We start from the raw sequence: 55,665 nt of genomic DNA on the forward strand, positions 1-55,665 counted from the left end.
GCCGATCAACCGGCCGCCGGCGCCGAAGCTTTCGATGCGGTTGTCGCCGGTGCCGGTCTTGCCGCCCATCACCAGCGGGGTGCCGTCGTGCAGCTTGAAGCTGCCGGAGATGCGCCGCGCGGTGCCGGCGTCGACCACCTGCGACATGGCGCCCTTGAGCGCCCGGGCGACTTCCACCGGGAGAATCCGCTGGCCACGGTCCGGGTCGCTGATCAGCTGCGTTTCGTAGGGGGTGTTCTGGGCGAAGTGCAGGGTGTCGATGCGCAGCGTGGGCAGGCGCACGCCGTCGTTCTGGATGATCCCGACCAGTTCGGAGAGCGCGGCCGGACGGTCGCCGGAGCTGCCGATGGCGGTGGCCAGCGACGGTACCAGGTGGTCGAACGGGTAGCCGACGCGCTTCCAGCGCTGGTGGATATCGGTGAACGCCTCGATCTCGACCATGGTGCGGATGCGGCTGTCGCGGGCGCCCTGGTGGCGGCTCTTGAACAGCCAGCTGTAGACCTCCTGGCGCTCGAAGCGGCTAGCGTTGAGGGCGTCCTTGAGCGAGGCGCCGGGGTTCTTCAGCAGGTAGCCGAGCAGCCACAGGTCCAGCGGGTGGACTTTGGCGATGTAGCCCTGGTCAGGCAAGTCGTACTTGCCCGGGCCGTAGGCTTCGTACATCTCCACCAGGCGGCCGTCGGTGAGCTTGGCCATGGCCTTCTTGTCTTCCTTGCTGTGGGCGCGAACGAAGGCGTTGAAGGTTTCCTGGCCGGCCTCGGGGAACAGGTAGCGGTGCACCGCGGCCAAGCGCTGCGGGGTTACCCGCATGCTGTCGAGGAAGGTGTCCAGGCGCTGCTGCGAGGTCTTGCGCTGGTACTTCTTCCAGAAACGCATGGTGTAGTTGGAGCCTTCGCGGTCGGCGAAGCGCGCCAGGTATTCCTGGCGGCGCGGATCGCTGTCGTCCCTGAGCAGTGGTTCGCGGTTGAACGGCTGCTGATAGGTGACGTAGCGCACGATGTCGCGCATCAGGCGGATGAACGGCAGGTTGATCGACTCGCGCAGGGCATCCTTGAGCGTGGGGTTGCGATTGTTGTCTTCCTTGCGGAAGTTGTTGAACACATGCATGCCGCCACCGGTAAAGAAGGCCTCGCCGGTGTTGGCCGAGTACTTGCGCTCGAGCGCCGCGTCGAGCATGGCATCCAGGCCTTGGTTCTTGCTGTTCTGCATCAGCCATTCCAGCGACCACTGGGTGATGCGGTCGAGCTCGGCCACCGGGACCTTCTTCAGCTCGGCCGCCGGCTTGCCGGCATACTTGTCGTGCAGCTCGGCGATGATTTCCAGGTAGGTGGTCAGCACCCGCAGCTTGGCGGTGGAGCCCAGTTCGAGCTTGCTGCCTTCATTGATGTCGAAGGGCTGGTTGGTGCTGTCGGTCTGCACCCGTACCCGCGAACCGTCGGCGGTACGTTCGAACAGGGTAAAGCTGTAGCTCACCTGGTCGGTGGTCTTGGCCGTGAGCAGGCGTTCGCCGATCAGGCCCATCTGCGCGGCGAATACCGGGTCGGCGAGGTTTTTCAGGTACTGGCTGACCTGCACCTGCAGGTCGGCCTGCAGGGTGCTGGTGGCCGACAGATCGAGGCGGTCGAGGTCGTAAAGCGGCCGGTTGAGCATGGCTGCCAGGCGGTTGCGGGCCAGGCTGATGCCTTTGTTGGTGATAATCGGCACGATGGTCGGCTGGGCCACCCAGTCGCGGTACACCGCCTTGCTGGCCAGGGCGGCGTCGGCCAGGGCACGCTCGATGATGCCGTTGGCGGCGAGTACACGGATGTGCGAATCGGTGAGCTCGGCCAGTTCGATGCGACCCTTGGACAGGTAATGCGAAGGGCGGCGCTGGGCGATCATCAGCGACAGCACCTGGCGCAGGGCCAAGCCGCGTTCGGCCATGCTTTTTTCGTCGCTGGCGGTGGAGGTGAGGGCCTGGTTGACCTGGTCGAAGTCGGCGCCGTACCACACCCGCAGGCCTTCGGCCATGCCGTGCACCTCGCCGTGGCCGGGTACCGCCGACAGCGGCACGCTGTTGAGGTAGTCGCGCACGATGCGCTCGCGAGCCTCGGTGGTGTCGGGGCCGCCCTGGTAGGCACGCACGCTGGCGGAAATCATCTGGCGGATCTTCTCGGCGCCTGAGACGGTCAGCCCGTCCGGCGAGTGGCGGTATTTCTCCAATTGGGTGGCCAGGGTGCTGCCGCCGGCTGACTGCCCGGGCAGGGCCAGGTACTTGGCCACCTGGCTATAGGCGGCCTTGGCGAAGCGTGGCCAGTCCACCGCTGGGTTGTTCTGCGGGTCTTTCGGGTCGAGCAGGTCGCGGTTCTCGATGAACAGCAGGCTGTTGACCATCACCGGCGGGATCGCCGCAAAGTTCGGGTACAGGTGCTGCGGGTAGTTGTATTGATAGAGCATGTCGCCGCGGCAGTCGGTGATCGACAGGCCAGCCTGGATCTTCTCCACATAGGGGACGAACAGGCCGTGATCGACGTAGTTCATCAGCGCCGGGGAGAAACGCACCTGCTGGTTGATCAGGTAGTCGCGCTTGAGCAGTCGCGGCAGGAATTCGCCCAGGGCGCTGTAGCCCAGGCGCCTGTCGAACGGACCCTCGCCCGGGTAGACGATGGCATCGCTCGGGCCGGGCTCAAGGGCGTAGGTGAGGGTACCGGCCAGGCGGCTGAACTCACGCGATTGCAGGCGCGAGGTCTGGAATTCGTCATAGGCGGCAAGGCCCACCGCGACCAGGCCGATCAACAGGATGAGCAGGATCAGGCGCCACCACAGGCGGCGCTGACGTGGGGTCTTGGGCAAGGGGGCTTCAGCCTGAGGTGCTTTGGGTGCTTCCGTTCTGGTTGGTTCCGATTGCCACAGTGCGCCCATAGTCTTGAGTCCGGCCAGGTGTTTTCGCGTTGCTTGTCTGAAGCTTAGACGCTGGCCAAGTTTGGTGAAAAATTTGTAAGAAGCTTCGAGCGATAGCGTATGAACATGCGCCTTTGGTGCGACTTCCATTCTTCGGCAATGTTGTTAATGTAGCTGCCCAATTCCTGTGCATGGGTGGAGCGAGGCCAGAATGCCCCTCCGGTTAAGGGCTTTTTGCCGAGAATTCTCGCCAAATATCCCGTTTTATATAGTGAAAAGCCCTGCAATTGGCTTCCTATACTGCTCGCCCCCTTCGACCCGCCGGCGCCCCGCGTCCGGTGGACAGGCCGCCCACAACGCGGCCTGGCGAGACGACGCCCCGCCTATCGGCGTGGTCGGTGCTGCACGAAGGTCAAATCCAATAACAAAATGAGGTTGTATTGCTATGCCAGTCGGCAACCATCCTGCCCACGACGCGTCCGTCCAGGGCGGCCCGCTCAAGCGCGAGCTGGGCGAACGGCACATCCGTCTGATGGCCCTTGGCGCCTGTATCGGCGTCGGCCTGTTCCTGGGATCGGCCAAGGCCATCGAAATGGCCGGCCCCGCCATCATGCTCTCCTACATCATTGGTGGCCTGGCCATCCTGGTGATCATGCGCGCCCTCGGCGAGATGGCCGTGCACAACCCGGTGGCAGGCTCCTTCAGCCGCTACGCGCAAGACTACCTCGGCCCCCTGGCGGGCTTCCTCACCGGCTGGAACTATTGGTTCCTGTGGCTGGTGACCTGCGTCGCCGAGATCACCGCGGTGGCCATCTACATGGGCATCTGGTTCCCCGATGTGCCGCGCTGGATCTGGGCGCTGATGGCCCTGGGCAGCATGGGCGCGATCAACCTGATTGCGGTCAAGGCGTTCGGCGAGTTCGAGTTCTGGTTTGCCCTGATCAAGATCGTCACCATCATCGCCATGGTGCTCGGCGGTATTGGCATCATCGCCTTCGGTTTCGGTAACGACGGCGTGGCCATGGGTATCTCCAACCTGTGGCGCAACGGCGGCTTCATGCCCAATGGCGTAACCGGCGTGCTGATGTCGCTGCAGATGGTGATGTTCGCCTACCTGGGCGTGGAAATGATCGGCCTGACCGCCGGCGAAGCGCGCAACCCGCAGAAGACCATCCCCCAGGCCATTGGCTCGGTGTTCTGGCGCATCCTGCTGTTCTATGTGGGCGCGCTGTTCGTGATCCTGTCGATCTATCCGTGGAACGAGATCGGCAGCCAGGGCAGCCCGTTCGTGATGACCTTCGAGCGCCTCGGCATCAAGACCGCCGCCGGCATCATCAACTTCGTGGTGATCACCGCCGCGCTGTCGTCGTGCAACGGCGGTATCTTCAGCACCGGGCGCATGCTCTACAGCCTGGCGCAGAACGGCCAGGCCCCGTCCACTTTCGCCCGTACCTCGAAGAGCGGCGTGCCGCGCAACGCGCTGCTGCTGTCGATCGCCGCGCTGCTGCTGGGCGTGCTGGCCAACTACCTGGTGCCGGAGAAGGTGTTTGTCTGGGTGACCTCGATCGCCACTTTCGGCGCGATCTGGACCTGGGTGATGATCCTGCTGGCGCAACTGAAGTTCCGCGCCGGGCTGAGTACCGCCGAGCGCAACGCGCTGAAATACCGCATGTGGCTGTGGCCGTTGAGTTCGTACCTGGCGCTGGCGTTCCTGGTACTGGTGGTGGGGCTGATGGCGTACTTCCCGGATACCCGCGTGGCCTTGTACATCGGTCCGGCATTCCTGGTGCTGCTGACGGCGCTGTACTACACCTTCCGTCTGGCGCCGAAAGAGGCCCAAGGCGTGGCGAGTACCGCCTCCTGATGAACAAAGCCCCGGCCAGTGCCGGGGCTTTGTTTTTGTATGGCCCTCATCGCGTGGCCGATCAGGCCGCCACCTCGCTATGCGGCTCGAAACTGTCGGCCCGGGCCAACTGCCACATCCGCGAATAAAACTGCCCATTGACCTCGCCGGTGAGCAGTTCGCCCGGCTTGAGGAACACGTGCATCTGCGAGAACAGCTTGATCTCGGTGGCCGAGATGCGCCGCACCAGGTGCTTGGCCTCCAATTGCGCCGGATGTTCCAGGCCCGCCGCGGCGAGCATCTCGGCCAGGGCGCGCAGGGTGTTGTGGTGGAAGTTCAGCACCCGCTGGGCCTTGTCCGGCACCACCAGCGCACGCTGGCGCAGGGCGTCCTGGGTGGCCACGCCGGTCGGGCACTTGTTGGTGTGGCAGCTCTGCGACTGGATGCAGCCGATGGCGAACATGAAACCGCGCGCCGAGTTGGCCCAGTCGGCGCCGATGGCCAGCACGCTGGCGATGTCGAAGGCGCTGACGATCTTGCCGCTGGCGCCGAGCTTGATCTTGTCGCGCAGGTTCAGGCCGACCAGGGTGTTGTGCACGAACAGCAGGCCCTCGCGCAGCGGCACGCCGATATGGTCGGTGAACTCCACCGGGGCGGCGCCGGTGCCGCCTTCCTTGCCGTCGACGACGATGAAGTCGGGCAGGATGCCGGTCTCCAGCATGGCCTTGGCGATGCCCATGAATTCCCATGGATGGCCCAGGCAGAACTTGAAGCCCACCGGCTTGCCGCCGGACAGCTCACGCAGCTGGGCGATGAACTGCATCATCTCGATCGGGGTCGAGAAGGCGCTGTGGCGTGATGGCGAGATGCAGTCCTCGCCCATCATGACGCCACGGGTCTCGGCGATTTCCCGGGTCACCTTGTGCTTGGGCAGGATGCCGCCATGGCCGGGCTTGGCGCCCTGGCTCATCTTGATTTCGATCATCCGCACCTGCGGGTTCTGCGCCTGGACGGCGAAGCGCTCGGGGTCGAAGCGGCCGTCCGCGGTGCGGCAGCCGAAGTAGCCGCTGCCCAGTTCCCAGACCAGGTCGCCGCCATGTTCGCGGTGGTAGGGGCTGATGCTGCCTTCGCCGGTGTCGTGGTGGAAATTGCCCAGCTTGGCGCCCTGGTTGAGGGCCCGGATGGCGTTGGCGCTGAGCGAGCCGAAGCTCATGGCCGAGATGTTGAAGATCGACGCCGAGTACGGCTGGGTGCACTGCGGGCCGCCGACGCTGACGCGAAAGCTCGCCGGGTCGGCCAACGGCGCGGGGCGCATGGAGTGGCCGATGAACTCGAAGCCCGACTCGTAGACGTCGATCAAGGTACCGAAGGGTTTGTCCGAGGCTTCGTTCTTGGCCCGGGCGTAGACCAGTGAGCGCTGGGCGCGGGAGAAGGGCAGCGCGTCGCTGTCGGATTCCAGCAGGTACTGGCGGATCTCCGGGCGGATGCCCTCGACCAGGTAGCGGATGTTGCCCAGGATCGGGTAGTTGCGACGGACCGCGTGGCGTTGCTGGAGCAGGTCGAACACGCCAATCAGGCTGAGTACCCCGGTGGTCAGGGTGAACGGCCACAACCAGTCGTGGGCGAGGAACGGCAGGCTGGCGAGGGTGAACAGCACGCAGGCGGCGAAGAAGGCGTAACGGCTGAGGAGTGACAGGCTCATACGGTGTCCTTGCGAATGGCTCGGTCAGGCTCAGGGGCCTGGGGCAAACCCCGACCATAGCCCGTTTGGGCGCTGGGGGAAAAATGAAAATTGGAGTATCGAAAATCATTCGCGATGAGATATGTTATAAAGTAACCATGACTTACAGGAGATTGCCCCCATGAAAGCTGGTATCCACCCTGCCTATCGCCCCGTGCTGTTCCACGACACTGCCGCCGATGTGTTCTTCCTGATCGGCTCGACCGTCGAGACCGACCGCACCCAGGTGCACAGCGATGGGCAGACCTATCCGTACGTGGCGCTGGATGTCTCCAGTGCCTCGCATCCGGTGTACACCGGGCAGCAGCGCAAGACCACGGTCGAAGGGCGGGTGGCCGGGTTCAACAAGCGCTTCGCCGGTTTCCAGGCCAAGCGTTGATCGCGTAGTCAAACAGACGGTGCGTCGCGCAACAGATACTGGCGCCATTGTGCCTGTTCGGTGGCTGGCGCATCGACAAGAAACTGGTACTTGCCCGCCACCCGGGTGGCCGCCGCGACACCCTCCCGGTACAGGACGCGGTTGCCCGCCACCGCCGGTACCTTGGCCCCAGGCAACAAGGTACCCACCAGGTTCAACGGATCGCAGCCGCTGACCACCACCAGCTCGCCTTGCGGTGAGCGCCTGCGTACCTGGCGCAATAGCCCCACCGCTTCGGGCAAGGCGAACTGCTCCCCCGCCAGCCCGGCGATAAAGCGCCCGCCACGGATCTCGCCGCGGGCCTCGAGGCGGTGGTAGCAGCGCAACAGGTCGCGCCACGGCGGCAGCACATCGCTCTCGCGCTCCAGCAGGCGCCAGCAGACGACGCCATAGCGGCGCAGCAGGCTGCGGGCGACATGCTCCAGGCGCTTGCCTGCATCCACCGCAACGCTCGAACGGCGCAGCAGCGCCCAGCGTCCGGCGTGGACCATGCTGCTCGACAGCGCCGGATGGCCGCGGCGGCTGTTACGCGAAGCGCGCTTGGCCGCCGGAGTGATCAGGCTGCGCAGGCCGCTGAAAGCATCGGCGCTGGCCAAGCCCGATCCGACCAGCTCCTGCAGGGCCGACTCCAGCTCGCTGGGTAGCAGATGAGCTTCGTGGGCCAGCTCATCGAAGAACAAGGCGCCTTGTTCCTGCAGCGTCTGCAACACCCGCCGTGCGCGTGCACCCAGTTGTTCGAGGTCCGGAGTGGGCGCCAGGCTGCGCCACAGTCCCAGGTGCTCGCGGGGCAGCAGCACCAGCGGCGTGCTGGCCAGGGTGCTGGCTGACAGCGTGGACGCCAGCCGGCTCCAGGCCCACTGGCCACTGCGACAGGCGTCGTCCAGCCAGTGCGGGCTGTAGCCCTTGATCCGTGCCGGCAACAGGTCGCTTTCCCAGGCCCCGGCGGCGGCTGGGAAACCTTGCAGTTGGGCGAGCACTTCGCCCAGCGCCTGCGGCCCGCGCAGGCGTGTTTCGCCGCCCAGGTGCTGCCAGTCGAACAAAAACCTCATGAAGTCCTGCAGGCTGACCGGCTCGATTTCCTGGCGCAGGCGCTTGACCGTGTAGCGGTGGATGCGTGCCAGTAGATGCCGCTCGCACCACTGCGGGCCGGTCTGGCCTGGGCTGAAGTGGCCACGCATCACATAGCCTTCGCCTTCCAGGCGGGCCAGGGCCTGTTCGGCATTACCCGCTGCCTGTGCAAGCGGATCGATGAGCTCGGGCAAGGTTAGCGGCCCGAAGCCACTGAGTCGGGCGCGCAGCAACTCGACCAGGGCCGTGTCGAGGTCCCATACATCGGCGAAACCCGGCAGCACCGCAACGTCCGGGGCCGGGCGTGCCTCGGGATACAGGATCCGCATCGCTTGCAGGCGCTCGCGGGCGAACCACAGGCGTCGCTCCCCAACATCCAGATGACAGGCACGCCCTGCCTTGGCCAGCTGCAACAGCAGCTGCGACCAACCGTGATTGACCTCGACTTCAGGTTGGGCAATGGCACCCAGGCTCATCAGCGCCTCATGCATTTCGTCAGCGTTGCTTGCCTGTGGCCAGGCCTCGGCCTGTACCGCGGCGATGGCATCGCCGTCCAGCGCACCCAGGTCGTCGGCGCTGTGCACCTCGTTCCAGCGTCGGTTGAGCACGGCCTGGGTACGCCGTTCCTCCAAGGGCGCGTCATCGAGGAAGGTATAGGGCCGAGCGTTGAGGATGGCGGATGCCAGCGGCGACGGGGCCGACAGGTCGCGACTGAGCAGGCGCACCTCGTCGTTTTCCATGCGCCGCAACAACGCCAGCCAGCCCTCGCTGTCCATGGCCTCGTGCAGGCAGTCGTCGAGGGTCTGTTGCACCAGCGGGTGATCGGGGATCTGGCGTTCGCCGACAATGTTCTCCAGGCAGGCGATCTGGTCGGGGAACACTGCGGCAACCAAGTCCTCGCCCTTCATTCGCTGGATCTGCGGCGCCACCTTGCGTCCGCCCACATAGCGCGGCAACGCCAGGGCCACCGCCGCATTCCTGCGCCAGCGCACGCCGAACAGCGGCGCATCGAGCAGGGCCTGGACCAGGATCGACTCCGCGGTGCGGCTGTGCAGGTAGCGCCACACTTCGTCCAGCGCGAAGCTGTGGCTAGTGGACAGCGACAGCACGATGGCGTCCTCGCTGGCCGCCGCCTGCAGCTCGAAATTGAACGTACGGCAGAAGCGCTTGCGCAGGGCCAGGCCCCAGGCCCGGTTGACCCGGCTGCCGAAGGGCGAGTGGATGATCAGCTGGGTACCGCCGGACTCGTCGAAGAAGCGCTCCATGACCAGTGTCTGCTGCGAAGGCAGGGCGCCCAGCACCTGCCAGGTGCGGCCCAGGTAGTCGAGCAGTTGCGCGGCGCAGGCTTCATCCAGGGCATAGGTCGCTTGCAGCCAGGCGCGCATCTGCGGACCATCGCTGGTCTGCAATTGCTGGTCGATCCGCTGCTGCAGGCGGGCCACCGCGGCGGACAGCTCGTCACTGCGCCCCGGCGCCTCCCCCAGCCAGAACGGGATGGTCGGCGGCAGGCCGTGGGCGTCTTCGACCCGCACTCGGCCAGGTTCGACCCGCAGGATGCGATAGGAGGCGTTGCCCAGCTGGAAGATATCGCCGGCGATGCTCTCCACCGCGAAGTCTTCGTTGACGCTGCCGATGTTCAGCGCCTGGGGTTCGAGCAGCACGGCATAGTCGGCGGTTTCGGGGATGGTGCCGCCGCTGGTCAGGGCGGTCAGCTGGCTGCCGCGCCGCCCACGCAGGGTGTGGTTCAGCGCATCACGGTGCAGGTAGGCGCTGCGGATGCCCTGGCGACCGTTGAAGCCCTCGGCAAGCATGCGCAGCAGGGCCTGGTAGTGGCCTTCGTCGAGCAGGGCGTAGGGACTGGCTCGGCGCAGCAGGTCGAACAGCGCCCGTTCTTCCCACGGTTGGTTGCCGACCTCGGCGATGATCTGCTGGGCCAGTACATCCAGTGGCGCCGCCGGGATGTGCAGTTCGTCCAGCTCGCCCTGGCGCACGCAGTCGAGCAGGGCGACACACTCGATCAAATCGTCCCGTGAGGTGGGAAACAGGCGCCCCTTGGGCACGCCGTCGACCTGGTGGCCGGAACGTCCGACTCGCTGCAGGAAGGCGGCGATCGAACCCGGCGAGGCAATCTGGCAGACCAGGTCGACCTCACCGATATCGATTCCCAGCTCCAGCGAGGCGGTGGCCACCAGCACCTGCAGTTCGCCGCCCTTGAGGCGCTGCTCGGCGGCCAGGCGATGCTCCTTGGCCAGGCTGCCGTGGTGCGCTGCCACCGCGTGGTTGCCCAGGCGCTCGCCAAGGTGCCGGGTCAGGCGCTCGGCCAGGCGCCGGGTGTTGACGAACACCAGGGTGGTGCGGTGCTCGCGGGCGAGGGTGGCGAGGCGGTCGTAGACCAGGTCCCAGACATCCGTGGCCATCACCGCGCCCAGCGGCACGGGTGGCACTTCCAGGGCCAGGTCACGATGGCGGGCATGGCCGATATCGACGATGGCGCAGGGACGTTCCTGCCCGACCAGGAAACGCGCCACGCGCTCCACTGGGCGCTGCGTGGCGGACAGGCCGATGCGCCGCAGCGGCCGGCCAGTCAGGGCCTGCAGACGCTCAAGGGTCAGCGCCAGGTGGCAACCGCGCTTGTTGCCGGCCAGCGCGTGGATCTCGTCGACGATCACCGTGTGCACGTTGGCCAGCCCCTCGCGGCCCGAGGCCGAGCCCATCAGCACATAGAGTGATTCCGGCGTGGTCACCAGGATATGCGGCGCCAGCTTGCGCATGGCCGCGCGCTCCTTCTGCGGGGTATCGCCGGTGCGTACGGCGGTGGTGATGCGCGGGGCTTTGAGACCAGACTGTTCGAGTTGCCCGCCGATGCCTGCGAGCGGCGCGTCGAGGTTCAAGCGGATGTCATTGGACAGCGCCTTGAGCGGTGAGACGTAGACGACCAGGGTCTGCGCCGGCAGTTCGCCGCCTTGCGCCAGGCCCTGGCGAAACAGCTCGTCGAGCACGGCGAGGAAGGCGCTGAGGGTCTTGCCCGAGCCGGTCGGGGCGGCCAGCAGCATCGACTGGCCACCGTGGATCAACGGCCAGGCGCCGGCCTGGGCCTCGGTGACCGTGGCGAATCGCTGGTGGAACCAGGTGGCGACGGCGGGGAGGAACAGGCCGAGCACCGGGTGTTGCGGGGCAGGGAGGTTCATGGGTTGGTTATGGCGGGTTGCCGGCGACTTGGCAAGGGGCCGTTCGTCCGCCTGTTCCGGAGTTGCCGATTACGCGTGGGCTTGCCCCGCGATAGGGCCTGGTCAGGTATTCTGCGGCCCTTCATCTGCTCGTGAGTCCAGTATGTCCAACACCATCCGTATCGCCGCCGCTCTGCTCATCGACCTGCAAGGCCGCACCCTGCTGGTCCGCAAACGCGGCACCCAGGCGTTCATGCAGCCCGGCGGCAAGATCGATGCGGGCGAGTCGCCGGCCCAGGCGCTGGTGCGCGAGCTGCACGAGGAGCTGGGCTTGTGCGTCGATCCGGCCCAGGCCTTTCACTTGGGCCGTTTCAGTGCCCCGGCCGCCAACGAACCGGGCTTCGAAGTGCAGGCCGAGTTGTTTCGCGTCCAATGCGTCGAGACGGTAAGCCCGGCGGCGGAAATCGAAGAGGTGACCTGGCTGTCCGCCGACCAGGCCACGGACCTGGATCTGGCCCCTCTGACTCGCGACCTGATCCTGCCGCTGTGGCGCGAAGGCCTCAACGTACCGCGCTGACCCCGTCCAGGGTGGCGAACGAGGTGTCCTTGGCGGTCAGCAGGAAGTCGCGCATGTATGGCGCATCGAGCATGTCGGTGCGCACTGCGGCGTAGAGCGTGGCGAACAACCCTTTCTCGCCCAGGCGCTTGCCCTTCACGTAGCCCCGCGAGCTGTACTCGTGCAGCGCCCAGTGCGGCATGCCGCACACGCCGCGGCCGCTGGCCACCAGTTGCATCATCATCACCGTCAGCTCCGAGGTGCGCACCGCCGCCGGCTCGATGTCGGCCGGCTCCAGGAAACGGGTGAAGATGTCCAGGCGGTCGCGCTCCACTGGGTAGGTGATCAGGGTCTGATCGAGCAGGTCCTGGGGCACGATGAACGGCTTGCTGGCCAGCGCATGCTGGTTGGCCACGGCGAGCATGGCCTCATAGGTGAATAGCGGCACGTAGGTGATGCCGGCCAGGTCCACGGGGTCGGAGGTCACCACCAGGTCCAGGTCGCCACGGGCCAGGGCCGGCAGCGGGGCGAAGGCGAAGCCCGAGGCCAGGTCCAGTTCCACCTCCGGCCAGGCGTCGCGGAACTGGTCGATGGTCGGCATCAGCCATTGGAAGCAGCTGTGGCACTCGATGGCCATGTGCAGGCGTCCGGCGGTGCCGCCGGCCAGGCGGGCGATATCGCGTTCGGCGCCGCGCAGCAGCGGCAGGGTGGCGTCGGCCAGTTGCAGCAGGCGCAGGCCGGCGCTGGTGAAGCGGATGGGCTTGGTCTTGCGCACGAACAGCGGCAGGCCCAGGCGCTCTTCCAACTCCTTGAACTGGTGTGACAGCGCTGACTGGGTCAGGTGCAGGCGCTCGGCGGCCTCCACAAGGCTGTCGGCTTCGCGTAGGGCATGAAGGGTTTTCAGGTGGCGGATTTCCAGCACGACGGCTCCGTGAGCATTCTTTGAACTAAAACGAGTTGGCGTTGAGTTTCCCTCATGTTGCACTGTGCTGTCGACAACCGGATATACACGACCGCTCGGCCGGGTTCACGAAACTGTCACGGTTTTGTGGCAGCGCGCCCGAACGGATTTCATCAGACTCGCGCTCTACTGGGGATCTGCATTCTGGTGTTTCTTTCATGCGGGTTTTACTGCTTTTCTTCTTGCTGCTGGTCAGCGTGCCGGCGAGTTTCGCCGAGGGTCGCTGCGACGTCCATGTGCCGGTGCAACGGGCCGAAATGGGTGAACTGAGCCTGGTCTACCAGAGCGTCGGCGCGCCCCGTGACCCGGCGCTGTTGCTGGTCATGGGCCTGGGCGGGCAGTTGATCCACTGGCCGGACGATGTGGTCGAGGCCTTGTGTCGCCAGGGTTTCAGGGTGATCCGCTACGACAACCGCGATGTCGGCCTGTCGCGCTGGAACCAACTGCCTGCCTCGGCCAACCTGACCGTCGAACTGCTGCGCTACAAGCTGGGGCTGCCGGTGTCGGCGCCTTATACCCTCACCGACATGGCCGGTGACGGTTTGCGCCTGATGGATGCCCTGGGGATCCGTCAGTTTCATGTGCTGGGGGTGAGCATGGGCGGCATGATCGCGCAGCACCTGGCGGCGATGGCCCCGGAGCGGGTGAGCAGCCTGACCCTGGTGATGTCCAGTTCGGGCGCTGCCGGCCTGCCGGCGCCGGATCCGGCTTTGGTGCAGTTGCTGGCGCGGCGCAGTGCGCCGAGCCGCGAGGTGGCCATCGAGCAGCAGGCCGATCTGCTGGCGGCACTGGGCAGCCCCGAGGTGCGGGATGACCGTGCCGCGCTGCTGGAACAAGCTGCCGTGGCCTATGACCGGGCGTTCAATCCGGAAGGGGCCAAACGCCAGATCATGGCGATCCTTGCCGAACCCAGCCGGGTCGAACTGCTCAATCAATTGCGGGTGCCGACGCTGGTGGTGCACGGCACCGCCGATCCCTTGTTGCCAGTGATGCACGGGGTGCATCTGGCGGCGCATATCCAGGGTAGCCAGTTGCGGCTGATTCCTGGGCTGGCGCATCGCTTTCAGGAGCCGTTCAAGGCGCCGTTGTTGGGGGCGGTTCTACCCTACCTGCAGGCGCATCGACAGGATGTCACGCATATTGCCCGGCTTTAAAGGCTCTCGCGGCAGGCCCGCTTCCAGCATCGTTTCGCGATAGGTTCAATGCATCCTTACCCAAACGCTCACCAGCACCGTCGCCGCCATCAGCCAGGCCACAGTGGCCAGCACCAGCGAAGCTTCCAGGCGCAGGCGATCGACCAGCACGTAGAGCGTCGCCAGATAGACGAAGTAGGGAATGATCGACCACATGCCGAACAGGATGGTGGCCTTCAGGTCTTCCAGCGACCGCCCCTTGCCGACGATATAGTGGGCGATCAGGGCAAAGGTGGGAAACAGCGGCACCAAGCCGGCAATGTAATAGTTGCGGGTCTTCGACAGGATTGCCAGGAGCACCACCACCCCGGCGCCCAGGGCCGCTTTGAATACCAGGTCCACGTTTTCATTCCAGGATTGGGGTTGCCGATCAGCCGAGGCCGTACTTCTTCACTTTGTCGAACAGCGTGGTCTTGGCCATGCCCAGCTCCAAGCTGGCCTGGCTGAGGTTGCCGCCGGTGCGCTGCAGGGCGTCGCTGAGCAGGTTGCGTTCGAACGCTTCCACCGCCTCGGCAAAACCCAGGCCCTGGCTGGCGCCGCCGCTTGGGCCCTTCTTGAATGCGGGCAGCCCCAGGGCATGGCGCTCGGCGACGTTGCGCAGCTCGCGCACGTTGCCCGGCCAGTCGTGAGCCATCAGCCGCGACAGGGTCTGGCTGTCTAGCGCTGGCGCTTCGCGGTCGAAGCGCAGGGCAGATTGCTGCAGGAAGTGCTCGAACAGTTGCAGGATGTCTTCGCGACGCTCACGCAGTGGTGGCAGCTCCAGGGTAACGACGTTGAGCCGGTAGTACAGGTCGCTGCGGAACTGGCCGCTCTGGCCCAGGGTGGCGAGGTCGGACTTGGTAGCGGCGATCACCCGGCAGTCCACCGGGATGCTCTGGTTCGAGCCCAGGCGCTCCAGGGTGCGCTCCTGCAGCACGCGCAGCAGCTTGATCTGCAGGTTGATCGGCATGCTCTCCACCTCGTCGAGGAAAAGCGTGCCGCCATTGGCGTGCTCGATCTTGCCGATGCGACGCTTGCCGGCACCGGTGAAGGCGTTGGCCTCGTGGCCGAAGATCTCGCTTTCGAACAGGTTCTCCGGCAGGCCGCCGCAGTTCAGCGCCACGAACGGCTGGCCCTGGCGCCGGCTGAAGTCGTGCAGGCAGCGGGCGACCAGCTCCTTGCCGGTGCCGGTCTCGCCTTCGATCAGCACGTTGGCCGAGGTGTCGGCGACGTTGGCGATCAGTTCGCGCAGTTGCTCCATGGCCGGCGAGCGGCCGATGATACGCCCTTCCAGGCTGCTCTGTTCGGCCAGTTGGCGGCGCAGGGCGAATACCTCGCGAGACAGGCCGCGCTGTTCCAGTGCCCGGCGCACCACCTCGACCAGACGCTCCGGCGAGAAGGGTTTCTCCATGAAGTCGTAGGCGCCGTTGCGCATGGCGCCGACCGCCATGTCGATGTCGCCGTGGCCGGTGATCAGCACCACCGGCAGGCTGCGGTCGCGGGCCTTGAGGCGGTTGAGTAGCTCCAGGCCATCGATGCCCGGCAGGCGGATATCGCTGACGACGATGCCGGCAAAGTCGTCGCCGATGCGCTCCAGGGCCTGCTCGGCGCTGCCGACGCCTTCGCAGGCGATGTCTTCCAGGGCCAGCGCCTGCTGGCAGCCGAGCAGCACGTGCGGGTCGTCTTCGACGATCAGGACGGTGAGAGGTGCTTGTTTCATAGAGGCTCAGCCAATTCGCTAGGGGGCGTGACCAGAGGCAGGGCAAGCACGAACGCGGTGCCGCCACCGGCGGGATGTTCGACGCTCAGTGTACCCTTGGCGGCGGTGGCCAGGCTCGCCGACAGGGTCAGGCCCAGGCCCAGGCCATGCTCGCCCGGTTTGGTGGTGAAGAAAGGTTCGAACAGGTGCTTGCGCGCCTCGGCATCGATGCCGTGGCCGTTGTCGAGCACCCGCAGGCGATACTTGTCGCCCTGCGTCTCGCCTTCGAGCCACAGTTGCGGCAGGGGTTGGGTGGCCATGGCGTCGAGGGCGTTGCCGATCAGGTTGACCAGGATCTGTTCCAGCCGGGTCTGGTCGATGGCCAGCAGTTGATCGTCGAACTGTCGGTGCAGTTGCAGGTGGCAGGCGCTGATGCGGTTGGCCAGCACCTGCAAGGTAGCCTCCACCGCCTTTTCTAGCGAGGCCTGGCCGCTGTCGTCGCCACGTCGGGCGAACGAGCGCAGGCTGGCGGTGATGCGGCCCATGCGGTCGATCAGGTCGTTCATGGTGCGCAGGTTGGCGCTGGCGGTTTCCAGCGCGCCGCGTTCGAGGAAGCGCACGGTGTTGCCGGACAGGGTGCGCAAGGCCGCCAGCGGCTGGTTCAACTCATGGGCAATGCTGGTGGACATCTGCCCGATGGCCGCCAGCTTGCCGGCCTGAACCAGTTCGTCCTGGGCGTGGCGCAGGGTCTGCTCGGCGTGGCGGCGCTCGCGGATCTGGCCCTTGAGCCGTTCGTTGCTGGCGCGCAGGTCGGCGGTGCGCTCGGTGATCTTGCGTTCCAGCTGGCTGTTGGCCTCTTCCAGGGCCTCGCGGGCGGCCAGGCGGGTGGCGATCACCTTGCGCCGCTCGTTCCAGGCGATGGCCAGGATCGCCAGCAGGGCGAAGGCCACGCCCACCAGGATGCCCTGCATCATCGATTCGCGGCGCAGGTCCTGCAGCGGGGTGAGCAGGGTGAAATGCCAGGGGGTGTCGACCAGGCGGCGGGTCTGGGCCAGGTAGGACACTTCACGTTGCTTGCCCTGGTCGGTCTCGCTGTTGGCCGGGAAGGTGAGCTTTTCCACGCCGTCGGCCAGGGTTTCGCGGGCCAGCGGTTGCAGTTCGTTGAGCGGCCACCAGTAGTATTGCAGGCTGCGCGCGAGGCGCTCCTTGATCTGCGGGGTGAGCGGGCGTACTGATTTCAGGCGCCGGGCCGGGTCGCTGGAGAGAATGATGATGCCGTTCTCGTCGCTGACAAAGGCCTCCAGACGGGCACGCTGCCAGCGCTCCTCAAGGGTGTCCAGGCGAACTTTGATCACCGCCACGCCGATGATCTTGCCGTGTTCCTCCAACCCGTGTGCCAGGTAGTAGCCGGCCTCGCCGGTGGTGCTGCCGATGCCGTAGAAGCGCCCCGGCTCGCCGCGCACGGCGACCTGGAAGTAGGCGCGAAACGCCAGGTCCTCGCCGAGGAAGGAGTCGGCGTCGCGCCAGTTGCTGGTGGCCTGGACCCTGCCGTTGGTGTCGAGGACGAAGATCGCCCGGCTGCGGCTGCGCCGGTTCAGGCCCTCGAGGTATTCGTTGACGGCCTGACGGTCACCGGCCTCGGGGTCGGTGAGCAGGCGCGAGACGCTGTCTTCCAACTCCAGCAGGCTGGGCAGGTAGGTGTACTTGCTGATTTCGCTTTCGACGGTACGGGCGTGCAGCTCCAGCTGGCGCTCGCCGTTCTCGCTGAGGGTGCGGATGCCGTTGCTCTCGCTGATCAAGAAGCCAACGAAGCCCAGCCCAACCATCAGTAGAATGACCAGGGGCGGGAGGAGCAGTTGGCGGATCAGACGGGATTTCACGGCAGGCTGGGCAGGGCGAAGGAGCGAGGGGTCGCATTTCATCACAGTGGCCTTGTCACCACCAGCATCCGCTGCCCGGCAGCGCCGGGCAGCAGTGCCTGCTTAGTGTTGCAGGATCTTGCTGAGGAAGTGTTGAGTGCGTTCGTGGCGGCCTTCGGGGTTGCCGAAGAAGTCTTCCTTCTGGCAATCCTCGATGATGTGGCCCTTGTCCATGAAGATCACTCGGTTGGCGACCTTGCGCGCAAAGCCCATCTCATGGGTCACGCACATCATGGTCATGCCTTCGTGGGCCAGCTCGACCATCACGTCGAGCACTTCGTTGACCATCTCCGGGTCCAGCGCCGAGGTCGGTTCGTCGAACAGCATGACGATCGGGTCCATCGACAGGGCGCGAGCGATCGCCACGCGCTGCTGCTGGCCACCGGACAGCTGGCCGGGATGCTTCTTGGCGTGGGCGCCGAGGCCTACGCGGTCGAGCAGGGCCAGGCCTTTCTTGGTGGCTTCCGCCTCGCTGCGGCCGAGCACCTTGCGCTGGGCGATGGTCAGGTTCTCGGTGATCGACAGGTGAGGGAACAGCTCGAAGTGCTGGAACACCATGCCCACCCGCGAACGCAGCTTGGGCAGGTTGGTCTTCGGGTCGGCGATGGAGGTCCCGTCGACCACGATGTCGCCCTTCTGGAAGGGTTCCAGTGCGTTGACGCACTTGATCAGGGTCGACTTGCCCGAGCCGGACGGGCCGCACACGACCACCACTTCCCCCTTCTTGACCTCGGTGCTGCAGTCGGTCAGCACCTGGAAGTCCCCGTACCACTTGTTGACGTTCTTGATGGAAATCATACGGCGATCCTTTTTTGCAGGCGCTTGACCAACCAGGAAGCGGAGAAGCTGATGAGGAAGTAGACGACACCGGCGAAGATCAGGAACTCATGGGAGCGCCCGATGATGTCGCCGTTGGAGCGGGCCGAGTTGAGGAAATCGATCAGGCCGACGGTGTAGACCAGCGAGGTGTCCTGGAACAGGATGATGCTCTGTTGCAAAAGCAGCGGGGTCATCTTGCGAAACGCCTGGGGCAGGATGATCAGGCGCATGCACTGGCCGTAGCTCATGCCCAGCGCCTGCGCGGCGCCCATCTGGCCCTTGGAGATCGACTGCACGCCGGCGCGGACGATTTCGCAGAAGTAGGCCGCCTCGAACATCATGAAGGCCACGACGCAGGAGGTGAAGGCGCCCACCGGGGTGTCTTCGCCGGTGATCCAGCGCAGCACGAACGGCACCGCCAGGTAGAACCAGGTGATCACCAGCAGCAGCGGGATGGAGCGGAAGTAGTTGACGTAGGCGCCAGCGATATTAGCTAGCAGCTTGTTCGACGACAGGCGCATCAGGGCAAGGATGGTACCCAGGGCAATACCGCCGACCACGCCCATGACCATCAGTTGCAGGGTCAGGACCATGCCGTCCCAGAGGGCGGGCAGGGCCGGGATGATTTCACTGAAATCCATGTCCATTTACTTGCCTCCCACGGAAATCAGGCCCGGTACCGCGACTTTCTTCTCGACCATGCGCATGAGCAGCATCAGGCCCATGTTCAGGGTGAAGTAGATCAGGGTGGCCAGGGTGAATGCTTCGAACAGGTTCGCGGAGAACTCGGCAGTCTGCTTGGTCTGCGCCAGCAGTTCCATCAGGCCGATCAGCGAGGCCACCGAGGAGTTCTTGAACACGTTCAAAAATTCCGAGGTGAGCGGCGGAATAATGATCCGGTAGGCCTGGGGCAGCAGCACGTTCATGTAGATCTGCGGGAGGCTGAAGCCCATCGCGCGCCCGGCCGACTCCTGGCCGCGGGGCAGCGCCTGGATGCCGGTGCGCACCTGCTCGCAGACACGGGCGGCGGTGAACAGGCCGAGGCAGATGACCACGCTGATCAGTGCCGAGGTGGTCGGGTTGAGGTCCTGCTTGAACCATTCCTGCAGGCCTTCTGGCAGCAAGTCCGGCACCAGGAAGTACCAGATGAACAGTTGCACCAGCAGCGGCACGTTGCGGAACAGTTCGACGTAGGCGGTGGCGATCCCTGACACCAGACGGTTGGGTACGGTACGCATCACGCCGAGCAGCGAGCCCAGCAGCAAGGCGATGATCCAGGCGGAGATGGCGATGGCGATGGTCCAGCCCAGACCGCTGATGTACCAGTCCAGATAGGTTTCGCTGCCCACGCCAGTGGACTTGAAGAACACGCCCCAGTCCCAGTTGTAATTCATCGGGATTTCCCCTCAGACGGTTGTTTCACGGGCACCTCGATACATCCGGGGGCGTTCGACGCCCTCGGATGTAAAGGTTAGACACTAACTAAGTGGCCTGTTGGATGGATTCGCGCGGAGGCGCTTCAGGCCACTATTTGCCGGAGGTCAGGACTTCTTCTCGTCCGCCGCCTTGTCGGTCGGCTCGGCGATCAGCTTCTTCAGCTCGTCGCTCATCGGGAACTGCAGGTTCAGGCCCTTTGGCGGGATCGGCTGCTGGAACCACTTGTCGTAGCTCTTGTTGACTTCACCCGACTTGAAGTAGGCGACGATGGCCTCGTCGACCGCTTTCTTGAAGGCCGGGTCGTCCTTGCGCACCATGCAGCCGTAGATTTCGTACGACTGTGGCGTGCCGGTGATGACCCAGTCGGCAGGCTTCTTGGCCTTGGCCATTTCACCGGCCAGCAGGGCGTCGTCCATCATGAAGGCCACGGCGCGGCCGCTTTCGAGCATGTTGAAGGCTTCACCGTGGTCCTTGGCGGAGATCACGTTCATCTTCATCTGCTTGTCGGCGTTCATCGCCTTGAGGATGCGCTCGGAGGTGGTGCCGGCGGTGGTCACCACGTTCTTGCCGGCCAGGTCGGCAAAGTCTTTATAGGATGGCTGGCCATCCTTGACCTTGGTCAGCAGGCGGGTGCCGACTTCGAAGATGCCCACCGAGAAGCCGACCTGCTGCTGGCGCTCGACGTTGTTGGTGGTGGAACCGCACTCAAGGTCCACGGTGCCGTTCTGCACCAGCGGGATGCGGGTCTGCGAGGTGACCAGGTTGTACTTGATCTTGATGTCGGTGCCCAGTTGCTTCTTCAGGGCGTCGACGACGGCCAGCTGGATGTCGTGGGAGTAGCCTACCGGTGCGGTGCTGCCGGCCAGGTAGGAGAACGGGATGGAGGAGTCGCGATGGCCCAGGGTGATGGTGCCGGAGTCCTTGATCTTCTTCAGGGTGCCGGTCAGTTCTTCGGCCATGACCGGCGACGAAATGACTGCTGCCGCGATGGCGGCGCCCAGCAATTGACGAACGATGCGCATCAAATTTTCCTCGACGTGTTTGTTTTTTTTATGGAGCCGTTGGCGGACTCTTTCGTTCAACGAATACAGCATGAAGCGTGGTGCATTCGGCTTCCAAGTGTAGAGCATGAGTCGTGCCAAGCTCTGATGTCGATCATAACGCCGCGAAAATGCTGGGGATTAATGTTTTTTGATGCCTTTACGACAGTATGTGTCGTACGGATTTCCGAAAGGATGGGGCGTGGCGCATTCGGAAATCCGAACGAATGGCTGCGCGCAGATGCATCAGTCAGATGCATTGGGGCCGCAAAGCGGCCCCATGGATGATGATCGAACCCAAGCTTTAGCAGTTTGGCGTCAGGCAGCCTGCACGCGGTTGCCCTGGGTCTGCTGCAAGTAGTCAGCCAGTGCCTGTTGCTCGATCGCACTGGTGAACAGGCCCAGCTTGGTGCGGCGCCAGAGGATGTCGTCGGCGCTGCTGGCCCATTCTTCGGTGCACAGGTAGTCGACCTCGCGGGTGAACAGGCCACCGCCCATCGACTGGCCGAGGTCTTCGGGGCCGTTGACACCGTCGAGCAGACGCCACACACGGCTGCCATAGGTCGTGGCCCAACGCTTGGCAATATCCAGTGGCAGCCAGGCATGACGTGCCACCAGCGCATCGACCAGGGCTGGTGCGGTGGTCATGCTTTCACCGCCGGGGAGTGGTGCGCCTGCGGTCCAACTGCCGCGCATCTGGGTGAAGAATGGCTGCAGCTCGGCCATGGCTGATTCGGCCAGCTTGCGGTATGTGGTCAGCTTGCCGCCAAACACAGACAGCAACGGCGCCTCGCCCTGGGCGGCAGACAGCGCCAGGGTGTAGTCGCGGGTCACGGCCGAAGGGTTGTCCGATTCGTCGTTGCACAGCGGGCGCACGCCGGAATAGGTGTGCAGGATATCGGCGCGGCTGAGCTGGTGGTTGAAGTGCTCGTTGACCACCTTGAGCAGATAGTCGGTTTCCTGTTCGGTGATCGCCACCTTGGCCGGGTCACCGCTGTATTCGCGGTCTGTGGTGCCGATCAGGGTGAAGCGATCCAGGTAAGGAATGCAGAAGACGATGCGCTGGTCTTCGTTCTGCAGGATGTAGGCGTGTTCGCCCTCGTACAGGCGCGGCACGATCAGGTGGCTGCCTTGTATCAGGCGAATGCCGTACGGCGCATCGAGCTTGAGGTCGTCCTTGATGAAGCTGGCGACCCAAGGGCCGGCAGCGTTCACCAGTGCCCGGGCGCGGATGCTCTGCAGGCTGCCATCGGCATGCTGCAGTTCCACCTGCCACAGGCCGTCGACGCGTTCGGCGCGCAGGCAACGGGTGCGGGTATGGATGTGCGCGCCCTTCTCCCGGGCGGCCATGGCATTGAGCACCACCAGGCGAGCATCGTCCACCGCGCAGTCGGCGTATTCGAAGCCGCGGGTGATGACTGGCTTGAGCGGGTAGCCTGGGCCGAATCGCAGGCCGCGCGAGGCGCCCAGACGCTTGCGCTTGCCCAGGTGGTCATAGAGGAACAGGCCGGCACGGATCATCCAGGCCGGGCGCAGGTGCGGGCGATGGGGCAGCACGAAGCGCATGGGCTTGACGATGTGTGGCGCCTTGGCCAGCAGCACTTCGCGTTCGGCCAGTGCTTCGCGCACCAGGCGGAATTCGTAGTGCTCCAGGTAGCGCAGGCCGCCGTGGATCAGCTTGCTGCTGGCCGAGGAGGTGTGCTGTGCCAGGTCATCCTTTTCGCAAAGGAACACCTTCAGACCGCGCCCGGCGGCATCGGCAGCGATACCGACGCCATTGATGCCACCGCCGATCACGGCGAGGTCGTAGCAGTCCTGGAGTGGTGGCTGGGACGAAACGGGCTGGGACACGGGCAAGGCCTCCTGGGGCTGTTCACATCGAATATGAACATTAATGTTCGTTTTCGAAAATACTAGCGCAATGAACAGGCGGCTGCCAGTCAGTCTTTATAGAAAAAACTGATCGGATGACAGGGAAATGAACATTTGTGAAAAAGGTGGGGTGAACGGTTGAAGATTTTCAGGGGTATTGAGATCGAGCGCCGCCCGCGCGGCGCTTGATCTCACAGGCGATACAAGGGCTGAGGCCTGCGCCCTTCGCCCTCCCACGGCCTCTGCTTCAAACCACCTCGAGACGAATCTTGTACTGATTGAGCAACTGCGTCAGGGCAGAAGAAGGGGCCTGGTCGGTCACCAGGCAGTCGATCAGGCTGATCGAACCGAGGCGAACCATGGCATTGCGGCCGAACTTGCTCGAGTCCGCCGCCAGTAGCACCTGGCGGGCGTTGCTGATGATCGCCTGGGATACACGTACTTCCTGGTAGTCGAAGTCCAGCAGGCTGCCGTCTTCGTCGATACCGCTGATGCCGACCACGGCGAAATCGACCTTGAATTGGCTGATGAAGTCGACGCTTGCCTGGCCGACCACGCCGCCGTCGCGACGGACCGTGCCGCCGGCCACCAGTACCTCGAAGTCGTCCTTGGCCGCCAGGATCGCCGCTACGTGCAGGTTGTTGGTGATGACCTTCAGGTGGTTGTGGTTGAGCAGGGCGCGGGCGATGGATTCGGTGGTGGTGCCGATGTTGATGAACAGTGAGGCATGGTCGGGAATCTGCCGTGCCACGGCTTCGGCGATGCGTTGCTTCTCGTCGCGCATCTGGTCGGCGCGCATGGCGTAGGCGGTGTTCTCAATGCTCGAGTCGTAGGCCGCGCCACCGTGATAACGGCGCAGCAGGTTGCCCTCGGCAAGCTGGTTGATATCGCGGCGGATGGTCTGCGGGGTGACGACGAACAGCTGCGCCATCTCTTCGATGCTGACATAGCCGCGTTCGCGGACGAGCTCGAGGATTTGTTGTTGGCGTGGGGGCAGATTCATGGGCGGTCCTTTGGGGCTGCCGGACAAATTCTGCAATGATGCCGTAGGACGGAGATGACGACCAGTAGGCCGTTGGTCAACTGGGGCTGCACGGCAGCCCCTGCATTACTAGATCAGGCGTCGTGATCTTCCCAGTCGCGGGTACGGTCAACAGCCTTGCGCCAGCCCTTGTACAGCTTCTCTTTCGCCACTTCATCCAGTTGCGGGCTGAACTCGCGTTCAATGATCGCCTTGTCGCGCAACTCGTCCAGGCCGCTCCAGAAACCGCAGGCAAGGCCCGCCAGGTAGGCCGCGCCCAGCGCCGTGGTCTCGCGCATTTTCGGGCGCTCCACGCAGGTGCCGAGAATGTCGGCCTGGAACTGCATGAGGAAGTTGTTGGCCACTGCGCCACCGTCCACGCGCAGTTCGGAGAGGCGCTGGCCGCAGTCCTGCTGCATGGCGTCGAGCACATCGCGGGTCTGGTAGGCGATCGACTCCAGGGCGGCGCGAATGATGTGATCGACCTTGACGCCACGGGTCAGGCCGAACAATGCGCCACGAGCGTACGGATCCCAGTACGGCGCGCCCAGGCCGGTGAAGGCCGGTACCAGGTAGACGCCATTGCTGTCCTTGACCTTGCTGGCGAAGTACTCGGTGTCGTAGGCGTCGTTGACGATCTTCAGCTCGTCGCGCAGCCACTGCACGGTCGAGCCGCCATTGAACACCGCGCCCTCGAGGGCGTAGGCCACCTCGCCGCGTGGGCCGCAAGCGATGGTGGTGAGCAGGCCGTGAGACGACTGGACCGCCTTGGCGCCGGTGTTCATCAGCAGGAAGCAGCCGGTGCCGTAGGTGTTCTTGGCCTGGCCCGGTTCGACGCACATCTGGCCGAACAGCGCCGATTGCTGGTCGCCGGCGATACCGGCGATGTCGATGCCGCTCTTGGTCTTGCCATAGACCTCGGACGATGGGCGCACTTCAGGCAGCATCTGGCGCGGAATGCCGAGGATATCGAGCAGCTTCTCGTCCCACTGCAGCGAATGGATGTTGAACATCAGCGTACGCGAGGCGTTGGTGTAGTCGGTGACATGCACCTTGCCGCCGGAGAATTTCCAGATCAGCCAGGTATCGATGGTGCCGAACAGCAGCTCGCCACGTTCGGCGCGTTCGCGGGCGCCTTCGACATTGTCGAGTATCCACTTGAGCTTGGTGCCGGAGAAGTACGGGTCGGTGACCAGGCCGGTGGCTTCGCGGATGTACTGCTCGTGGCCGTCGCGCTTTAGCTGGGCGCAGATGTCGGTGCTGCGGCGGCATTGCCAGACGATGGCGTTGTACACCGGGCGGCCGGTTTCCTTGTCCCAGACGACGGTGGTCTCACGCTGGTTGGTGATGCCGATGGCGGCGACCTGGGCGTGGCTGATGCCGGCCTGGGCCAGGGCCTCGACCATGGTCGCGCTCTGGGTAGCGAAGATTTCCATCGGGTCGTGTTCGACCCAGCCCGCCTGCGGGTAATGCTGGGCGAATTCACGCTGCGAGGTGCCCACCACGTTGGCGTCGCGATCGAAGATGATGGCGCGCGAACTGGTGGTGCCCTGGTCCAGGGCGATGATGTAGTTCTTGTCCAGGGTATCGGTCATGTCGGTGGCCTTGCACGAATAAGGGAGTAGGTCAGGGCGTGGCGGGCGCCGGCCTTGCGGTCCGGGCCCGGCGCTGGCATCAGGAAACCTGGGTATCACCCTGAGGATTATCGTCTGTCTGTTGGGCCGCAGCCTGGGTTGTCGGCAAGTTGCGGGCGATCACCCCACGGTACAGGGCCGCGCCCAGGCTGGCACCGAGGATTGGCGCGAACACCGGCACCAGGAAATACGGAATATCGCGCCCGCCGGTGAAGGCGACTTCGCCCCAGCCGGCCAGGAAGGTCATCAGTTTAGGCCCGAAATCTCGCGCCGGGTTCATTGCGAAGCCGGTCAGCGGTCCCATGGCGCTGCCGATCACGGCGATCAGCAGGCCGATCAGCAGCGGGGCGGTGGCGCCGCGTGGCAGACCGTTGTTGTCGTCGGTCAGGGCCATGATCACGGCCATCAGGATCGCGGTGATGATCACTTCGACCAGGAAGGCCTGGCCGGTGGACAGCGCCGGGTGCGGGTAGGTGGAGAACACCGAGGCCAGCTCCAGGCTGGCCTGGCTGCCGCGTACCATGGCGTGGCTTTGTTCGAAATCGAAGAATAGGTTGCTGTACAGGAAGTACACCAGGGCCGCGCCGCAGAATGCGCCGCACACCTGGGCCAGCATGTAGAACGGCAACTTGCGCTTGTCGAAACCAGCGAATACGGCCAGGGCGATGCTGACCGCCGGGTTCAGGTGCGCGCCGGAGACACCGGCGGTCAGGTAGATCGCCATGCTCACGCCGACCCCCCAGATGATGCTGATCTCCCACAGGCCGAAGCTGGCGCCGGCGACCTTGAGCGCGGCGACACAACCGGTGCCGAAGAAGATGAGCAGGGCGGTGCCGAGAAACTCGGCCAGGCATTGGGCGGATAACGTGGGTTCGCGTAGAGCAGTTGTCATGTGTGACCTCGGTTCTTGTTGTTGTGAGGCGCTGGGCGCTCGACAGCAAAAAAGCCCGGAGTCGATCCCCATTGACGCCGGGCAGGTACAGGTAGTGCACCTTATAGGTGCACCATTTATTCATAAACGAAAAAATATAGACAAGAAACGCTGATGTCAAAGGTCGAAAATGAACGCTTGGCCACAATCTGACTGACGCACCGGGTCGTGAATCCATGGCCGCTGCTCTAGCCTGGGACCTGCGCTGGCTGCACCGGTGGAATTGCCCTAAAGTACCGGGCGACTTGTGATCGACTGGAGCCGTTGATGACCCCCGCCCTGGACCTTTTGAAGAAGGCGCGCGCCGAGCACCGCGTGCACAGTTACGAACATGATCCGAAAACCGCCTCGTATGGCCTGGAGGCGGCGGAAAAGCTCGGCCTTGACCCGTTGCGGGTATTCAAAACCCTGCTCGCCAGCAGTGAAAAGGGCGAACTGCTGGTGGCCGTGGTGCCGGTGGTCGGGACCCTCGACCTGAAGGCCCTGGCCCACGCGGCGGGAGTGAAAAAGTGCGAAATGGCCGACCCGCAGGCTGCCCAGCGCGCCACGGGCTATCTGGTTGGGGGGATCAGTCCGCTGGGGCAGAAGAAGCGCCTGCGCACCTTTATCGATCAGTCCGCGCAACAACATGAAACGATTCATGTGAGCGCTGGGCGTCGTGGTCTTGAAGTGGAGCTGGCCGCCGCGGTGCTGGCCACCTATACCCAGGCACAGTTCGCCGAGATCGGTCGCGGCTGATCATCTGTACTGATAGAAATTCTACGACTCTGTCACTGTCGGGCCCTGGCGGCATGCCGCATGCTCGGGACCTTTCCCGCCAGATACAGGAGTCGTGGCATGCAGTTGCATTTTCATCAGGTGGACGCCTTCAGTGACCGCCCCTTCGCTGGCAACCCGGCCATGGTCTACCGCCTGGACCAGTGGCTCGAAGATGGCCTGATGCAACAGGTGGCCGCCGAGCACAACCTTGCCGAAACCGCGTTCGTGGTGGCCGAGGATGATGGCTATCGGATCCGCTGGTTCACCCCGAGCACCGAAGTCCCCCTGTGTGGTCACGCCACCCTGGCCAGCGCTCATGTCCTGTTCGACGTCTATGGTGAGCAGGCGCCGCGCCTGGACTTCAAGAGCCGTTCGGGCCTGCTGAGCGTCAGCCGTGAGAATGGCCGCCTGTGGTTGGACTTCCCGCGTCTCGAGCCGCAGCCGTTGGCCGGGCCCGTGGCGGTTGCCGAAGCGCTGGGCTGCGAGGTGCGCGAGGTCTACCAGACCCGCGAGCTGTTCGTGGTGCTCGACTCGGAGCAAGCGGTACGCGATTGCGCGCCGGACATGGCAGCGCTGGCTCGCCTGCCGGGCTTGGGAGTGATCGTGACGGCTCCAGGCGAGCGGCATGATTTCGTATCGCGCTATTTCGCTCCGGGCATTGGCATCCCGGAAGACCCGGTCACCGGCTCCACCCATTGCTCACTGATCCCGTACTGGGCGGCGCGACTTGGCAAGTCCGAGCTGCAGGCCTTCCAGTGTTCGACCAGGGGCGGTGAGCTGTTCTGTCGTCTGGAAGGCGAGCGGGTGAAGATCGGCGGGATGGCAAGGCGCGTCGCCAGCGGCACATTGATGCTGTGAGGATCTAGCGCATCAATGTGCGCAGCTGACGCGTCGCACGCCTTGCTCATGGCTGGAGAGCTGCGCAGCGACGCTACCGGGCACCGCGAACAGCACCAGGTGGTCCGCAGCAACCGCAATGCCGACATCCTGGCCGACCTGATGGTCATTGTGGCTGGGGAAAATCGACTCGAGCTGGCTGCCGGTGGGCAGTTGCAGGCGATACAGCGTCGAGGCGCCGAGGAAGCTCTTGCCGATGATCCGCGCCCGCAACGGGCTGTCGGGAGCATGGACGATATCATCCGGGCGCAGCAGCACGTCCACCGAGCTGCCGGGAGCCATGGTGTAGGCGCGGTTGCCGCGCAGCTCGCCGAGTTCGGTGGTGACCGACTCGTGGCTGCTCATCTGGCCGCGAATGAAGTAACCCTGGCCGATGAAGCTGGCGACGAACGGGGTCTGCGGCTCGTGGTAGAGGTTGTAGGGGGTGTCCCACTGTTCCAGGCGACCTTCTTTGAACACGCCTACATGGTCGCTGACGGCAAAGGCTTCCTCCTGGTCGTGGGTGACCAGGATGGCGCTGGTGCCACGGCTCTTGAGAATGTCGCGCACCTCATGGCTCAGGCGCCGACGCAGCTCCACGTCGAGGTTGGAGAACGGCTCGTCGAGCAGCAGCAGCTGTGGCTCCGGCGCCAGCGCCCGGGCCAGGGCCACGCGCTGCTGCTGGCCACCGGACAGTTCGTGCGGGTAGCGCCCGCCCAGGCCGCCGAGCTTGACCAGTTCGAGCATCTCGTCGACCACCGCCGCCTGGCGCGGATGCTTGCCGATGCCGAAGGCGATGTTCTGCGCCACGGTAAGGTGGGGGAACAGGGCGTAGTCCTGGAACACCATGCCAATCCGGCGCTTTTCCGGGGCCAGGGTGAACCCGGCGCGGGAAATGACTTCGCCGGCTAGCTGGATTTCGCCATCGTGCACCGGCTCGAAGCCGGCGATGGCGCGCAGCGTGGTGGTCTTGCCGCAGCCGGAGGACCCCAGCAGGCAACCGATGTCGCCTGCGTTCAGGTGCAGGTTGAGGTTCTGGACGATGCGTTGCTCGCCATAGCCGCAGGCGAGGTTGCGCAAATTGAGCAGTAGCTGTTGACTCATGCGTGGTGGTAAGCCGGTTCTACAAGGAATTCCAGAAGGGCCTTCTGCGCATGCAGGCGGTTTTCAGCTTCGTCCCAGGCGACCGAACGAGGGTCGTCGAGCAGGTCCTGGCTGATTTCCTCGCCACGGTGGGCGGGCAGGCAATGCATGAACAGGGCATCGGGTGCCGCCAGGTCGAGCAGTTCGCGTGTGACCTGGTAAGGCGCGAAATGCGCCAGGCGCCGTGCAGTTTCCTCTTCCTGGCCCATGGAAGTCCAGACATCCGTGGTCACCAGGTGAGCGCCGCGCACGGCTTCTTTCGGATCACGGATGATCTGCACGCGGTCACCGCCCAGCGCCAGGAAGCGTTGATCAGGCTCGTAGCCTTCAGGGCAGGTGATGCGCAGTTGGAAATCGAACTGCACGGCAGCTTCGATATAGGAGTTGCACATGTTGAAGCCGTCGCCGACCCAGGCCACGGTCTTGCCCTGGATCGCGCCACGGTGCTCGAAGAAAGTCTGCATGTCGGCCAGCAGTTGGCAGGGGTGCGACTCGTCGGACAGGCCGTTGATGACCGGCACCTTCGCGTTGGCGGCGAACTCGGTGAGGGTGCTGTGGGCGTGGGTGCGGATCATCACCGCGTCGACCATGCTCGACAGCACGATGGCGCTGTCGGCGATCGGCTCGCCGCGGCCCAGCTGGGTGTCGCGCGGCGACAGGAAGATGGCCTGGCCGCCGAGCTGGATCATGCCGGCCTCGAAAGACACCCGGGTGCGGGTCGAGGACTTCTCGAAGATCATGCCCAGCACGCGGTTTTTCAGCGGCTCGAACAGCACGCCTCGTTTGCGCAGGTCCTTCAGCTCGATGCCGCGACGGATCACGCCGAGCAATTCGTCAGCGGTGAAATCCAGCAGGGAGAGAAAGTGCCTAGCGCTCATGATTGACTACCTTATCTGCAACGTTTTGCAGGTCGACCGTATGGGTTTTGTTGACAACGGGGGTGACCTGCGGCGTAAGCCGCACAGGGCGGACGGAATAGGGAAAGGCGCAATACTATAATTAAATGTCGCCTGAAACCAAGAGGGGAAACAGCGCCTCTGTGTCAATGGGTGTCGTAAGCCCTTGCCGGCTAGCTGTTTTTTATTTGCTACAGCGGTTGTACACGGCTCGGAGCGCTTTTGGCAAACCCGTTGTCGCGAATCGTCCGCCTGATGTCGTCCGATTCACGTCGCGAACCTTTCTAGCGAGCCTCGATCGGCGGGCGCATAGTCGAGTCTTTAAAATAACAAGGCAGAGGCGGCCATGACCAAGACCCTGCATCACCGAGCCTGTCACCTGTGCGAGGCCATCTGTGGCCTGAATATCGAAGTCACCCATGAAACAGATGGCCCGGCGCGGATCAGCTCGATCAAGGGCGATCAGCAGGATCCGTTCAGCCGCGGCCATGTCTGCCCCAAGGCGGTCGCCCTGCAGGACATCCAGGAGGACCCCGACCGTCTACGCCAGCCTCACCGGCGCATCGGCGACCAGTGGTTGCCGATCGACTGGAACGAAGCCTTCGCCCTGGCCGCCGAGCGGTTGTGGGCGATCCAGCAGGCCCACGGGCGCAACGCGGTGGCCGTTTACCAGGGCAACCCCAGCGTGCACAACTATGGGCTGATGACCCACAGCAACTACTTCCTCGGCCTGCTCAAGACCCGCAATCGCTTCTCTGCTACCTCAGTGGACCAGTTGCCGCAGCACCTGACCAGCCACCTGATGTATGGCCATGGCCTGCTGTTGCCCATTCCGGACATCGATCAGACCCAGTTCATGCTGATCCTGGGCGGCAATCCCCTGGCTTCCAATGGCAGCATCATGACCGTGCCGGACGTGGAAAAGCGTCTCAAGGCGCTCAAGGCCCGAGGCGGACAATTGGTGGTGGTGGATCCGCGGCGCAGCGAGACTGCGGCGCTGGCTGACCAGCACCTGTTCATTCGCCCCGGTGGCGACGCGGCGCTGTTGTGTGGCCTGCTGCATACGCTGTTCAGCGAGAACCTGGCCCGGGGCTCGCATCTGCCGGTCACTGGGCTGGAACAGGTGCGCGAAGCCATCCTGCCGTTCGATGCGACCGCCATGAGCGCGCTGTGTGGTATTCCGGCGGAGGCGATCCGCCAGTTGGCGCGAGATTTCGCCGCTGCCGACAAAGCGGTGTGTTATGGCCGAATGGGTGTATCGACCCAGGTCTTCGGTTCGCTGTGCCACTGGTTGGTGCAGTTGATCAACCTGGTCACCGGCAATCTTGATCGCGAGGGCGGTGCCCTGTGCACGACACCTGCGGTCGACCTGGTCGCCAGCACTTGCGGCGGGCATTTCGACCAATGGCGCAGCCGGGTCTCGGGCTTGCCCGAGTACGGCGGCGAGTTGCCGGTGTCGGCCCTGGCCGAAGAGATCCTCGAACCCGGGGAGGGGCAGGTGCGGGCACTGGTGACCGTGGCGGGTAACCCAGTGTTGTCCACGCCCAACGGGCGACGCCTGGACGACGCCCTGGCCGGCCTCGACTTCATGCTCAGTATTGACTTGTACATCAACGAGACCACGCGCCATGCCGACCTGATCCTGCCGTCGACCTCGGCGTTGGAGAACGATCATTACGATTCCACCTTCAACCTGCTGGCGGTGCGCAACGTTACCCGCTTCAACCGGGCAATCCTGCCCAAGCCCGAGGGCGCATTGCACGACTGGGAGATCTTCGTGGGGCTGGCCGAGGCATTTGCCGAGCGCGCGCAGGTCGAGCTCAAGGCCACCCTGCCGCCGGCACAGATGATCGACTTCGCCCTGCGCAAGGGGCCTTATGGCGAGCAGACGCCCTGGAAACTCTCGCTAGGCGTGTTAGACGCGCATCCCCATGGCCTTGACCTCGGGCCGCTGCGCGCCAACCTTACGACGCGCCTGCGCACGGCCAGCGGCAAGGTCGAGGCGGCCCCGGGCGTACTGCTCGAGGACCTGCGGCGCCTCGCTCATATGGCCGCGCCTGCGGATGACCAGTTGCTGCTGATCGGCCGTCGGCACGTGCGCAGCAACAATTCGTGGATGCACAACTACCATCGGTTGGTCAAAGGCAAGCCGCGCCATCAGTTGCTGATGCATCCGGACGACCTGCGCCGGCGGCACTTGCAGGACGGCCAGATGGTGCGGGTGCGCTCGCGTACCGGGGTAATCGAGGTGACGGTGCAGGCCAGTGAGCAAATGATGCCAGGCGTGGTCAGCCTGCCCCATGGCTACGGCCATGGGCGCCAGGGCGCGCGCTTGCAGGTGGCTGCTGCACAGCCGGGGGCGAGTGCCAATGACCTGACCGACGAACACTTGCGCGATGGCGTTTCCGGCAATGCCGCCCTCAATGGCGTGCCGGTACAGGTCGAGGCCGCATGAAGTACGGTAAGGCCGAGCACGCTGCTCGGCTTTCCGATACAATGCGTCACCGTGCCGACGACCCTGTCGGAAAGTTCAGCCGAGGTGCTTCATGGATATCATCGATACAATCAAAGAGCAGATTGCCAACAACACCATTCTGCTTTACATGAAAGGTTCGCCGAATGCGCCGCAGTGTGGCTTCTCGGCCAAGGCTTCGCAGGCAGTGATGGGTTGTGGTGAGAAGTTCGCCTATGTCGACATCCTGCAGAACCCGGAAATCCGCGCCAACCTGCCCAAGTACGCCAACTGGCCGACTTTCCCGCAACTGTGGGTGGCCGGTGAGCTGGTCGGTGGCAGCGACATCATGCTGGAAATGTTCGAGAAGGGTGAGCTGCAGACCCTGATCAAGGAAGCGGCCGCCAAGGCCAAGGCTTCCGAAGCCTGATCCGGCGTTTGCCGCAAGTAGCAAAAAGCCCCGCCTAGGCGGGGCTTTTTTGTAGCTGGCGAAACTTACTCTTCGCCCATCTGCGACTGCAGGTAGTTCTCGATAGTGATCTTGTCGATCAGGCCCAGCTGGGTCTCCAGCCAGTCGATGTGCTCTTCCTGGTCTTCGAGGATGTCTTCGAGCACATCGCGCGAGCCGAAGTCGCCAGCCGTTTCGCAGTGGGCAATGGCGGCCTTGAGGTCGGCATGGGCCTTTTTCTCAAGTTTCAGGTCGCAGTCGAGCATCTCCTTGGTGTGCTCGCCGATCATCAGCTTGCCCAGGTCCTGCACGTTGGGGATGCCTTCGAGGAAAAGGATGCGCTTGATCAGCTTGTCAGCGTCCTTCATCGCCTGGATGGATTCTTTGTACTCGAGCTTGCCGATTCTGTTCAGGCCCCAATCTTCGTACATGCGCGCGTGCAGGAAGTACTGGTTGATTGCGACCAGCTCGTTTCCGAGGATCTTGTTGAGATGCTGGATGACGCTTACGTCGCCTTTCATGATGGGGTCCTGCCCTGTAGAAGTTGAGCCAATACAGAGAAGTTTGAGCCTGAGCTATTCCTATGTCAAACCTAAGTTATTGAATAATAAGTGAAAATTAATCGGAATAAGAATGTTTGTGAACCGCGTTCGAGCGCTAACTTATTGAATTGCAGGCATAAAAAAACCGGACGCTGGGTCCGGTTCTTCGAATTCGGGAATTATGCCGCATTGAACTCAACGGGGTAGGGCAGGCTAGCCTGCTGGCTTAGTTGCAGCTCGGTGAGGGTTTCGCGTACCACCTGCTTGGCGAGGCAGGCGCATTTGCCGCACTGGCTGGCCACATTGGTGGCGGCTCGCACTTCTTTGTAGCTGCAGCATCCTTCGTAGATCGCATCGCGGATCTGTCCATCGGTGACACCGACACAGAGACACACATACATAAAGGCTGACCGTCGCGGGTTGAGTCGATGCGTTGGAGAGTAATGGTAATGAGAATGCTTGTCAAAGCACTTTGTGTGAGGTGCGTTCCAGAGCGACCGGCGGTCGAGATTCGGCCTGTCACGTAAAGCTGTGTATGATGGTCGGCCTTTGCTGGATCCGGGGGACGTGTTCCGCCCGGGCAAGGTTTTTCACCCCTCATCAGGAGAGATCGAATGAGCGTACTCGTTGGCAAAAAAGCCCCGGACTTCACCGTTCCAGCCGTGCTGGGCAACGGCGAGATCGTAGACAGCTTCAACCTGGCCTCGGCCATCAAGGGCAAGTACGGCCTGGTATTCTTCTACCCGCTGGACTTCACGTTCGTCTGCCCATCCGAGCTGATCGCCCTGGACAACCGTATCCCTGACTTCCAGGCGCGCAACGTGGAAGTGATCGGTGTGTCGATCGACTCGCACTTCACCCACAACGCCTGGCGCAACACGCCGGTCAACAACGGCGGTATCGGTCAAGTCAAGTACACCCTGGCAGCCGACATGACCCACGAAATCTGCAAGGCCTACGACGTCGAGTCCGAAGGCGGCGTGGCCTTCCGTGGCGCCTTCCTGATCGACACCAACGGTGTTGTCCGCTCGCAGATCGTCAATGACCTGCCGCTGGGCCGCAACATGGACGAGCTGCTGCGCCTGGTAGACGCCCTGCAATTCCACGAAGAGCACGGCGAAGTCTGCCCGGCCAACTGGAAGAAAGGCGACAAGGGCATGAACGCTTCGCCGGAAGGCGTTGCTGCCTATCTGAGCGAGAACGCTGGCAAGCTGTAATTGCCACGCGTATAAAAAACCGGCCCTGGTGGCCGGTTTTTTTATGCCCCGCGAGCATGTCGCGCTAGGCGGGCTTCAATCGTTGAAGTCGCGCCAGCCGCCCATTTCTTTCCAACGATTGACGATGCCGCAGAACAGCTCGGCGGTCTTCTCGGTGTCGTAGCGCGCCGAATGCGCTTCGCGTCCGTCAAAGTCGATGTCCGCGCTCTGGCAGGCACGGGCCAGCACGGTCTGGCCATAGGCGAGGCCGGCGAGGGTGGCGGTATCGAAGCTGGAGAACGGGTGGAACGGGTTGCGCTTGATGTCGTTGCGCGCCACCGCGGCATTGAGGAAGCCCAGGTCGAAGCTGCTGTTGTGCCCGACCAGGATTGCCCGCTTGCAGCCATTGGCCTTCAGCGCCTTGCGCACGCCGCGGAAGATATCGGTCAGTGCGCTTTCCTCGCTCACCGCCATGCGCAGCGGGTGGTCCAGCTTGATGCCGGTGAATTCCAGCGCGGCCGCCTCGATGTTGGCCCCTTCGAACGGTTCGACCCGGTGGAAGTAGGTGTGTTCGGGGAACAGGAAGCCCTTCTCGTCCATGCCAATGGTGACGGCGGCGATCTCCAGCAGCGCGTCGGTGGCGCTGTTGAAACCGCCGGTCTCGACATCCACCACCACTGGCAAGTAGCCACGAAAACGCTCGGCCATGGGGTGGCGCGAGCCGCTGCTGACTTGGCTGTCCTGGTCGTCTTCGTACAGGTCTTCGCTCACGCGTTGTCCTCCAGCAGGCGCCAGCGCAATTTCTCACCGGCGCGCAGGGGGATCACGGTGTTGTCGCCGAACGGCAGGCTGTCCGGCGCGGTCCATTCCTCACGGACCAAGGTGATGGTGTCGGTGTTGCGAGCAAGGCCGTAGAAGTCCGGGCCGTGCTTGCTGGCGAAGCCCTCGAGCTTGTCCAGCGCGTTGCGCTGTTCGAACGCCTCGGCATACATCTCGATGGCGGCGTAAGCGGTGTAGCAGCCAGCACAGCCGCAGGCGGCTTCCTTGGCATGCTTGGCGTGGGGCGCCGAGTCGGTGCCGAGGAAGAACTTCGGATTGCCGCTGGTGGCGGCATCCAGCAGCGCCACCTGGTGGGTGTTGCGCTTGAGGATCGGCAAGCAGTAGTAGTGTGGGCGGATACCGCCGACCAGCATGTGATTGCGGTTGTACAGCAGGTGCTGGGCAGTGATGGTCGCACCAACGTTGGCTGGCGCCTCGGTGACGAACTGCGCGGCGTCGCTGGTGGTGATGTGCTCGAACACTACCTTCAGGGTCGGGAAGCGTTCGACCAGGCGGCGCATGTGCTCGTCGATGAAGCGCTTCTCGCGGTCGAACACGTCGATCTCGCTGCGTGTGACTTCTCCGTGCACCAGCAGGGGCATGCCGGTTTCGGCCAGGGCCTCGATCGCCGGGAAGATATTGTCGATGCTGGTCACGCCCGAATCGGAGTTGGTGGTGGCGCCGGCCGGGTAAAGCTTGGCAGCGTACACGATCCCGCTGGCCTTGGCGGCACGCACATCGTCAGCGCTGGTACGGTCGGTGAGATAAAGCACCATCAGCGGCTCGAAGCGGCTGCCGGCGGGACGTGCGGCAAGGATGCGCTCGCGGTAGGCAGCGGCCTCGACGGCGTTGCGCACTGGCGGAACCAGGTTGGGCATGATGATGGCGCGGGCGAAGGTGCGCGCCACGTCACCGACGGTGTGTGGCAGAACGGCACCATCGCGCAGATGGATGTGCCAGTCGTCGGGGCGCAGGAGGGTCAGGCGATCGGACATTGGAGATTCCAGGCGGGTCGAACTCAGAAGCCAATGCTACCGGAAAACCCCTGTTCGAGCACGGCTATCAAGTTTTCCGACGGGCGACCGATAGCGTTCAGGTAAGCCGCCAGAATCTGTGGAGCCGACCGTGCGCCAGCGTTACCTAGCCCTGTTCACCCTCGTTGCCAGCTTGCCGGCCGGGGCAATGACCTTCCAGACCCGCGTGGAGAACGTCGCCTGGAAAGTTGAGGGTGACCAGTTCGAATGTCGCCTGATCCAGCCGATCGACGGTTTCGGCAGCGGCGAGTTCGTGCGCCGCGCCGGCGAGCAGCCAACCTTCCAGCTGCGTTCGGACAGCAATATCCTGGGCGCCGGCTCCGCCACCTTGCTGGCCGCCGCCGCGCCCTGGCAGCCCGGGCGCGGCGACATCAACCTTGGTGCGGTGCATATGGCCCGTACCGGGGTGTTGTTCACCTCCAGTCAGGGCCAGGCCAGCCGTTTGATCAACGGCCTGCTCGATGGACGCAGCACCGTGGTGCGCAACTACCGCGGCGAAGGTGGCCGACCGATGGAAGTGCATGTGATGCCGGTCAGTTTCGCCAAGGCCTACAGCGACTACCAGTTGTGCGCCGCCAAGCTGCTGCCGATGAACTACGACCAGATCCGCCAGACCCAGGTCGGCTTCCCGGGGGGCGGGATCGAGCTGGACAGCTCGGCGCGCGCGCGCTTGGATGTGCTGCTGGACTACCTGAAGGCCGATCCGACGGTCAATCACATCGAACTCAATGGTCACTCCGACAACAGCGGCAATCGTCTGACCAACCGCGACACCTCGCGTCGACGGGCGCTGGCGGTGGCCGAGTACCTCAAGGCCCATGGTGTGCCGGAAGAACAGATCACCGTGCGTTTCCATGGTGAGCGCTACCCGCTGGCCAAGAACAACAGTGCCGCCAACCGCGCGCGCAACCGCCGGGTGAACATCCAGCTCGAGCGCGTGACGCCGGTCGAGAAGCCGGTGGAGAAACCGGCAGCGCCGGTGCCGCCGTCGACCCCGACACCCACGGCTACCACACCTGCGCCAACGCCTGCGGCGGCTGCCACGCCGTCCGCTTCGGCGAAGTCCTGAGAGCGACCACGGGTCGCGCTCTCGACAATTCCTGTCGCTTTGTCGTCACAAGCTGTCGCCCCATTGTAAATATTTCGGCAAGGCCGGTAGAATCAACGGCTTTCCGTACAACCCCGTGGAGTGATGGCATGGCGGACGTAAAAAAGGTCGTATTGGCGTATTCCGGCGGCCTTGATACTTCGGTGATTCTCAAGTGGCTGCAGGACACCTACAACTGTGAAGTGGTGACCTTCACCGCTGACCTCGGCCAGGGCGAGGAGGTCGAGCCGGCCCGCGCCAAGGCCCAGGCGATGGGCGTGAAAGAAATCTACATCGACGACCTGCGCGAAGAGTTCGTGCGTGACTTCGTCTTCCCGATGTTCCGCGCCAACACCGTCTACGAAGGCGAGTACCTGCTGGGTACCTCCATCGCCCGTCCGCTGATCGCCAAGCGCCTGATCGAGATCGCCAACGAAACCGGCGCCGACGCCATTTCCCACGGTGCCACCGGCAAGGGTAACGACCAGGTGCGCTTCGAGCTGGGTGCCTATGCGCTCAAGCCAGGCGTCAAGGTCATTGCCCCGTGGCGCGAGTGGGACCTGCTGTCCCGCGAGAAGCTGATGGACTATGCCGAGAAGCACGGCATCCCGATCGAGCGCCACGGCAAGAAGAAATCGCCGTACTCGATGGACGCCAACCTGTTGCACATCTCCTACGAAGGCGGTGTCCTGGAAGATACCTGGACCGAGCATGAGGAAGACATGTGGCGCTGGAGCGTCTCGCCGGAGAATGCCCCTGACCAGGCCACCTACCTCGAGCTGACCTACCGCAACGGTGACATCGTTGCCATCGACGGCGTCGAGAAGACCCCGGCCACCGTGCTGGCCGACCTCAACCGCATCGGCGGCGCCAACGGCATCGGGCGCCTGGACATCGTCGAGAACCGCTACGTCGGCATGAAGTCGCGCGGCTGCTACGAGACCCCGGGCGGCACCATCATGCTCAAGGCCCACCGCGCCATCGAGTCGATCACGCTGGACCGCGAAGTCGCTCACCTGAAGGATGAGCTGATGCCCAAGTACGCCAGCCTGATCTACACCGGCTACTGGTGGAGCCCGGAGCGTCTGATGCTGCAGCAGATGATCGACGCCTCCCAGGTCAACGTGAACGGCGTCGTACGCCTGAAGCTGTACAAGGGCAACGTCACGGTCGTCGGCCGCAAGTCGGACGATTCGCTGTTCGATGCCAATATCGCGACCTTCGAGGAAGACGGCGGCGCCTACAATCAGGCCGACGCCGCGGGCTTCATCAAGCTCAATGCACTGCGCATGCGCATCGCGGCCAACAAGGGTCGTTCGCTGCTGTAAGCCTATGGTGTATCAGAAAAAACCCGGCCTTGGCCGGGTTTTTTCATGCCCGGGATTCAGCGGGCGGCGCGACCTCGCCTTGCTGCATCGGCGATACCGACAGGTGGATGCAGGTTCGCGTATCGAGGTTGTACAGGATCCAGCGCCGCTGTTGTCCGTGTGGACGCTCGACCATCCGCAGCACATGGTTTTCGATAATCTTCCGGCTGTCGGTACCGGAGATGGCGATGATCATTGCCCCTTTGTCCCTTGCCGCAGAGGGGGGCATTGTTTTATCCGAAGTACAGGCACGCCTGTCCGGGGCAAAGAGTGAACCGCTATTGAAGTTGAGTGTGAGAAAGAACAGCACGGTGAGGAAGAACGGAAAACCTACCAGGAACCAAGTGTAGACAGTCTGGCTGTCGTCACTGAGGAATGGTAGTGAGGCCAAGGCGGATCCCTCAATCACACCGGCAAAGACAGCGATAAGAGTCAACGGGCTGATGGGGTCGCGGTTCATGATGAGTGCCTGGCCATGCTTTGCTCATCTGTAGCCCGTTTTCCCCAGCCTGTTAAGCGTGGCTTGTTTCCCTACCCAGTAATGGCGTGGTTCGTAGGGCAGGCCTTTATCCAACCTGTATAGTCGAATTTTCCCGCGAAATGTGTCACCCGGCGACACTTGGATCCAATTTTGGCGACTGTTACTTTCTGACTCGTTGCGATGGACATGCATGTATTACATTTTGTTAATTAGCTGTTTGTAGGAAGAATCTCTAATAACAGTAGTCCACTTCTTTCGGTGAATCTGCCAGGGAAACCGCTGCATAAATAATCGTTATGCTCGGGTGTGGTGGTCTATCGAACTAAAAACAACGTATCAATGGGAATCGCATGAATAAAGTGCTGATCGTGGATGATCACCCGGTCATTCGCCTGGCCGTACGCATGCTGATGGAGCGGCATGGCTACGAGGTGGTGGCGGAGAGCGACAATGGTGTGGATGCCTTGCAACTGACGCGGGAATATCTGCCGGACATTGTCATTCTGGATATCGGGATCCCCAAACTGGATGGGCTTGAAGTGATTGCCCGAATGACCCTGGCAAGTCCGGGGACCAAGGTGTTGGTGTTGACGTCTCAGGCGCCAGGGCATTTCTCGATGCGCTGCATGCAGGCAGGGGCGGCGGGTTATGTGTGCAAGCAACAGGAACTGACCGAACTGCTCAGCGCGATCAAGGCCGTGCTGTCCGGTTACAGTTACTTCCCCAACCAGGCGCTGCACAAGGGGAGATCGGGTGTGAGTGGCGCCACGGAGATGGAGATGGTCGAGCGGCTTTCCGGGCGGGAGATGATGGTGCTGCAGCAGCTTGCCCGGGGCAAGAGCAACAAGGAGATCGCCGACAGCATGTTTCTCAGCAACAAAACAGTCAGCACCTACAAGACGCGACTGTTGCTCAAGCTCAATGCCCGCTCGCTGGTGGACCTGATCGAACTCGCCCAGCGCCACGGGCTGGCCTGAGCCTCATTGAAAAAGCCTCCGCTCGGGAGGCTTTTGCGTTTACTACAGGTCGTAGTCGAAGTCGGCCAGTTGCTTTTGCAGGCGTCGTTCCTCAAGCATGTTGTCAATGGTGCGGCGTTTGCTCAGGTTGGTCTTGGCCGGTTCGGCCTGCGGCTCCACATCGTCGTCCGCACTCTGAAAATCGTCGTCGATTGCCAAGTCTTCTTTATCGGTGCTCATGCGTCACTCCAAGCCAAGGGGCCATTGGCCGTCCTTATAACGGGAATCGCAGAATGGGTAAAAAAGATTTTTTCAATCGCCTCGAGCAAGTATGAGCTATCGCCTCAATCGTCAGAAGTCTTCTGCTTGTATTCGCACAGGTCTTCGATCCGGCAACTGCCGCAGCGCGGTTTTCGGGCCTGACAGACATAGCGGCCATGCAGGATCAACCAGTGATGGGCATCGAGCAGATAGTCCCTGGGGACGAACTTGAGCAACTTCTTCTCCACCTCCAGCACGGTTTTACCCGGCGCGATGCCCGTGCGGTTGCTGACCCGGAAGATATGCGTGTCGACGGCCATGGTGAATTGGCGAAAGGCAGTGTTGAGCACCACATTGGCGGTCTTGCGGCCAACGCCTGGCAGGGCTTCGAGGGCTTCGCGGGTCTGCGGGACTTCGCCGGCGTGCAGTTCGATCAGCAGGCGGCAGGTTTCGATGACGTTCTTGGCCTTGCTGTTGTACAGGCCGATGGTCTTGATGTACTCGCTCAGGCCTTCGATGCCCAAGGCGTGGATCGCTTGTGGGGTGTTTGCGACCGGGAACAGGCGAGCGGTGGCCTTGTTGACGCCGACATCCGTCGACTGGGCCGAGAGGATTACCGCTATCAGCAGTTCGAAGGGGGTGGAATAGGCCAGTTCGGTCTTGGGCTCGGGATTGTCTTCATGCAGCCTGCGAAAGATCTCCAGGCGTTTGGCGGCATTCATGGGGTCAGCGGGTTCCTTGACGGCGTGAGGCGGTGTTCGATGGACGCAAGTGATTGTACAGGCCCAGCAGCAGGCCGAGCAGTATCAAGGCGCCAGGAGCCAGTGCGGCGAGGTGTAGGCCGAGAGCATCGCTCAGCAGTTGGCGGCAGATGCCCAGGGTCAGGCCGGTTGCGAGGACACCGAGCAGTCCTAGCCCCAACTGGCGATATCGGCCAGGTTGTGCTGGCAGTTGCTCACTGGCCAGGCAGGGCAGGGCCAACAGCAGCGGGTAGAGGGTAAGTTGCTGGGCCAGGGGCATCGCCCAGGCTTGCAGGCCGAGGTGCAGGCAGGTCGCCAAGGCGGCGGCAAGTACAGTACTTGCCCACAGGCGGGGGCCATGGTCCAGGTGCCTGCGCAGCGGGATCATCAATACCTGGTGCAGGCCTACCAGCAACACTGTGCAAAGGCTTATCGCCAACGCCTGGACGACAGTGCCGGTCGCGCCGAGCAATGGCACCAGGCTGATTGGCACGGGCCAGCAACGCTTCATGGGGATGTCTCACCGAGCAACGCGGGGCGATGTTGGTCGAAGTAGCGCAGCGTATCCTGGATCGCCTCGATGACTGCCCGCGAAGTCACCGTCGCCCCGGCTAGTTGGTCGAACGCACCCTGGTCACGCTTGAGCGCCCAGGCCTGTTCGGGTGTATCGCGCAGTGTCTGACCGAGAAACTGGTCCAGCCAATGGCGCGCCGGATCGACCAGTTGATCGCCCAGACCAGGGCTTTCCTGCTGTTTGAGTACACGCACGCCCACCAGACGGCCCGCAGGGCTGATGGCGATCACCAACTCGATGGCACCGCCATAGCCTTGGACGCTGCTGTGAAGCAGAACAGCGCTGGTGGCTCCCGCCAATTTGGCGCGGTAGCCGGCCAGCAGATGGCTATGGCTCAGTTTAGTGGCCGTGAGTGCCACGGGCGTTTGCAATGGCCGGTTGTCGTAGCTGCCCGGTGGCAGCACCTTGAGCCACTGCTGTTCCTGCCACTGGCGGGAAGCCACGGCAATCGGTCCGGCGGTGAAGCGCTGCCAGGCCAGTGTCGCGGCAATCGCCAGTCCTGCCACCAGTACCAGCACTGCGGTACTGCGTTGGCGGGCGATCATGGGCAGGCCTGCTGGCGGCGTTCCACCCAGCGGTCAAGGATGGGCGCGGCGAGGTTCATCAGCAGGACGGCGAACGCCGTGCCATCGGCGAAGCTGCCCCAAGTGCGGATCAGGTAGATCAGCAGGCCGGTGCCTATACCGAACAGCAGGCGGGCCTGCGGTTGCTTGCAGCCGGACACCGGTTCGGTGGCGATGAAGAAGGCGGCGAGCATGGTCGAACCGGACAGCAGGTGCAGCAGTGGCGAGCCGTGGGAGTCGGAGCCGGAGCCATTCCAGCCCAGCAGGCTGGACAGGAACAAGGCGCTGAGCAGGCCGACGGGGGCCTGCCAGCCGAAGACCTTGCGCTGCAGCAGGAACACCCCGCCGAGCAGGAAGGCGAGGTTGACCCACTCGGTGCCACGCCCACCCAGATGGCCGAACGCCGGGTGACTGGCGAACAGTTCGTCGATGGTCAGGCTACGGTTGTGGCGCAAGACATCAAGCACCGTGGGGCTGGCCCAGGCGTCGATCCTTTCACTGGCCCCGAAGCTCAGGCTCAGGCTTTCCACGAGGCCAGGTGCCTGACCTGGCCAGTGGTTCATCTGCAGTGGGAAACTCAGCAGGACGAACCCATAGCCGACCATGGCGGGGTTGAACAGGTTGCGCCCGACGCCACCGAAAGCCTGTTTCCCCAGGCCGATGGCGACGCAAGCCGCCGTCACCGGCACCCACCAGGGCGCCTGGCTGGGTAAGGCTGCCGCCAGCAGCGTGGCGGTGACCAGCGCGCTGCCGTCGCCAGCGGCGCAGGCGACCGGCATTCTCCGCCAGCGCAGCAGCAGCGCTTCGGTGATCAGCGCCGTGCAACCGCTCAACAGCAGATTGATCAGCACGCCCCAGCCATGCAACCAGAACAGCACCAGCAGACCAGGGGCGCAGGCTAGCAGTACCAGTTGCATGGTGCTGCGCAGGCGCGGATCAGTGGTCGTCATGGTTTTGCGCTTCCTTGAGGTGTTGCGCAGCAGTGGCTTCAATTGCCGGGGGCAAGACATTGATGCGTAGGGTCAGGATCATTGGGTGAAGAGTCCGTTGAATCCCGAAAGCGCCATGGCCATCACGCCGCTGCCGATCAGCTTCACAGGCAAGCCGCGCAGGGCTGCGGGTATTTCCCCATGGTGGCAGCGGGCCTCAAGGTCGGCATACAGCATAAGGGCCAGCCAGAATCCCAGTGCACTGATGACAGCCCACACCAGCACTCTCCATCCGTCCGCATCGTCGTTGGCAAGCTGTAACAGCAAGCCTAGCACCACGGCGTTTGCGCTCAGCAAGGGTTGCAGGCCGTGCATGGGCCAGCTTGGCCGAAAGCGTCGGAGCAGGTTTGGCAGTGTCCAGGCCAGTGCCGTCAGCAAGGGCAGGAAAATGAACAATTGCAGGTTCTGCAACTCCATGGGTGCGAGAAATTGCCGGTGCAGCCAGGCGCCGACAGGCAGCGCAACGAGGATCATCAGGGCCGAACACAGGCCCAATGCATGCAGGCGCGCACGCTCGATCGGCTCGGCCTGCAGGACCAGGTGATTGACCAGCGCGGCGCTGACCAGGATCAGGACGTAGTCACTCATGGCGATGCCGAAAGCGGGAGGGTGCCGTCATTATCGGACAGCGGGCGGCAGATGCAACTGCCCCGGCCATTTGGCCGGGGCAGGAGGGCTTACTTGATGCGCTGGCCTGGCTTGGCGCCGCTGTCAGGGCTGAGCAGGTAGATTTCTTCACCACCGGGGCCGGCGGCCATGACCATGCCCTCGGAAACGCCGAAACGCATTTTGCGCGGCTTGAGGTTGGCCACCATCATGGTCAGGCGGCCTTCCAGCAGGGAAGGTTCCGGGTAGGCCGATTTGATGCCCGAGAACACGTTGCGACGCTCGTCGCCGATGTCCAGGGTCAGCTGCAGCAGCTTGTCGGCACCGGGCACGGCTTCGGCCTTGACGATCAGCGCCACGCGCAGGTCGACCGCGGCGAAGGTGTCGAATTCGATCTCGGCCGACAGCGGGTCCTTGACCAGCTCGCCATTGCCCGTCGGGGCGGCCTTGGCTTCGGCAGCCAGCAGGTCTTCCTTGCTGGCGGCGACCATGGCCTCGACCTTGGCCGGCTCGATGCGGCTCATCAGGGCCTTGAACGGGTTGAGCTGATGGTTTTCCAGGCGCGACAGGTGGTCGTCCCAGGTCAGCGGGGCGACGTTGAGGAACGCCTCGGCATCCGCTGCCAGCAGCGGCAGCACCGGCTTGAGGAAGATTACCAGCTGGCGGAACAGGTTGACGCCCTGGGCGCAGATGGCCTGCACCTCGTCCTGCTTGCCCTCCTGCTTGGCCAGCGACCAGGGCGCCTTGTCGGCGATCCAGGCGTTGGCGCGGTCGGCCAGGGCCATGATTTCGCGCATGGCGCGGCCGAAGTCGCGGGCCTCGTAGGCCTCGGCGATCGACGGCGCGGCGGCGAGGAAGGCCTCGGTCAGTTCGGGCGCGGCATCGCCGGCAACCATCACGCCATCGTTGCCCTTGTGGATGAAGCCGGCGCAGCGGCTGGCGATGTTGACCACCTTGCCGACCAGGTCGGAGTTGACCTTCTGCACGAAATCCTCGAGGTTCAGGTCGAGGTCATCGACGCCGCGACCCAGCTTGGCGGCGTAGTAGTAGCGCAGGTATTCCGGCTGCAGGTGGTCGAGGTAGGTGCGCGCCTTGATGAAGGTGCCGCGCGACTTCGACATTTTTGCGCCGTTGACGGTCAGGTAGCCGTGCACGTTGACCGCGGTCGGCTTGCGCAGGCCCGCGCCTTCGAGCATCGCCGGCCAGAACAGCGCGTGGAAGTTGACGATGTCCTTGCCGATGAAGTGGTACAGCTCGGCCTTGGAGCCTTCGTTCCAGAACGCGTCGAAGTCCAGCTCCGGGCGGCGGGCGCAGAGGTTCTTGAAGCTGGCCATGTAGCCGATCGGCGCGTCCAGCCAAACGTAGAAGTACTTGCCCGGTTCGCCCGGGATCTCGAATCCGAAGTACGGCGCGTCACGGGAGATGTCCCATTCCTGCAGGCCCGAGTCCAGCCATTCGGCGAGCTTGTTGGCCACCGCGTCCTGCAGGGTGCCGCTGCGGGTCCACTGCTGCAGCATGGCCTGGAAGTCCGGCAGCTTGAAGAAGAAGTGCTGCGAGTCGCGCAGCACCGGGGTGGCGCCGGAGATCGCCGACTTGGGGTTCTTCAGTTCGGTGGGGGCGTAGGTGGCGCCGCATTTCTCGCAGTTGTCGCCGTACTGGTCCTCGGCCGCGCACTTGGGGCAGGTGCCCTTGATGAAACGGTCGGCGAGGAACATGCCCTTCTCGGGGTCGAAATACTGGGTGACCGAACGGTTGGCGATATGCCCGGCGTCGCGCAGACGGGTGTAGATCAGGCTCGACAGCTCACGGTTCTCCTCGCTGTGCGTGGAGTGGTAGTTGTCGAAGTCGACCAGGAAGTCGGCGAAGTCGGCGCTGTGCTCGGCCTGGACGTTGGCGATCAGCTGCTCCGGGGTGATGCCTTCCTTTTCCGCGCGCAGCATGATGGCCGAACCGTGGGCGTCGTCGGCGCAGACATAGATGCACTGGTTGCCGCGCAGCTTCTGGAAGCGCACCCACATGTCCGTCTGGATGTACTCCAGCATATGGCCAAGGTGGATCGATCCATTGGCATAGGGCAGGGCGCTGGTGACGAGAATCTGACGTGGCTCGGACATGGTGGCTCGGCTACTTATCTGGCTACGGGGTAAAAATGAGGGTGATCGGCCACTATAAAGGGCTGGCGAATTTATTTCACCCCAAGGACGCATCTGCTGACGATTGACGGGTTAGCATAGGCGCCTGTTCCGTATCCAGTTTGCCAATGGGAGCCTCCATGAGTGCCGTCACCCGTGCCGCCGTCGAAGGCGTGCTTCGCCAGTACACCGACCCCTACCTGAACCAGGACCCGGTCAGCGCCGGTTGCGTGCGCGCCATCGACATCCAGGGCGGGCAGGTCAGCGTGCAGTTGCAGTTGGGGTATGCCGCCGGCCTGTTCAAGGGCGGCTGGGCGCAGGTGCTGCAGACCGCGATCGGCAACCTCGATGGCGTTGCCTCGGCGAGCGTGAGCATCGACTGCGTGATTGCCACCCACAAGGCTCAGGCCCAGGTGCCGGCCATGGCCAACGTGAAGAACATCATCGCCGTGGCCTCGGGCAAGGGCGGGGTCGGCAAGTCGACCACCGCCGCCAACCTGGCCCTGGCCCTGGCCCGCGAGGGCGCCCGAGTGGGTATTCTTGATGCCGACATCTATGGCCCGAGCCAGGGGGTGATGTTCGGCATCGCCGAGGGCACCCGTCCGCAGGTGCGCGATCAGAAGTGGTTCGTGCCGATCAAGGCCCATGGCGTCGAGGTCATGTCCATGGCGTTTCTCACCGACGACAACACGCCGATGGTCTGGCGTGGCCCGATGGTCTCCGGGGCATTGCTGCAACTGGTGACCCAGACCGCCTGGGACGACCTCGACTACTTGGTGATCGACATGCCGCCGGGCACCGGCGACATCCAGCTGACCCTGGCGCAGAAGGTGCCGGTGGCAGGCTCGGTGATCGTCACCACGCCCCAGGACCTGGCGTTGCTGGATGCGAAGAAAGGCGTGGAGATGTTCCGCAAAGTCAACATCCCGGTGTTGGGCGTGGTCGAGAACATGGCCGTGCATATCTGCTCCAACTGCGGCCATGCCGAGCACCTGTTCGGTGAAGGTGGTGGCGAGAAGCTGGCCGTGCAGTACGGCGTCGACCTGCTGGCGTCGCTGCCGCTGTCGATGCTGATCCGCGAACAGGCCGACAGCGGCAAGCCGACCGCCATCGCCGAGCCGGAAAGCCAGATCGCCATGGTCTACCAGGAGCTGGCGCGGCAGGTGGGGGCGCGGATCGTGCTGCAGGAAGCGGCGGCGCCGGCGATGCCGAGCATTACCATCAGCGAAGACTGACGCGTCACCTGTAGGAGCGGCCCTTTCGCGACACAAGGCCGCTCCTACAAGGGCCGGCGGATAGCTTTTGAACAGGCACAAAAAAACCCGCCAATGGCGGGTTTTTTTTGAAAGCGAGGAAGCGAGATCGACTTAGGCGATCTGAACTTCTTCAGCCTGCATGCCTTTCTGGCCGCGGGTAGCGACGAAAGTAACAGCCTGGCCTTCTTTCAGGGTTTTGAAGCCGTCAGCTTGGATGGCTTTGAAGTGCACGAACAGGTCGTCGCCCGACTGAGGGGTGATGAAGCCGTAGCCCTTCTCATCGTTGAACCACTTGACAACACCGGATTGACGGTTGGACATTTTTCTGTCTCCTTGGACAAAGTTGATAACGGTCAGGAAACACCCTGACCGGGACTGAGCGCAAAGAGAGCAGAAAATTCAGCGATGGGCCGATCAGGATCGTGCATCAAACTAGAGATTCTCGGTGTCACGTGCAGCACAGTGGCGCCACCTTAACCCACTTTCCACAACCTGCCAATGGCCAAGAAGCGCTTTGATGAAATTCGGATCGGCGGCCTGTACAGGCCCCGTCCGGCGCGGGATAGGGCGAGGAAACTTTAACCTGGGCGTTGGGACCGGTAAGATGCACCTCTCGTTTTTTACCCCGCACTCTTCAGGACACCCCCGCCATGAGCATCAAATCGGACAAGTGGATTCGCCGCATGGCGCAGGAACACGGCATGATCGAACCGTTCGTCGAGCGCCAGGTGCGCGGCGAGCAGGACAGCCGGGTCATTTCCTTCGGTGTCTCCAGCTATGGCTACGACGTACGCTGCGCCGACGAATTCAAAGTCTTCACCAACATCAACTCGGCCACCGTCGATCCGAAGAACTTCGATGCCGGCAGTTTCGTCGACATCAAGAGTGACGTGTGCATCATTCCGCCGAACTCCTTCGCCCTGGCCCGCACCGTCGAGTATTTCCGCATTCCGCGCGACGTGCTGACCATCTGCCTGGGCAAAAGCACCTACGCCCGTTGCGGCATCATCGTCAACGTCACGCCGCTCGAGCCCGAGTGGGAAGGCCATGTGACCCTGGAGTTCTCCAACACCACCACGCTGCCGGCGAAGATCTACGCCAACGAAGGCGTGGCGCAGATGCTGTTCCTGCAGTCCGACGAGGAATGTGAAGTGTCGTACAAGGACCGTGGTGGCAAGTACCAGGGCCAGCGCGGCGTCACCCTGCCACGCACCTGAGCCGACAAAGCGCGGGAATTGTTTCCGCGCCCGGCACTCCAACGAGAAGTCCTGGCGCGCATGCCGTGCGCCGGGCCTCGTCAGGAGCCGCCTATGAAAATCGACCCCGCAATCAGTGCCAAGCTGGCCGTCCTGCAGCCGAACCAGATCGGATTGCTGGCCTGGTCGCTGATGGCCCATCCGCCGATCCACACACCACTGCCGATGCAGGCCGGTGGCGTGCCGCACCAGCCCGATCCCGACACACCGCAGCCGCCAGAACCAGGTGAACACCCACCGATGGAGCCGGGCGAGCCGACCCTGCCCGATGAGCCGCCTCCCGCCCCAGTGGCCTGATTTGTCTCAGTTGCCCAGCAGATAGCCGCTGCGGCAAACCTGTGCGCCGGCCACATGGGCAACCACCATGCCCGCCGTGGCCATGCGCCTGATGCTGCGCGCGTAGAGCAGGCCGGCCTGGGTATTGCGCAGAGGGGTGACCCGGTCGTTGAGCGGGTCGATGACCTCGGCTATCAGCTCTCCGGCTTGCAGGTACTGGCCGGGCGCGGCGTGGAACACCAGCAGCCCGCCAAGCGGCGTCATGACTGGTTCCACCGCCGCCAGCGGCGTCGCCGGGTGAACCAATGCGGGCAGCGGGGCCGGCTGGCCCTCGATGATCCCGGCATGGGTAAGGAAGTCGAGGATCGCCTGGCAGTCCCGGGTCGCCAGGGGGTGGCTGACATCGGCCTGGCCGCGCAGCTCGATGGTCACCGAGAAACTGCCCTGGGGGATCGGGAAGCGTTTGGCGAAGCGCTGCTGCAGCTGCCACCACACCAGGCTGAAACACTCATCGAACGACTGTCCACCCGAGTCGGTGGCCAGCAGGCTGGCCTGCACGCCTAGGTAGCGGGCCAGCGGCTCGACCTGGGGCCAGGCTTCCGGCGTGGTATACAGATGCTCGACCGCCTCGAAGTCGCAGTGCAGGTCGAGGACCATGTCGGCGTCGCAGGCCAGGCGTTGCAGGGTCAGGCGCTGCGACTGCAGCGGCGTGTTCGCGGGGTGGGCATCCAGGCCCCGGCGCAGGTATTCGCGAATCAGCGCCAGGTTGTGCGCCGGATCCTGGGTGAGATGGCCTTCGATCTGGTCACCGATGCTGTCGGACAAGTCGACGAACTTGCGGTTGAAGTTTTCACCGCTTTGCAGTTCGAAACGGCCCAGCGGCGCGTCCAGCAGCACCTGTTCCAGGCCCACCGGGTTGGCCACCGGTACGAGGATGATCTCCTTGCGCAAGCGGCCCTGCTGCTCCACTTCCCCGAGTCGCTGCTTCAGGTGCCAGGCCACCAGCATGCCCGGTAGCTCGTCGGCGTGCAGCGAGGCCTGGATGTACACCTTGCCGGCGCCACGCGGGCCGAAGTGGAAGCTGTGCAGCTGGCGGGCGATACCCGGGACAGGGGAGAGCAGGTCGTGGGTCGATTGGTGCATGGTGGTCCTGATATCAGCGTTTTAGGGCGAAGGCTGGGATCAAGGATAGAAGCATAACTTCGGGAGTGGCGCACTATTCGGATCGCGGGGCGCAAGGGAGCCAGGCGATGACTCGGTATCGGCCATGAGATCGAGCGCCGCCAGCGCGACGCTTGATCTCGGACTGCCAAATGAGCTACTTGCCAGGCACCAGGGTCAACCGCTGGCTGCCATAGGCCCGGGCAAAGTTCTGTGGTTGCAGCGGCAGGCTGCTGAAACGGCCTTTGAACCAGGCATCGAGCCCGTCGCTGTAGTGGCGGCTGGCCGGGTTGCCGGACTGGCCGTTGCTGGTCAGTACCTGCAGCGGTTCGGCCTGGCCGAAGTCGATGATCATGCGCGCCGAGGCCGGCAACTGAGTGTCGAAGCCGCTCCCCAAGGCATAAGGCGTCAGGGCCAGGGTGCTGAAGTCGCCTCCCGCCGCCAGGGGCGCGCGGTCGAGCTTGTCGCCCAGGCCATGATAGGTCGGTGCCGGCCAACGGTAATGGTGCAGCTTGCCCCATTGCCAGGCACGGCGATCCGCGCCGAGCTGGGCGGTGCCGGCATCCACCGCGGCGGCCAGGCTGCGGGCGAGGATGGTCGGCTTGTCTTCCTTCTGCGGCGTGCCGCGATCATCCCAGAACGGGCTGTCCTCGCGCCCCAGCAGGTGATCGACCTGGGCGGAGTAGGAGAGCTGGGCATTGCCGACGAAGGCCTGCCAGGCCGGGCTGGATTCCGGGCCCAGTTCGTCGAGGAAGGTCCGCCGGGTGACCGCCTGCAGGAACAGTTCATACAGCGCGGCATCGGCCGACACCGGGCTCAGCCGGCCATCGAAGGCCTTGAGCCGGGCCAGGGCATCGCGGGCCTTGTCGCGCTGCCCGGCGGGCAGGGCATCGATGGCCTGCTTGAGCGGCTGGGCCATGCCGGGCGCGTCGAACATCTGCTTGAGCTTGTCGGCCAGCAGCGTCACCTGGTCGTTCTGCAGGGCCATCAGGCTGCGGCTGTCGTGACGACCGTTGCCGGCCAGCTGGGCCATGCGCTCGGCACGCTCGGGGTAGTACCAACTGCTCGACAGCTGCATGCCATAGCCCTTGGGCAGGCTGCGCTGGTTGGCGTGACCGATGAAGCCGGCGGGCGGATCCTGGTCGTAGGGGTGCAGCATCGGGTCGGCGTAGCCGTCCCAATCATAACGCCCGTCCCAGCCCGGCGAGGGCAGCAGGCCCTGGCCTTCGCGGCGGTTGGGGTAGCGGCCACTGACCTGCCAGCCGATGTGCTGGGGCTCGGCGAACACGAAGTTCAACGCCGCCGCAGCGACCTCGCGGGTGCTGTCGAAGGCGCGCTCGATGTTCTGCGCGCGGGTCAGGTCGAACAGCGCGTCGAGGCTGCGATCTTCCTTGAGCTGCGGTAGGTGCAGGGCCAGGGCCAGGCTGCCATGGCCTGGCAGCAGGGTGCCATGGCGGGTGTCGTACATGACCTCGCGCTGCGGGCGCTGGCCGCGGACGAAGAAGGTTTCATTGCGTGCGCGGGCCTGCTGCCACTTGCCGTCAGCGAGGTAGCTCAGCTGGCTGCCCTGGCGGCGTACCTGCTCGAGGAACAGGTCCTGGTTGTCGGCCATCACCGCGCTGCTGCTCCAGGCCAGCTTGCCGTTGTAGCCGGCCAGCACGATCGGCAGGCCTGGCAGCGACAGGCCGGCGACCCGGTACTTGGTGGTATGGATCTGCACCGGGCTCAGTGCCCAGGCGGCGCGGCTGTCGCTGGCCAGCAGGCTATTGCCGCTGCGGCTGCGCTGGGGCGTCAGGGCCAAATTGGCCGAGCCGGGGGCGCCCAGCAGGCCGAGGTCGGCCAGTTGCTGGCCGGCGGCGGTGAGTGCGCCGAGCCCTGGCAGTTGGCTGGTCAGGTTCACGCCCTTGAGTTTGTCGAGCTCGCCCTCGGCCAGTGGCTCGTCGGGGGCGCCGGGCAGCAGCCAAGCGAGTTTGTCGGCACCGACCTTCTGCGCCAGGGTCAGGGCCGACAGTTCCTCCTGCAGGTTCACCGACTGGCTGAAGGCGTAGAGGCTGAAGATCAGTGCCGAGTCCTCGGGCTTCCAGTATTCCGGGCGGTAGCCGCTGCGGGCGAGCTCGCCCGGCAGCTTGTCGCGGTAGCGGAACAGGTAGGCGTTGACCCCGCGGGCGTACACCTCGAAGAAGCGCTTCAGGCGCGGCGAGGCATCGGCATACAGCTGGCCGGCGCTCTGCTTGAGGTTGGCGGCGCGCATCAGGCGATCGATCTCCAGGGCATCGGCCCCGGCCAGCTCGGCCAAGCGCCCCTGGGCCAGCAGGCGCATGGCGACCATCTGCTCGATGCGATCCCCGGCGTGCAGGTAGCCCAGGCTGAACAGCGCGTCATGGAAGCTGCTGCTTTCGATCAGCGGCGCGCCCATCGCGTTGCGCCGAACCGAGACGTTCTGCGCCAGGCCCTTGAGCGGTTGGACGCCCGTCGTCGGCAGCACACTGTCCTGGTGACCACCCATCTGGCAGCCGCCGAGTGCGAGCAGGCCTAGCAACGCGGCAGCACTGCCGAGGCGGAGAGGGAAGGGCGGAAGGACGGGGGCGGCCATGACTAGGCTCCTGCAGGGCGTGGCGGGGTTCTGAAAGGCGCTAAGGTAGTGAGCGCGCAGTCGCCGTGCAAGGTGCCGGGGAGCTTTATTTACCAGTGGTCGTGCTGGTATGTGCGGATCGCGGGCCAAGCCCGCTCCCACGACGATTTGCCGGGGAGCGGGCTTGGCCCGCGATGGCCTGATTTGACGTCGATCAGGCGCCGTGGCACTTCTTGAATTTCTTCTCGCTGCCGCACGGGCAAGGGTCGTTGCGGCCGACGTCCTTCAGGGCGTTGCGCACCGGCTCCTGGTGGCCGTGGTTGCAGTGCGGGCCGTGTACATGGCCATGGTCGTGGGCGTGGTGATGGTCGTGACCGTGGTTGCAGTCGGGGCCATGGACATGGGGTTGCTGGGTCATTGCGGGGTTACTCCGGTTGTAGATCGCCGGGGATTATCTCACCCCTTTGCGACAAGTGCAGGTCCCGATGGAGGATCAGCCCGGTGGCCAGCTCGCCGCGCAGTTGGTATTGCAGGGGTTGCCCACGCTTGAGCAGCTTCGCCAGGGGCTTGAGGTGCTGCCAGAGGTTGGTGCGCACGGTGATCTTGAAGGTGCGCCGGGCCTGGCCGCCGACGCTGCGCCACAGGCTGGCCTCGTCCTCGGCCAGGAGCAGGTCGCCCAGGCGCACCGAATAGGTCAGATGGCGGATGAACAGGCGGCTTTCGTTGGGGTTGTCGACCCGCAGGTGCAGGACGAACTCCTGCTGATGCAGACGCATCTTCACCGGCTCCACCTCGAGCAGGTGCAGCTGTGGCTCACGCCAGGTGTCGCCGCCCCAGCCGGCGCAGCCCGTCAGCCAGCCCAGCAACAGGCAGAGTGTGAGCAGGCGGGCCAGGGGGCGCATGTTCAACTACCGAGGTAACTGGCGCAGCATTTCTTGAATTTCTGCCCGCTGGCGCAGGGGCAGGGATCGTTGCGACCGGCCTTGAGTGCCACGGTCGGGTCGATGAAGTACCAGCGTCCTGCATGCTGGACGAATGCCGAGCGCTCGCGGTGCTGGTGGTCGCCTTCCAGGTCGTGCCAGCGTGCGGTGAAGGTGACGAAGGCGTGTTCGGGTTGCCCACCCAGTACCTCGGCGCTTTCCACCTCCAGCCCCAGCCAGGTGCTCTGCGCGCTCCAGGCCGCCATGGCGGCGCGATCCAGCTCGGCCTGCTGGGCCGGCAGGGTGGTGTTCACCAGGTAGTCGATCAGGCCCAGCACGTAGGCGCTGTAGCGCGAACGCATCAGGGTCTGGGCGTCCGGTGCCGGGGTGCCGCTGTGATAGTGCCCACAGCAGGCGTCGAGCAGGTTGCCGCTGCCGCAGGGGCAGATCGAGACACTCATCCAGTCACCACCAGTACTTGCCGAAGTTTTCAGGGTTGGCCCAGAACTTTGCATTGAGCCAGTCCGGGACCTGCTTGTAGTCATGCAGATCATAGGTGAACAGGCTCAACACCTGTTCGTCGCGCTGGAACTTCTCGCTGGCCGAGAGTGCCAGCGAATAGAAGTCGGTGTCCTGCCAGCCGCAGGCGTTCAGATCCGCCAGCACCGCGACGCGGCTGGCGTTGAGGTTGCGGATGCCGCCCAGCAGCTCCAGGCCGGTGCGCTTGGGCAGGTGCTCCAGACAGTCGACCAGTACCGCCAGGTCGAAGCGTCGGGCTGCCTGTTCGGCGGGGAGCGGACCGGGTGCGGCGACCTCGATCCGGGTCTCGGGATGGGCGGCAGCGAAGGCTTCCAGAGCCGGGAAGCGACTGCCCACCAGCAGCAACTGGCGCGGGGTGAAGCGATCGAGCAGGGCGGCCAAGGCCTGCTGCGGCGTGCGTTGTGAAAAAACCTCGGTCATTGCCATTCCTCGTTCAGGTCGCTCAAGACTAGCGGTCCTAAGCGATCGGGCAAAGAGGCGCGTCGCTACGTCGGGGCTTATTGCTGGCAGAGCGGTAATCGCCGGTCTTTACTCCCAGAGCATCGGTAATGCACCGATTCCCCCTAGGAGAAGCAACAAGATGAGCATAGTACGCACAGCGATACCCCTGGTTCTGCTCACCAGTGTGTTGACTGGTTGTGCAGGTTTGCAGAAAACCGACTGGCCGAAGTGCGCTGCCGTCGGGGGCGTGGGCGGCGCGGCCCTGGGCGCGATCGAGAGCTCCAGCTGGGCTGGCTGGGGCGCATTGCTCGGTGGTGGCCTGGCGGCCGGCTATTGCTGGGCCCACGGCGATGGCGACGAAGACGGCGATGGTGTGCCGGACAGCCGCGACAAGTGCCCTGGTACTCCGCGTGGCGTGCAGGTCGATGCCAACGGTTGCCCGCCTGAGCCGGCGCCGGTGGTCGAGGAAGTGGTGGTGCAGAAGGAAGAGGTCATCGTCATTCGTGACGTTCACTTCGAGTTCAACTCGGCAAGCCTGACTCTCAAAGACAAAGAACGCCTGGATAAAGTGGCCAGTCGCCTGAAGCAGGAAGCGCCGAGCGCTCGTCTGAGCGTGACAGGTCACACCGACAGCGTCGGCTCCGATAGCTACAACCAGAAGCTTTCCGAGCGTCGTGCCCAGTCGGTGACCAACTACTTGGTCGAAAGCGGCGTGCCGCGAGCCAGTTTCATTTCGGTGGGGGGCGCGGGTGAGACCCAGCCGGTCGCTGACAATGCCACGGCCGATGGCCGGGCGATGAACCGGCGCACCGAAATCAAAATCCAGCGTTGAGTGCCGTACGCCCGCGCCTTGAGAAGTGACGCGGGCGCGTCTTTACTCCTGTGTGACCGGTAGCGGCCGGTGACACAGGAGCAATCACCATGCGTGTTTTGTCGAAAGCGGCGCTGCCGTTGGTGGTGGCGACGAGCCTGATTACAGGCTGCGCCACCCACAGCGATGGCAGCGCTCCCCTCAATCAAAGGACCTGGCCCATCTGCAGCCTGCTGGGCGGACTGGTCGGCGGCGGCCTTGGCGCCATCGAAAGTTCCAGCTGGGCGGCCGGTGCCGGCGTTGCCGGTGCGATTGCCGGTGGCCTGATCTGCTATG

The 55,665-nt window shown here is 64.0% G+C and carries 53 protein-coding genes (2 of these 53 running past the window's edge); 17 read left to right on the forward strand and 36 right to left on the reverse strand.

Annotated elements, in window-relative coordinates:
* Positions 1-2,898 carry the 5' portion of a transglycosylase domain-containing protein gene (locus tag AC25MA_RS13770; RefSeq protein WP_028690105.1) on the reverse strand. 222 nt of this gene lie to the left of the window's left edge, so the window shows 2,898 of its 3,120 coding nt (coding positions 1-2,898); the start codon lies at positions 2,896-2,898; its stop codon lies off the left edge, out of view.
* 424 nt (positions 2,899-3,322) lie between these two features.
* Between AC25MA_RS13770 and AC25MA_RS13775 the strand changes: the two genes are divergently transcribed.
* On the forward strand, positions 3,323-4,741 hold the full coding sequence (locus AC25MA_RS13775; protein ID WP_486972108.1) for an amino acid permease: 1,419 nt from the start codon (positions 3,323-3,325) through the stop codon (positions 4,739-4,741).
* Positions 4,742-4,802: 61 nt separating this feature from the next.
* On the opposite strand, the gene AC25MA_RS13780 is transcribed toward AC25MA_RS13775, so the two are convergent.
* Entirely contained in the window at positions 4,803-6,422 is a 1,620-nt protein-coding gene (locus tag AC25MA_RS13780) for an FMN-binding glutamate synthase family protein (protein WP_028690103.1), read from the reverse strand.
* Positions 6,423-6,582: 160 nt separating this feature from the next.
* Here AC25MA_RS13780 and AC25MA_RS13785 point away from each other — a divergent pair, with 160 nt between their 5' ends.
* Positions 6,583-6,840 (forward strand): type B 50S ribosomal protein L31, encoded by a 258-nt coding sequence (locus AC25MA_RS13785; protein WP_028690102.1) that lies wholly within the window; start codon positions 6,583-6,585, stop codon positions 6,838-6,840.
* An 8-nt stretch (positions 6,841-6,848) separates the two neighbouring features.
* On the opposite strand, the gene AC25MA_RS13790 is transcribed toward AC25MA_RS13785, so the two are convergent.
* Positions 6,849-11,135, reverse strand: coding sequence for an Lhr family helicase (locus AC25MA_RS13790; protein WP_486972109.1), 4,287 nt, complete (start codon positions 11,133-11,135; stop codon positions 6,849-6,851).
* 142 nt (positions 11,136-11,277) lie between these two features.
* Between AC25MA_RS13790 and AC25MA_RS13795 the strand changes: the two genes are divergently transcribed.
* On the forward strand, positions 11,278-11,691 hold the full coding sequence (locus AC25MA_RS13795; protein ID WP_062363527.1) for an NUDIX hydrolase: 414 nt from the start codon (positions 11,278-11,280) through the stop codon (positions 11,689-11,691).
* Here AC25MA_RS13795 and metR read toward each other — a convergent pair.
* Positions 11,675-12,592, reverse strand: coding sequence for a transcriptional regulator MetR (gene metR / locus AC25MA_RS13800; RefSeq protein ID WP_028690099.1), 918 nt, complete (start codon positions 12,590-12,592; stop codon positions 11,675-11,677). The two genes, AC25MA_RS13795 and metR, sit on opposite strands and share 17 nt — an antisense overlap.
* A gap of 197 nt (positions 12,593-12,789) precedes the next feature.
* On the opposite strand from metR, the gene AC25MA_RS13805 reads away from it, so the two are divergent.
* The gene (locus tag AC25MA_RS13805; protein WP_486972110.1) at positions 12,790-13,785 is read left to right on the forward strand and encodes an alpha/beta fold hydrolase; all 996 of its coding nucleotides are present in this window, start codon (positions 12,790-12,792) and stop codon (positions 13,783-13,785) included.
* A 45-nt stretch (positions 13,786-13,830) separates the two neighbouring features.
* Here AC25MA_RS13805 and AC25MA_RS13810 read toward each other — a convergent pair whose 3' ends face one another.
* From AC25MA_RS13810 to AC25MA_RS13860, 11 genes are all read right to left on the reverse strand, one after another.
* Positions 13,831-14,166 carry a GlpM family protein gene (locus AC25MA_RS13810; RefSeq protein ID WP_028690097.1) on the reverse strand — a complete coding sequence of 112 codons (336 nt, stop codon included), beginning with the start codon at positions 14,164-14,166 and terminating at the stop codon, positions 13,831-13,833.
* 28 nt (positions 14,167-14,194) lie between these two features.
* Positions 14,195-15,523 carry a two-component response regulator AauR gene (gene aauR / locus AC25MA_RS13815; protein WP_028690096.1) on the reverse strand — a complete coding sequence of 443 codons (1,329 nt, stop codon included), beginning with the start codon at positions 15,521-15,523 and terminating at the stop codon, positions 14,195-14,197.
* Entirely contained in the window at positions 15,520-17,424 is a 1,905-nt protein-coding gene (gene aauS, locus AC25MA_RS13820; protein WP_028690095.1) for a two-component sensor histidine kinase AauS, read from the reverse strand. Before aauS ends, aauR begins: the two co-directional genes overlap by 4 nt.
* Before the next feature lie 60 nt (positions 17,425-17,484).
* On the reverse strand, positions 17,485-18,219 hold the full coding sequence (locus tag AC25MA_RS13825; protein WP_028690094.1) for an amino acid ABC transporter ATP-binding protein: 735 nt from the start codon (positions 18,217-18,219) through the stop codon (positions 17,485-17,487).
* Positions 18,216-18,887: an amino acid ABC transporter permease gene (locus AC25MA_RS13830; protein ID WP_028690093.1), complete on the reverse strand. Its 672-nt coding sequence runs from the start codon at positions 18,885-18,887 to the stop codon at positions 18,216-18,218. Before AC25MA_RS13830 ends, AC25MA_RS13825 begins: the two co-directional genes overlap by 4 nt.
* Positions 18,888-19,634: an amino acid ABC transporter permease gene (locus tag AC25MA_RS13835; RefSeq protein WP_028690092.1), complete on the reverse strand. Its 747-nt coding sequence runs from the start codon at positions 19,632-19,634 to the stop codon at positions 18,888-18,890.
* A gap of 147 nt (positions 19,635-19,781) precedes the next feature.
* A complete protein-coding gene (locus AC25MA_RS13840; RefSeq protein ID WP_028690091.1) occupies positions 19,782-20,699 on the reverse strand; it encodes a glutamate/aspartate ABC transporter substrate-binding protein in 918 nt (305 codons plus the stop codon).
* Between the two features lie 336 nt (positions 20,700-21,035).
* Positions 21,036-22,568, reverse strand: a complete 1,533-nt coding sequence (gene glpD / locus AC25MA_RS13845) for a glycerol-3-phosphate dehydrogenase (RefSeq protein ID WP_062363533.1) — start codon at positions 22,566-22,568, stop codon at positions 21,036-21,038.
* Between the two features lie 268 nt (positions 22,569-22,836).
* Entirely contained in the window at positions 22,837-23,592 is a 756-nt protein-coding gene (gene glpR, locus AC25MA_RS13850; RefSeq protein ID WP_062363536.1) for a DNA-binding transcriptional repressor GlpR, read from the reverse strand.
* Positions 23,593-23,705: 113 nt separating this feature from the next.
* Positions 23,706-25,205 carry a glycerol kinase GlpK gene (gene glpK, locus AC25MA_RS13855; protein WP_182322165.1) on the reverse strand — a complete coding sequence of 500 codons (1,500 nt, stop codon included), beginning with the start codon at positions 25,203-25,205 and terminating at the stop codon, positions 23,706-23,708.
* A 79-nt stretch (positions 25,206-25,284) separates the two neighbouring features.
* A complete protein-coding gene (locus tag AC25MA_RS13860; protein WP_028690087.1) occupies positions 25,285-26,136 on the reverse strand; it encodes an MIP/aquaporin family protein in 852 nt (283 codons plus the stop codon).
* A 306-nt stretch (positions 26,137-26,442) separates the two neighbouring features.
* On the opposite strand from AC25MA_RS13860, the gene ybaK reads away from it, so the two are divergent.
* Together ybaK and AC25MA_RS13870 are read left to right on the forward strand one after the other, a co-directional pair.
* Entirely contained in the window at positions 26,443-26,913 is a 471-nt protein-coding gene (gene ybaK, locus AC25MA_RS13865; RefSeq protein ID WP_182322169.1) for a Cys-tRNA(Pro) deacylase, read from the forward strand.
* Between the two features lie 99 nt (positions 26,914-27,012).
* The gene (locus AC25MA_RS13870) at positions 27,013-27,792 is read left to right on the forward strand and encodes a PhzF family phenazine biosynthesis protein (protein WP_182322171.1); all 780 of its coding nucleotides are present in this window, start codon (positions 27,013-27,015) and stop codon (positions 27,790-27,792) included.
* 12 nt (positions 27,793-27,804) lie between these two features.
* On the opposite strand, the gene AC25MA_RS13875 is transcribed toward AC25MA_RS13870, so the two are convergent.
* Complete coding sequence (locus tag AC25MA_RS13875) at positions 27,805-28,914, reverse strand: ABC transporter ATP-binding protein (protein WP_028690084.1); 1,110 nt, start codon at positions 28,912-28,914, stop codon at positions 27,805-27,807.
* Positions 28,911-29,831, reverse strand: coding sequence for an ornithine carbamoyltransferase (gene argF, locus AC25MA_RS13880; protein ID WP_028690083.1), 921 nt, complete (start codon positions 29,829-29,831; stop codon positions 28,911-28,913). The genes AC25MA_RS13875 and argF overlap by 4 nt, the downstream gene beginning before the upstream one ends.
* A 364-nt stretch (positions 29,832-30,195) precedes the next feature.
* On the opposite strand from argF, the gene AC25MA_RS13885 reads away from it, so the two are divergent.
* Complete coding sequence (locus AC25MA_RS13885) at positions 30,196-32,304, forward strand: molybdopterin oxidoreductase family protein (protein WP_213883554.1); 2,109 nt, start codon at positions 30,196-30,198, stop codon at positions 32,302-32,304.
* Between the two features lie 91 nt (positions 32,305-32,395).
* On the forward strand, positions 32,396-32,731 hold the full coding sequence (grxD, locus tag AC25MA_RS13890) for a Grx4 family monothiol glutaredoxin (protein ID WP_016713741.1): 336 nt from the start codon (positions 32,396-32,398) through the stop codon (positions 32,729-32,731).
* A 65-nt stretch (positions 32,732-32,796) separates the two neighbouring features.
* Here grxD and bfr read toward each other — a convergent pair whose 3' ends face one another.
* Both bfr and AC25MA_RS13900 read right to left on the reverse strand, forming a co-directional pair.
* Complete coding sequence (gene bfr / locus AC25MA_RS13895; protein WP_028690081.1) at positions 32,797-33,270, reverse strand: bacterioferritin; 474 nt, start codon at positions 33,268-33,270, stop codon at positions 32,797-32,799.
* 200 nt (positions 33,271-33,470) lie between these two features.
* Positions 33,471-33,692 carry a bacterioferritin-associated ferredoxin gene (locus tag AC25MA_RS13900; RefSeq protein WP_028690080.1) on the reverse strand — a complete coding sequence of 74 codons (222 nt, stop codon included), beginning with the start codon at positions 33,690-33,692 and terminating at the stop codon, positions 33,471-33,473.
* Positions 33,693-33,905: 213 nt separating this feature from the next.
* Here AC25MA_RS13900 and AC25MA_RS13905 point away from each other — a divergent pair, with 213 nt between their 5' ends.
* On the forward strand, positions 33,906-34,508 hold the full coding sequence (locus AC25MA_RS13905) for a peroxiredoxin (protein ID WP_003254945.1): 603 nt from the start codon (positions 33,906-33,908) through the stop codon (positions 34,506-34,508).
* 75 nt (positions 34,509-34,583) lie between these two features.
* Here AC25MA_RS13905 and rnt read toward each other — a convergent pair whose 3' ends face one another.
* Complete coding sequence (gene rnt, locus AC25MA_RS13910) at positions 34,584-35,195, reverse strand: ribonuclease T (protein ID WP_225933324.1); 612 nt, start codon at positions 35,193-35,195, stop codon at positions 34,584-34,586.
* 59 nt (positions 35,196-35,254) lie between these two features.
* Positions 35,255-36,301: a dihydroorotase gene (pyrC, locus tag AC25MA_RS13915; protein ID WP_088852677.1), complete on the reverse strand. Its 1,047-nt coding sequence runs from the start codon at positions 36,299-36,301 to the stop codon at positions 35,255-35,257.
* A gap of 130 nt (positions 36,302-36,431) precedes the next feature.
* Here pyrC and AC25MA_RS13920 point away from each other — a divergent pair, with 130 nt between their 5' ends.
* Together AC25MA_RS13920 and AC25MA_RS13925 are read left to right on the forward strand one after the other, a co-directional pair.
* Positions 36,432-37,409, forward strand: a complete 978-nt coding sequence (locus tag AC25MA_RS13920; protein ID WP_213883551.1) for a flagellar protein MotY — start codon at positions 36,432-36,434, stop codon at positions 37,407-37,409.
* Between the two features lie 128 nt (positions 37,410-37,537).
* Positions 37,538-38,755, forward strand: coding sequence for an argininosuccinate synthase (locus tag AC25MA_RS13925; protein ID WP_028690076.1), 1,218 nt, complete (start codon positions 37,538-37,540; stop codon positions 38,753-38,755).
* 43 nt (positions 38,756-38,798) lie between these two features.
* On the opposite strand, the gene AC25MA_RS13930 is transcribed toward AC25MA_RS13925, so the two are convergent.
* Positions 38,799-39,254 (reverse strand): hypothetical protein, encoded by a 456-nt coding sequence (locus AC25MA_RS13930; RefSeq protein WP_213883549.1) that lies wholly within the window; start codon positions 39,252-39,254, stop codon positions 38,799-38,801.
* Positions 39,255-39,625: 371 nt separating this feature from the next.
* Here AC25MA_RS13930 and AC25MA_RS13935 point away from each other — a divergent pair, with 371 nt between their 5' ends.
* Entirely contained in the window at positions 39,626-40,252 is a 627-nt protein-coding gene (locus tag AC25MA_RS13935; protein ID WP_028690074.1) for a response regulator transcription factor, read from the forward strand.
* A gap of 42 nt (positions 40,253-40,294) precedes the next feature.
* Here the strand turns inward: AC25MA_RS13935 and AC25MA_RS13940 are convergent, their stop codons facing one another.
* From AC25MA_RS13940 to metG, 7 genes are all read right to left on the reverse strand, one after another.
* Positions 40,295-40,471 (reverse strand): PA3496 family putative envelope integrity protein, encoded by a 177-nt coding sequence (locus AC25MA_RS13940; RefSeq protein ID WP_028690073.1) that lies wholly within the window; start codon positions 40,469-40,471, stop codon positions 40,295-40,297.
* Positions 40,472-40,575: 104 nt separating this feature from the next.
* Positions 40,576-41,214 (reverse strand): endonuclease III, encoded by a 639-nt coding sequence (gene nth, locus AC25MA_RS13945; RefSeq protein ID WP_486972111.1) that lies wholly within the window; start codon positions 41,212-41,214, stop codon positions 40,576-40,578.
* 4 nt (positions 41,215-41,218) lie between these two features.
* Positions 41,219-41,743, reverse strand: a complete 525-nt coding sequence (locus AC25MA_RS13950; protein ID WP_213883547.1) for an Rnf-Nqr domain containing protein — start codon at positions 41,741-41,743, stop codon at positions 41,219-41,221.
* Positions 41,740-42,351: an RnfABCDGE type electron transport complex subunit G gene (locus AC25MA_RS13955; RefSeq protein ID WP_213883546.1), complete on the reverse strand. Its 612-nt coding sequence runs from the start codon at positions 42,349-42,351 to the stop codon at positions 41,740-41,742. The genes AC25MA_RS13950 and AC25MA_RS13955 overlap by 4 nt, the downstream gene beginning before the upstream one ends.
* Entirely contained in the window at positions 42,348-43,319 is a 972-nt protein-coding gene (locus AC25MA_RS13960) for an RnfABCDGE type electron transport complex subunit D (RefSeq protein WP_213883545.1), read from the reverse strand. Before AC25MA_RS13960 ends, AC25MA_RS13955 begins: the two co-directional genes overlap by 4 nt.
* Positions 43,320-43,397: 78 nt before the next feature.
* On the reverse strand, positions 43,398-43,946 hold the full coding sequence (locus AC25MA_RS13965) for an Rnf-Nqr domain containing protein (RefSeq protein ID WP_213883544.1): 549 nt from the start codon (positions 43,944-43,946) through the stop codon (positions 43,398-43,400).
* An 89-nt stretch (positions 43,947-44,035) separates the two neighbouring features.
* Positions 44,036-46,078: a methionine--tRNA ligase gene (gene metG / locus AC25MA_RS13970; protein ID WP_028690067.1), complete on the reverse strand. Its 2,043-nt coding sequence runs from the start codon at positions 46,076-46,078 to the stop codon at positions 44,036-44,038.
* Between the two features lie 158 nt (positions 46,079-46,236).
* Here metG and apbC point away from each other — a divergent pair, with 158 nt between their 5' ends.
* A complete protein-coding gene (apbC, locus tag AC25MA_RS13975) occupies positions 46,237-47,331 on the forward strand; it encodes an iron-sulfur cluster carrier protein ApbC (protein WP_028690066.1) in 1,095 nt (364 codons plus the stop codon).
* Positions 47,332-47,463: 132 nt separating this feature from the next.
* On the opposite strand, the gene AC25MA_RS13980 is transcribed toward apbC, so the two are convergent.
* Positions 47,464-47,673 (reverse strand): cold-shock protein, encoded by a 210-nt coding sequence (locus AC25MA_RS13980; protein WP_003254922.1) that lies wholly within the window; start codon positions 47,671-47,673, stop codon positions 47,464-47,466.
* Between the two features lie 329 nt (positions 47,674-48,002).
* On the opposite strand from AC25MA_RS13980, the gene dcd reads away from it, so the two are divergent.
* Both dcd and AC25MA_RS13990 read left to right on the forward strand, forming a co-directional pair.
* Entirely contained in the window at positions 48,003-48,569 is a 567-nt protein-coding gene (gene dcd, locus AC25MA_RS13985) for a dCTP deaminase (RefSeq protein ID WP_003258001.1), read from the forward strand.
* A 93-nt stretch (positions 48,570-48,662) separates the two neighbouring features.
* Positions 48,663-48,905: a hypothetical protein gene (locus AC25MA_RS13990; RefSeq protein ID WP_062363571.1), complete on the forward strand. Its 243-nt coding sequence runs from the start codon at positions 48,663-48,665 to the stop codon at positions 48,903-48,905.
* Positions 48,906-48,911: 6 nt separating this feature from the next.
* Here the strand turns inward: AC25MA_RS13990 and AC25MA_RS13995 are convergent, their stop codons facing one another.
* The 6 genes from AC25MA_RS13995 to AC25MA_RS14020 all read right to left on the reverse strand — a co-directional run bounded on the left by AC25MA_RS13995 (position 48,912) and on the right by AC25MA_RS14020 (position 54,497).
* The gene (locus AC25MA_RS13995; RefSeq protein ID WP_028690064.1) at positions 48,912-50,027 is read right to left on the reverse strand and encodes a succinylglutamate desuccinylase/aspartoacylase family protein; all 1,116 of its coding nucleotides are present in this window, start codon (positions 50,025-50,027) and stop codon (positions 48,912-48,914) included.
* Positions 50,028-50,202: 175 nt separating this feature from the next.
* Positions 50,203-52,638, reverse strand: a complete 2,436-nt coding sequence (locus AC25MA_RS14000) for a penicillin acylase family protein (RefSeq protein WP_236247964.1) — start codon at positions 52,636-52,638, stop codon at positions 50,203-50,205.
* A gap of 193 nt (positions 52,639-52,831) precedes the next feature.
* The gene (locus AC25MA_RS14005) at positions 52,832-53,035 is read right to left on the reverse strand and encodes an SEC-C metal-binding domain-containing protein (protein WP_028690062.1); all 204 of its coding nucleotides are present in this window, start codon (positions 53,033-53,035) and stop codon (positions 52,832-52,834) included.
* Positions 53,036-53,042: 7 nt separating this feature from the next.
* Complete coding sequence (locus tag AC25MA_RS14010) at positions 53,043-53,519, reverse strand: LEA/WHy family protein (RefSeq protein ID WP_028690061.1); 477 nt, start codon at positions 53,517-53,519, stop codon at positions 53,043-53,045.
* 2 nt (positions 53,520-53,521) lie between these two features.
* On the reverse strand, positions 53,522-53,998 hold the full coding sequence (locus tag AC25MA_RS14015) for a YchJ family protein (protein WP_028690060.1): 477 nt from the start codon (positions 53,996-53,998) through the stop codon (positions 53,522-53,524).
* Between the two features lie 4 nt (positions 53,999-54,002).
* Positions 54,003-54,497, reverse strand: coding sequence for a DUF6231 family protein (locus AC25MA_RS14020; protein WP_028690059.1), 495 nt, complete (start codon positions 54,495-54,497; stop codon positions 54,003-54,005).
* A gap of 160 nt (positions 54,498-54,657) precedes the next feature.
* Here AC25MA_RS14020 and AC25MA_RS14025 point away from each other — a divergent pair, with 160 nt between their 5' ends.
* Together AC25MA_RS14025 and AC25MA_RS14030 are read left to right on the forward strand one after the other, a co-directional pair.
* Positions 54,658-55,350: a PA1041 family peptidoglycan-binding anchor lipoprotein gene (locus tag AC25MA_RS14025; RefSeq protein ID WP_028690058.1), complete on the forward strand. Its 693-nt coding sequence runs from the start codon at positions 54,658-54,660 to the stop codon at positions 55,348-55,350.
* An 89-nt stretch (positions 55,351-55,439) separates the two neighbouring features.
* On the forward strand, positions 55,440-55,665 hold the 5' end (the start) of the coding sequence (locus tag AC25MA_RS14030) for a PA1041 family peptidoglycan-binding anchor lipoprotein (RefSeq protein WP_028690057.1). The gene runs 494 nt beyond the window's last position; only the first 226 of its 720 coding nucleotides appear in the window; the start codon lies at positions 55,440-55,442; its stop codon lies beyond the right edge, outside the window.

The organism is Pseudomonas sp. P65(2024), assembly GCF_057480955.1.

Coding starts and splice junctions, on each gene's coding strand:
- AC25MA_RS13940 (WP_028690073.1), bottom strand. CDS start 40,471: ATGAGCACCGATAAAGAAGACTTGGCAATCGACGACGATTTTCAGAGT.
- AC25MA_RS13775 (WP_486972108.1), top strand. CDS start 3,323: ATGCCAGTCGGCAACCATCCTGCCCACGACGCGTCCGTCCAGGGCGGC.
- AC25MA_RS13795 (WP_062363527.1), top strand. CDS start 11,278: ATGTCCAACACCATCCGTATCGCCGCCGCTCTGCTCATCGACCTGCAA.
- bfr (WP_028690081.1), bottom strand. CDS start 33,270: ATGAAAGGCGACGTAAGCGTCATCCAGCATCTCAACAAGATCCTCGGA.
- glpK (WP_182322165.1), bottom strand. CDS start 25,205: ATGACCGATACCCTGGACAAGAACTACATCATCGCCCTGGACCAGGGC.
- AC25MA_RS13925 (WP_028690076.1), top strand. CDS start 37,538: ATGGCGGACGTAAAAAAGGTCGTATTGGCGTATTCCGGCGGCCTTGAT.
- AC25MA_RS14015 (WP_028690060.1), bottom strand. CDS start 53,998: ATGAGTGTCTCGATCTGCCCCTGCGGCAGCGGCAACCTGCTCGACGCC.
- AC25MA_RS14025 (WP_028690058.1), top strand. CDS start 54,658: ATGAGCATAGTACGCACAGCGATACCCCTGGTTCTGCTCACCAGTGTG.
- AC25MA_RS13955 (WP_213883546.1), bottom strand. CDS start 42,351: ATGATCGCCCGCCAACGCAGTACCGCAGTGCTGGTACTGGTGGCAGGA.
- AC25MA_RS13995 (WP_028690064.1), bottom strand. CDS start 50,027: ATGCACCAATCGACCCACGACCTGCTCTCCCCTGTCCCGGGTATCGCC.
- AC25MA_RS14000 (WP_236247964.1), bottom strand. CDS start 52,638: ATGGCCGCCCCCGTCCTTCCGCCCTTCCCTCTCCGCCTCGGCAGTGCT.
- pyrC (WP_088852677.1), bottom strand. CDS start 36,301: ATGTCCGATCGCCTGACCCTCCTGCGCCCCGACGACTGGCACATCCAT.
- AC25MA_RS13840 (WP_028690091.1), bottom strand. CDS start 20,699: ATGCGCATCGTTCGTCAATTGCTGGGCGCCGCCATCGCGGCAGCAGTC.
- AC25MA_RS14020 (WP_028690059.1), bottom strand. CDS start 54,497: ATGACCGAGGTTTTTTCACAACGCACGCCGCAGCAGGCCTTGGCCGCC.
- dcd (WP_003258001.1), top strand. CDS start 48,003: ATGAGCATCAAATCGGACAAGTGGATTCGCCGCATGGCGCAGGAACAC.
- ybaK (WP_182322169.1), top strand. CDS start 26,443: ATGACCCCCGCCCTGGACCTTTTGAAGAAGGCGCGCGCCGAGCACCGC.
- AC25MA_RS13870 (WP_182322171.1), top strand. CDS start 27,013: ATGCAGTTGCATTTTCATCAGGTGGACGCCTTCAGTGACCGCCCCTTC.
- AC25MA_RS14005 (WP_028690062.1), bottom strand. CDS start 53,035: ATGACCCAGCAACCCCATGTCCATGGCCCCGACTGCAACCACGGTCAC.
- AC25MA_RS13875 (WP_028690084.1), bottom strand. CDS start 28,914: ATGAGTCAACAGCTACTGCTCAATTTGCGCAACCTCGCCTGCGGCTAT.
- AC25MA_RS13825 (WP_028690094.1), bottom strand. CDS start 18,219: ATGATTTCCATCAAGAACGTCAACAAGTGGTACGGGGACTTCCAGGTG.
- rnt (WP_225933324.1), bottom strand. CDS start 35,195: ATGGCCGAGCGTTTTCGTGGCTACTTGCCAGTGGTGGTGGATGTCGAG.
- apbC (WP_028690066.1), top strand. CDS start 46,237: ATGAGTGCCGTCACCCGTGCCGCCGTCGAAGGCGTGCTTCGCCAGTAC.
- AC25MA_RS13790 (WP_486972109.1), bottom strand. CDS start 11,135: ATGAACCTCCCTGCCCCGCAACACCCGGTGCTCGGCCTGTTCCTCCCC.
- aauS (WP_028690095.1), bottom strand. CDS start 17,424: ATGAAATGCGACCCCTCGCTCCTTCGCCCTGCCCAGCCTGCCGTGAAA.
- AC25MA_RS13965 (WP_213883544.1), bottom strand. CDS start 43,946: ATGAGTGACTACGTCCTGATCCTGGTCAGCGCCGCGCTGGTCAATCAC.
- AC25MA_RS13780 (WP_028690103.1), bottom strand. CDS start 6,422: ATGAGCCTGTCACTCCTCAGCCGTTACGCCTTCTTCGCCGCCTGCGTG.
- AC25MA_RS13805 (WP_486972110.1), top strand. CDS start 12,790: ATGCGGGTTTTACTGCTTTTCTTCTTGCTGCTGGTCAGCGTGCCGGCG.
- AC25MA_RS13950 (WP_213883547.1), bottom strand. CDS start 41,743: ATGAAGCGTTGCTGGCCCGTGCCAATCAGCCTGGTGCCATTGCTCGGC.
- AC25MA_RS13935 (WP_028690074.1), top strand. CDS start 39,626: ATGAATAAAGTGCTGATCGTGGATGATCACCCGGTCATTCGCCTGGCC.
- AC25MA_RS13785 (WP_028690102.1), top strand. CDS start 6,583: ATGAAAGCTGGTATCCACCCTGCCTATCGCCCCGTGCTGTTCCACGAC.
- AC25MA_RS13990 (WP_062363571.1), top strand. CDS start 48,663: ATGAAAATCGACCCCGCAATCAGTGCCAAGCTGGCCGTCCTGCAGCCG.
- metG (WP_028690067.1), bottom strand. CDS start 46,078: ATGTCCGAGCCACGTCAGATTCTCGTCACCAGCGCCCTGCCCTATGCC.
- AC25MA_RS13905 (WP_003254945.1), top strand. CDS start 33,906: ATGAGCGTACTCGTTGGCAAAAAAGCCCCGGACTTCACCGTTCCAGCC.
- AC25MA_RS13860 (WP_028690087.1), bottom strand. CDS start 26,136: ATGACAACTGCTCTACGCGAACCCACGTTATCCGCCCAATGCCTGGCC.
- AC25MA_RS13835 (WP_028690092.1), bottom strand. CDS start 19,634: ATGAATTACAACTGGGACTGGGGCGTGTTCTTCAAGTCCACTGGCGTG.
- argF (WP_028690083.1), bottom strand. CDS start 29,831: ATGAGCGCTAGGCACTTTCTCTCCCTGCTGGATTTCACCGCTGACGAA.
- AC25MA_RS13980 (WP_003254922.1), bottom strand. CDS start 47,673: ATGTCCAACCGTCAATCCGGTGTTGTCAAGTGGTTCAACGATGAGAAG.
- AC25MA_RS13830 (WP_028690093.1), bottom strand. CDS start 18,887: ATGGACATGGATTTCAGTGAAATCATCCCGGCCCTGCCCGCCCTCTGG.
- AC25MA_RS13930 (WP_213883549.1), bottom strand. CDS start 39,254: ATGAACCGCGACCCCATCAGCCCGTTGACTCTTATCGCTGTCTTTGCC.
- AC25MA_RS13885 (WP_213883554.1), top strand. CDS start 30,196: ATGACCAAGACCCTGCATCACCGAGCCTGTCACCTGTGCGAGGCCATC.
- glpR (WP_062363536.1), bottom strand. CDS start 23,592: ATGAATCTGCCCCCACGCCAACAACAAATCCTCGAGCTCGTCCGCGAA.
- AC25MA_RS14010 (WP_028690061.1), bottom strand. CDS start 53,519: ATGCGCCCCCTGGCCCGCCTGCTCACACTCTGCCTGTTGCTGGGCTGG.
- nth (WP_486972111.1), bottom strand. CDS start 41,214: ATGAATGCCGCCAAACGCCTGGAGATCTTTCGCAGGCTGCATGAAGAC.
- AC25MA_RS13900 (WP_028690080.1), bottom strand. CDS start 33,692: ATGTATGTGTGTCTCTGTGTCGGTGTCACCGATGGACAGATCCGCGAT.
- aauR (WP_028690096.1), bottom strand. CDS start 15,523: ATGAAACAAGCACCTCTCACCGTCCTGATCGTCGAAGACGACCCGCAC.
- AC25MA_RS13960 (WP_213883545.1), bottom strand. CDS start 43,319: ATGACGACCACTGATCCGCGCCTGCGCAGCACCATGCAACTGGTACTG.
- grxD (WP_016713741.1), top strand. CDS start 32,396: ATGGATATCATCGATACAATCAAAGAGCAGATTGCCAACAACACCATT.